Below are 57,671 nucleotides of genomic sequence, written 5' to 3'. Positions count from 1 at the left end.
AGTGTTGCAAGAGCTGGCTTTGGATTACCCACTACCAAAACTGATTTTGGAATACCGTGGTCTGGCGAAGCTAAAATCAACGTACACCGATAAGTTGCCGAAGATGATCAACCCATCGACGGGGCGTGTGCATACTTCTTACCACCAAGCGGTGACCGCAACGGGTCGTCTATCATCCACTGATCCTAACTTGCAGAACATCCCAATTCGTAATGAAGAAGGTCGTCGTATTCGTCAGGCATTCGTTGCCCCTACGGGTTACAAGATTCTGGCAGTCGACTACTCTCAGATTGAATTGCGTATTATGGCGCACCTATCAGGTGACCAAGCACTGCTTGATGCGTTCCGTGACGGAAAAGATATCCACGCAGCAACGGCAGCAGAAATCATGGGCGTTTCTATTGAAGATGTTTCAAGTGAGCAACGTCGCCGTGCGAAAGCGGTTAACTTCGGTCTAATCTACGGCATGAGTGCGTTTGGTTTGGCGAAGCAACTGGGTATTCCTCGTGGTGAGGCACAAGCGTACATGGACAAGTATTTCGAGCGTTACCCAGGCGTAATGCAGTACATGGAAGACACGCGCAGTGCGGCTTCAGAGCAAGGTTTCGTCGAGACAATCTTTGGTCGTCGCTTGCACCTTCCTGAAATTCAATCTCGCAACGGCATGCGTCGTAAGGCGGCAGAGCGTGCAGCGATCAACGCACCGATGCAAGGCACCGCTGCGGACATCATCAAGAAAGCGATGTTGTTAGTTGATCAGTGGATTCAAGAAGAAGGCAATGGTCGAGTGAAACTTCTGATGCAAGTACACGATGAACTGGTGTTTGAAGTTGAAGAGTCGTCTTTGTCCGAAATTGAAAGTAAAGTACAGAATTTGATGGAATCTGCAGCAGAGCTGAAAGTGCCTCTAGTGGCAGAAGCGGGTCACGGTGACAACTGGGATCAAGCACACTAGTCATTTTTAAGCCAATTTAGCCGATTTAATATGAGCCAGCGCACAAACGCTGGCTTTTTTGTGCCATTAAAAAAGCAAATCCGATCTGAGATTTAATGTTACTTAATAAAACTTTCATGAAAAAAAACTACAAAAGTTCTTTGCATATCTGACCAATTGTTGTACATTATCTCTCGTAGGGTACAGAGGTAAGATGTTCTATCTTTCAGACCTTTTGTTTCACGTTATTGGATTAGGCTGATTCAGCCGCCCCAGTCAGTTTTTGACTGGGGCGTTTTTTATTGGGTGAAAGAAAATTTTTCTTTTTGATCAATAAGTTAAAATAAACCCTCAAAAACCTTTTCTTTTGACCTCTCTAAGTCACTGCAAAATCAAAAGTTTTCCTTCAAATTTATTGCGTTATTCATGCTGTAAATTTACGCCAGTCACACTATTATTTTTTCTTGAAAGAAACTAAGTTACGTACTTCTGATACTTTGTTTAACTTAACTATCTGAATATTAAAGTTATTGGATGGTTTGAGAGGAAATGTTTGGTATGAGGTAGGATGTAAGATTGCTTTTTAACCTATTGAAATCGAATCTCAGTTCAGTAATGCTTCGCCACATAACAATAATTACCAATTTTTCTCTCCCGTTATCCCTGCCAGGAAGGTGGGGATTTTTATTGCCTGAAATTCACGTTTTTCGATAGCAGACAAACAAAAGCCCCACCAAAAGGCAGGGCTGTGTCGAAAAATTTTAACAAATTTTGTTAATTATTCTTCGCCGTTCTCTGGAACGTCTTGCTCGTCTTCTTCAATCAAGTGTGCAAATGCTGGTGCAAACCAAGTGTCCAGTTTGGCACGAAGCTGATCGACACCTAGACCTTTCAGTGAAGAGAAAACATCAACCGATACGTCACCACCAAATGTTTCCACTTGTTTGCGGATTTTTAGCAGCGTTTGTTTGCGAGCACCGCTTTTCAGTTTGTCTGCTTTAGTCAGAAGAACTTGAACAGGGATGCGGCTGTCGATTGCCCAGAAAATCATTTGTTGATCGAGGTCTTTCATTGGGTGACGGATATCCATCAGAACCACCAAGCCTTTTAGGCACTCGCGTTTCTGTAGGTATTCACCTAATGATTTTTGCCATTTGTTCTTCATCTCAACCGGTACTTGAGCGAAGCCGTATCCTGGCAAATCGACAATGTGACAACCTTCTTCCACTTTGAAAAGGTTGATCAATTGAGTACGACCGGGTGTCTTTGATGTCTTCGCTAAGCTTTTTTGGTTAGTAAGACGGTTAAGTGCACTCGATTTACCAGCGTTTGAGCGTCCTGCAAACGCAATTTCGACACCTTCGTCCTCAGGTAAGTGACGAATATCGGGTGCGCTGGTGATGAAATGCGTGTTTTGGTAATGAATTTTTACGCTCACTGTTAACTCCATCTCGACTTTGTGTAGTCGATTGATTACTTTTTTGTGAAATTGTGTAAAATAACCGTGCTCGGCATAAGGTCGCCTATTGTACCATGAGTGTACGCGGTATGTTCACATTCCGTGGTACTGGAAGCTTGATAATTATAATGGAATGTCATGAAGAAATTAGCGCTAATTTTGAGTCTTTTAGCCAGTTGCTCAGTATGGGCCCAAGGTAATATTGAAGCTGGTAAAGCAAAATCACAAACTTGTGTCGCCTGTCACGGAGCGGACGGTAACAGTGCAATCGCAATGTACCCGAAACTTGCAGGCCAACACGCTAAGTATCTTGAGAAGCAGTTAAAAGATCTGAAACTAGGAATGACTAGTGGTGGTAAGCAAGGTCGTTACGACCCTGTAATGAGTGGTATGGCAATGCCACTGAGCGATGAAGACATCGCTGATCTATCTGCATACTACGCCTCTCTACCAATCTCAGAGAGCTCAACACCAGAAGACGTTGTTGAGAAAGGTAAAGTACTGTACACCGCTGGTGATGCAGAACGTGGTCTAACTGCATGTATCGCATGTCACGGCCCTCGTGGTAACGGCACTGAGCTTTCAGGTTTCCCTAAAATTTCTGGTCAGCACTCTGACTACATCAAAGCTCAGCTAGAGAAGTTCCGTGATGGTAACCGTGGTAACGATATGAATGCCATGATGCGTGACATCGCGAAGAAGATGACAGACGAAGACATCGAAGTTCTGTCGAAATACGTTGGCGGTCTGCACTAAACCCCTACAAAGTTCGAGCACAGTTATACAAATATGCCCTAGCGTTCTCGCTGGGGCATTTTTGTTGGTGAGTGTATTGGCTAACGTCCGGTGCGTTAGTGATCTCAGTCACACATGGTTATTCAAGGTAAAGAGATAGTTCGCTCGGGGCTTTGTGAGATATTTGCCATACTTGTTCGATACTATTTCTCTCTCCTTATTTTAAGTTGTTGATAGAAATAGCTATTTATTTTTCTGGAAAAATTCGTATCAATAATTGCTTTCAATGACTTGTTGGTTTTTATCCAATCCGTAAAGTAGACATTGTTCACAGGGAGTGAATCACAGGAATTTAGACCATGGATATGAGGTCTCCAAGGACGCAAACGAAGGACGTTTGGTAGTCGGAAAAGGGACTTAGATAGGCAAGGAGCCTATCAGATATGGATGGTCGTCTCGTCTAACGGTTAAGACAGCGAAACGGATCAAGCTCAGGAAGTAGCTCAGTAGACAGGAAGTAAAAGGATAGCCAAAACTCATCAGGAAGATGAAGAACAACACTTTTTGGCATGGAAAGCTCGAAAAACAAAAGGATTCTTGGTGCACCAAATGAGTGCAACACAGTTTCGCCACCAATGGTGGCATTCAGAAAGCGACAGTATCACTGTCGCTTTTTTTATATCTATTTTTCCTAATCAAAGTTTTTTTAATAAAAACTGCTGAAAAAGTATCCAGTAACACTCCAATCTGAGTCCACTTTCTGGTATGTTTCGCATCCCTGTTTGAGGAAGTCAGCATGCACACCTGTCCTTTATGCCAGAATCAGCGCACTCACCACTTTTTTGAAGACAAGCAACGCGAGTATCTTCAGTGTGAGCAGTGCAGTTTGGTATTCGTCAATCCAGATCAACGTTTGGATGCGGAAACTGAAAAAGCTCACTATGATCTGCATGAGAACAATCCTGAAGATATGGGATATCGCCGCTTTTTGGCGAGAATTGCTGATCCAATCTCAGAGCGAATTTCACCACAATCGAACGGAATCGACTTTGGTTGTGGTCCGGGCCCAACGCTTTCCTTAATGTTAGAAGAAGCGGGGTACAACATGGCGTTGTACGATCTTTACTATCACCCAGATACTTGTGTGTTAGAAAAGCAGTATGACTTCATGACAGCAACAGAGGTGATCGAACACCTCTACCACCCAGATTTGGTGTGGAAGCAATGGTTGAATTTAGTTAAGCCAGGTGGCTGGATAGGCCTGATGACGAAAATGGTCATCGACGTAGAAGCCTTTCGGACATGGCATTATAAGAACGATCCTACACACGTGGTGTTCTTTAGCCGTGACACGTTCCAGTTCCTAGCAGAGCGGGATAAGCTCGAACTCGAATTTATTGGTAATGATGTAATTTTACTGAGGAAGACCCAGTAATGAGCCGTAAAAAGAAATCAAGAAAGCCGGGTGCCTCTGGCGCACCTGAGTTTGTCGTCACTCGTAACCGTACAGAGTCAGATGTAGAAGGTCGTCTACGCAAGCGTGCGAAAAAGCGCAAAGGCTTGAAGACTGGTAGCCGTAACTCTGATGCGGAAGAGCAGAAGAGACAAGCAGCAGCACAGAAACGCGATCCTCGCCTAGGCAGCAAGAAGAAAATCCCTCTGATTGTTGAACCGGTGAAGAAGCAGACCAAACAAGAGCGTCGTCTATCTGCAGAGCAAGAGCTGGAGATGCTAGAGAACGATGCGCAATTGAATGTGTTGTTGGATCGCATCGAAGCGGGTGAGAATCTAGGCACTGGTCTACAAAAATACGTAGACGAGAAGCTAGATCGCATCGAGAAGCTGATGGATCAACTGGGTCTACTAGAGCCGGAAGAAGACGAAGACTTTACTGCACCAGCGGCGAAAGGTTCTCGTAACGATGATGATCTGCTAGCAGACTTCGACGATATCAACTTCGACGACTACAAAGGATAAGTAATTCATGAACGTAACCTTATTAGCGATTGCGGGTGCAGTGATCATTATCGCGCTGGCTTCTTATGCAGGTTACCTTCTGCTTCAATTGAAAAAGCAAAAGGAATTGCAGCTGAAGCATCAAAAATTGGCGATCGATAAGCGTAACGCCAACATTTTTGAGAACGTGCATACCTTGTGTCAGGCGGGCATCCAAGGCCAGTGTGATTTGTCGGAAATCAGTATTCGTGTTTACAACATCATGGACTATGTTCAAGGTGAAGACCGTGTTGATTTTGACGCCACATATCCTGCGATTTCAGAGCTTTACCATGTCGTGAAAGATATGGCGCGTGGCGAAGATCGTCAGCAGCTTGCCAAGAAAGAACGTATGCAGCAGAACCTGACGCGTCATAAAGCAGAACAGCGCTTAACAGACGCGATCATCGAAGAGCTCAAAGTGTTGCAAAAAAACGTTAAGCCACTGAATAACCAAATCAATATTCAGATGATCTAATTGCTGCCCCTAATGGTTTCCTTATAACTATTAGGGGTATCGTGATCACGCTAGCACTTCTTTAGTTTTATACTTAAAAAGCCGCCTGTGGCTGCCGTAGTTGTCATCGTCGTATGGCAGAATAACGGCTTCTGAATATTGGGGGACGGCTTTCGTCTCCCTCGCATTTTACGGAAAGTACCACCATGTCGAATCAACATACTGAATCGAAACAGCAAATCGTCTGGGATCAAGCGGTATTGGATAAGTACAACTATTCCGGTCCGCGTTACACGTCGTACCCGACAGCACTGGAGTTTCATGAAGCGTTTACCATTTCGGACTATGATATGGCATGCACTCAGTACCCAGATCGTCCGCTGTCTCTGTACGTTCACATTCCGTTCTGTCATAAGCTTTGCTACTACTGTGGCTGTAATAAAGTGATTACTCGCCATTCGCACAAAGCTGACGAATATTTGGATGTACTTGAGCACGAGATCCGCCAACGCGCGTCACTATTGGGTGAACGCCAAGTGACTCAATTGCATTTTGGTGGTGGTACACCAACTTTCCTATCTGAGAAGCAGATTACGCGTGTGATGGACTTGTTGCGCCAAGAGTTCACTTTCAGTGCCGATGCGGAAATCAGTATTGAAGTTGATCCACGTGAGATTGAGCTCACTATGCTGGATCACCTACGCAGTGAAGGCTTTAACCGCCTAAGTATTGGTGTTCAGGACTTCAACAAAGAAGTTCAGCAGCTTGTGAACCGTGAGCAAGATGAGGAATTTATCTTTGCGATGGTTGCTCGTGCAAAAGAGCTTGGCTTCCGCTCTACTAACCTTGATTTGATTTACGGCTTGCCGAAGCAGACCAAGGCATCTTTTGCGAAGACACTAGAGCAAGTGCTAGAAATGCAGCCGGGTCGTTTATCGGTGTTTAACTACGCGCACATGCCACAACTGTTTGCGGCGCAGCGTAAGATTAAAGATGAAGATCTGCCAAAAGCGGAAGAGAAGATGACGATTCTGCAAGATACCATCGCAACGCTAACGGGCGCTGGCTACCAATTTATCGGTATGGATCACTTTGCTATGCCTGATGACGAGCTTGCTGTGGCTCAGCGTGAAGGCATTTTGCACCGCAACTTCCAAGGCTACACTACACAAGGTGAATGCGACTTGGTTGGCTTTGGTGTTTCGGCGATTTCAATGATTGGTGATGCGTACGCGCAAAACCAGAAAGAATTGAAGAAGTATTACGCACAGGTGAATGAATCTCGCCACGCGCTGTGGAAAGGTGTGTCACTGGATGCGGATGACTTATTGCGCCGTGAAGTGATCAAACAGCTTATCTGTAACTTCAAGCTGGATAAGAAGTCGATTGAGTCTGAGTTCGGCGTGAAGTTCGAGCAATATTTCAAAGAAGATTTAGGCCTACTGCAAACCTTCATCAATGATGAATTGGTGGAAGTGGATGACAATGAAATTCGCGTAACACTGCGTGGCCGCCTTCTGATTCGTAACATCTGTATGTGCTTTGATAAGTACCTACGAGCGAAAGCGCGTCAGCAACAATTCTCTCGCGTGATTTAATCTCTTGCAGATTTCGGATACAAAAAATGCCAGCAGATGCTGGCATTTTTATACCTTTCGCGGCAATTATACGCGATCTTTCACTTTTTCTTTCAGTTCATTTTTCTCTGCATCTGATAGGAAAGCGATGTCTAGACCGTTGATTTGTGCTTGGCGAATTTGCTCTTGAGTCAGGCCTGCTGCTGGTGCCGCCACTTCGTATTCGTATGGCAGTTCAATACCTTCCACCGCTGGATCGTCCGTGTTCAGACATGCAAGTACACCGTGCTCAAGGAATTGCTTAAGAGGGTGGTTAGCTAGTGATTCAACTGTACTGGTTTGGAAGTTTGACGTTAGGCACGATTCAATACCAATGCGGTTTTCTGCAAGGTAGTCCATCAGTTTAGGATCGTGGATTGCTTTCACACCGTGGCCGATACGTGTTGCACCAAGCTCTTGAATTGCTTGCCACATGCTCTCTGCCCCCGCCGCTTCACCAGCGTGTACGGTCACGTTCAGGCCTGCGTCGCGAACTTGTTTGAAGTGAGACACAAAACGATCACCCGGTTGACCAAGTTCATCACCAGCTAGGTCAACGGCAACCATGTGGTCTTTCTGACTAAGAATCGCATCCAGCTCTTGCTGACAAGCGTCAGTGCCGAAAGTACGGCTCATGATACCGATTAGGTTTGCCTTGATGCCGAAATCACGCATACCCGCTTGTACGCCATCAACCACGGCTTCTACCACACCTGCTACAGGTAATTTGTGTTTCATTGCCATGTAGTAAGGTGAGAAGCGAAGTTCAGCGTAGTCGATTTGTGCGTTCAGTGCATCTTCTACGTTTTCGTAAGCTACGCGGCGACATGCGTCTAGATCGCCCAACACTGCCACGCCCCAATCAAGCTTAGAAAGGAAAGCAACAAGAGATGGCTCAGCTTCAACAATTTGAACGTGTGGTGTTAGCGACTCGATATCGTAAGCTGGTAGAGCAATACCAAATTGCTGGCCAAGCTCAAGAATAGTCTTAGTGCGAATGTTGCCGTCAAGGTGACGGTGCAAATCAGTTAGGGGAAGATTCTTAGTTATCATTATGTCGATCCGGGTTGTTTGTTGTGAACAGGAACTCAGCCCAAACATTATCAATGACAATACATGGGGAAGATTTGCAGTTAAGTATAAATAACAGTTAGGTAGATTGTCAGTAGACGATGACTAGGAAATCAACGATTTCAGCTGTTTTCTACTTCATGTTAACCAAATGTGTTGGCCATTCTTCCATCGCCATCGGGCGGCTATAGTAGAAGCCTTGAACTTGGTCACAGCCAAGTGAACGGAGCAGTTGTGCTTGTACTGCGGTTTCTACTCCTTCCGCGACCACATTCGCTTTCATACCTTTCGTGATGTTGATGATCGCCGCTACCACTGAGCTGTCGAGATTCTCTTTGGTCAGACGGTTAATGAAGGTGCGATCTATCTTCAAACAGGTGAATGGCAGAGCATGCAAGTAGGCGAGTGACGAGTAACCCGTACCGAAATCGTCAATCCCAATACCCAGCCCCATCTCTCTGAGCTTGATTAAGTTATCTAGCGTGGTTGGTGCGCTATCAATGATACGCGACTCGGTGATCTCTAATGTTACGTTGGTTGCCGATAGACCTGTTTTAAGCAGTACTTTCGCGACAGATTCGACGAAGTTAGGGCTCGATAACTGATGAACGGACACATTGACGTGTAGCTGGAAGTCTTCAGGCCATTGCTTACTATCGATGGCTTTACGTGTGTCACGGCAAGCTTGAAGTAGGATTTGTTTGCCAATCGCTTTGATCATGCCATTTTCTTCAGCGATAGGAATGAAGTCCAATGGGGAAATCATACCGGATTCACTGTGCCAGCGTGCGAGCGCTTCTGCACCACAAATATTGCCGCTCTCAAGGTCAATAATTGGTTGGTAGAAAGGAACGAATTCATGATTATCAATACCCGTTTGAATCTTCGCCAGCATTTGTGTCCGGAACTTAGATGCACTCGCCATCTCTGGACTGTAGTGACACACGCTGGTGCGCGAGTCTTGCTTGGCAGAGCTCAGAGCAATACTTGCGTTACGTAACCAGAGCGGCATGCTTTGCGAAGCTTGCGTACGCACGACGCCGATAGAGATCTTTACCACCACGGTTTCTCCGTCGAGCATAAACGGAGCTGCGAGCAACTGTTGTAGGCGTCGTTCTGTCGAGCGTATCTCTTCATCGTCGTGTGTGTTTGGCATAAATACCGCAAACTCATCACCGCCGATTCGAGCTAGAATCGCTTCATCTTGCAGCTGCTGTTTTAGGCGCTCAGCGATGTGGACCAGCAGTTGATCACCATTGTGATGGCCGATGCTGTCATTGATATCTCTAAATTTGTTGATCCCGATAAGGTACAAGCTGCTTTGGCCTGAATGAGTCAAGGTTTCACTTACTTCAATTAAACCTTGTCGGCTGTATAAGCGCGTTAAGGAGTCAAATTCGAGTTGCTCGCGAAGCGCTTTGAATGAAGCTTTTAGGTTGCTGGCCATTTCATTAAATGCTTGTACTAACACCGTCGTTTCGTACACGTAACCTGGGCGAGGCATGGAGCTATTCCAATCCCCTTTGGCTAAGTGCTGCGCCGCTGTTGCCGTGGCATTGATAGGGCGAGTAACGCGATTGAATATCAGTAGGCTAATCCCAATACCAAATAAGCTCACCAAGGCCCCGACCATCCAACTTTTCTGTTGGCTATTGGGTAGGTTACCGAGTAGATCGGTTTCAGAAACCGAAGTGCCAATAAACCAAGTTAAGCCATTGGCGTCATGATATGGCGTGATACGACTAAAGGTGCGCTGACCGTTGAAGTCGAACTCGAATGTGTAAGGTTTGTCGCTGTGGCTGAGGTCTTGGCCCATTAGGCGAGACGCGCTCATTTGGATGATAGGATCTGCACTTTCCGAAGCCAGCAAACGCTGTCCCTTTTCTGAGAACTTTGTTCCCCAAGAAATCACACTGCCTTGCCCTGAATGCGCCACTAAGCGGTGTTCCTGATCCATGATGTAAACGGATGCACTGGTGTCTCGCTTGAGATCTTGTAAGAACAAGTTAAAGGTGTTGATGCGAATGTCGGTAACGAGGACTCCTGCAAACTCATTCAGCTCGTAAATGGGAGTCATGGCCGAAAGGGTGATGTCTTGGCGCTCATCGGCATTGGCGTAAATCGGTGACCAACGGGCTCTGTGGTCTTGAGCGACGGGCTGATACCAAGGGCGGGTGCGAGGGTCGTACGGAGCGATCACAGTACGAATATCATCACTGACGTCTTCACTGCCGTAAATAACCAAATTACCATCAGTACGATGGTCTTGAACCATCAGCGTGTAGCTGTCACCCGCTTCGCGTCGGAAGCCGGTAAAGTCACCGGATTCAGATCCAAATGCAATCACATCCAGCTGCGGTATTGAGTGGTACAAATCTTTAAATGCACTCAACAAATAAGCTTGGATATCTTTGGTGTCGTTAGGATGATATAAGTTGTGGTAGCTAACGTTGTGCCCCAGCGCATTGACTGCGGTGAAAGGTTTACGCAGGTAGTCATTGAGGTGGTCGTGAACACTTTCAGTCAATACTGAAAGTTGCTTGTCACTGATGTCGGTGACAACTTCCTCATAGCTCTGTTTTTGGACGTAGACAATCACACCGATAGCCAGCAGAAAAATCATCACGAAAGGGATGAGAACAGCAGTACGTAGTGTAATTTGAGTCGTCGCGTTTGACATTGCCTAGTCACATAAGGGGTGTCGTACCATAATTGTACTGACACTTAGGTTATCAAGCGAGGGAAAAATTGTGCGCTTGATAACCATTATCCAAACTCGTATCCGTTCGAGATCAGTACAATTCTTTCAATTTTCGGGTTAGGGTATTGCGTCCCCATCCTAGTACTTTAGCGGCATCTTGCTTGTGACCTTTAGTGTGTTCTAACGCAGCTTCCAATAAAATGCGTTCAAACTCAGGTAATGCGTAGGAAAGCAGCTCTTTATCTCCAGCTTCTAAGGCTTGGCGAGCCCAATCTGCTAATTGATCTTGCCAGCTGCCGCTGGTGGTTTCCGTGGCGATTTTCTTCTCTTCCAGCAACTCTGCGGGTAAATCACTTGGCAAGACTTCACTGCCGCTTGCCATAACGGTCAGCCAACGACAGATGTTTTCCAGTTGACGCACGTTACCTGGCCAGTCAAGGCGGTTCAAAATCTCCACCGAAGAAGGGTGCAGGGTTTTGGTTTCAACACCGAGTTCATCCGCCGCTCGAACGAGGAAGTGTTGTGTTAGCTTCTCTATGTCTTGCTTACGTTCTCTTAGTGCAGGGATCTGAACACGAATGACATTCAAGCGGTGGAATAAATCCTCACGGAAATCGCCTTCGTGAACCAATTTTTCAAGGTTTTGGTGGGTGGCTGCAACAATACGTACGTCGACACGAATTGGAGAGTGGCCGCCGACGCGGTAGAACTGACCGTCCGCCAAAACACGTAGCAAACGAGTTTGGATGTCTAGCGGCATGTCACCGATTTCGTCCAAAAACAGGGTGCCACCATTGGCCTGCTCAAAACGACCTTGACGGACGCTATTCGCTCCAGTAAACGCCCCCTTCTCATGACCAAACAGTTCCGATTCAATCAAGTCTTTCGGGATTGCTGCCATATTGAGGGCAATAAAAGGTTTGTTGGCGCGCGGGCTGTGGCGGTGTAAGGCATGAGCAACTAACTCTTTACCGGTACCAGACTCACCGTTGATTAGAACGGAAATAGAAGAACGCGATAAGCGACCGATGGCGCGAAACACTTCTTGCATCGCTGGTGCTTCACCAATGATTTCAGGCGTATCGGTTGGGATGTCGTCTGGCAGAAGTTGCTCACGCTTATTCTCTTGGCTATGGGCTATCGCACGCTCTACCAGCGTTAGTGTTTCATCAATATCAAACGGCTTAGGCAAATATTCAAAGGCACCTTTTTGGTAAGCGTTCACCGCCGCATCCAAATCGGAATGTGCTGTCATGATGATCACGGGTAGGTCTGGGTAGTCACGTTGAACTTGTTTGAGTAGCTCTAAGCCATCGATACCCGGCATGCGAATGTCTGAAACCAAAACGTCTGGTACTTCGCGCTCTAGCGCCATTAACACGCTTTCCCCATCCGCATAGGTTTCGCATTTGATGTTGGCAGAGGAGAGGGTTTTCTCCATTACCCAGCGAATTGAACTGTCGTCGTCGACGACCCAAACATATCCTTTACTCATGTAATAAATCCTTGCAGCAAAAGCCTAAAAACTGACGAATTGAATAGCCTTTCAATCAAGTCAGATTGGCAAATAAATCGTAAAAGTGGTGTGACCCGGCCAGCTCTCGACATCAATCTTGCCGCTATGCTGGTCGATCAAATTTTGGGAAATTGACAGCCCAAGTCCTGTGCCGCCCTCACGGCCACTGACCATCGGGTAGAAGAGGGTGTCTTGTAACTCGGGTGGAATGCCCGGACCGTTGTCGGTGATCTCGACACGAGCCGCGAGTTTGCAACGCTGGCCATGAATGTTGGCTTGATGCACCGTTCTGGTGCGTATGGTTATTTTGCCGTGCTCTTGGTGAGAGAGGATTTGCGCTGCATTGCTAACAATGTTGAGCATCGCCTGCTCGATTTGGTCAGCGTCCATCAAGATCTCTGGCAAGCTCGGGTCGTAATCACGCTCAATCACAACCGAATGCTGCGATTCTAACTCCACCAATTGACGCACCTTTTCAAGCACTTGGTGTAGGTTCTCTTGGGTCTTTTTGCCCGGTTTTTGAGGCCCTAGCAAGCGATCGACGAGTGCCCTCAAGCGGTCGGCTTGTTCAATGATGATGTGGGTGTATTCCGTCAAAGAAGGATCGGGCAGCATTTTCTCCAGTAACTGTGCTGCGCCGCGTAAACCGCCAAGTGGGTTTTTAATTTCATGCGCCAAACCACGCACTAAAAGCTTCGCCGCCTGTTGTTGGGCATGTTGGTTAAGCTCTTGAGTGAGTCGGCGTTGCTGATCAATTTTGCGCATCTCAACCAGCAGCATTAACTGCTTCTGCCATGTGATCGGGCTGACAGTCACTTCCAGCATCAAAGGGCGGCCATCAACCACAAAGGTCACGTCACTGTCAGTGATACTTTGTCCGCTCTGCAATGGCTGAGTGAGCAGCGCGAGATCCAATGACGCATGCTGAATCAGCTGAGACAACGACTGCTCGACAATACGCTTGGCGCTTTGTGAGAACAATAACTCAGCCGCAGGGTTGGCGTAGCGAACGGCTAATCCATCATCGAGAATCAGCGTTGCTGTCACCATGTTGTTGAGAATGGCACTGGAGAGACTGGTATCCACATTACGTCCTTGTTTGCGTTGTATTTGTGCGCTGCACTATATTGGTGCAATAGAACGTAAGTATGGCGAATAAACCTAAGAAGAAAAAGTGAAAAGCGCCATCAGAGTGCGGTTTTTTCACTTAATATTCTACTTTGCCCCTTTAATGGTCGGCTTGATACTCGCTCTATGTAAATGCACCGTTATAGGGCTAGTAGATGCAATAAGCTTGCCGCTTCTTTTGGCTTGTACCGCAAGGGTGTGTGTACCACGATCGATGTTCTTCAATTGCCAAGTTAAACGGCTTTGTGGCGCCCCATATGGCTTACCATCAAGGAAGAGTTGCAACTGCTCGCCAATCCCCAATTTACGGTTGGCTTCGAGTTGGATATTGATAGCGCCAGGGTTGCTGCGAATGGTTTCATCATGCTGTGGCGTGAGCATAGAAAGGGAAAGAGGCAGTGGCTTTTCTGCCTTTGTTTGCTCATCTGTTGTGGGCTCTGATGTCGTTTTTGCTTGTGGTGCCAGAGACTCGGTACTTTCTACTTTTGGTGCTGGCGCACTGGATTCTAGATTAGGTAGCGAGATGGCTTTTGCGCCTTGGTTTGGAGTATCGCTAAAATGCACAACGCCGTCTTTATCGACCCAAGTGTAAGCGACTTGAGCAGAGACTGTTGTGGCGATCAGTAAGCCACTTAAGGCGCATAGCGATGGTAAAAGCTGAACTTTCATTGCTCACCTTCTTTTGATAGATGATTTCACGTTTGGATTGCTTAGCTCTTTGACTTATCAAGTAAAAGAGTTTGAGCGTATTTTTGTTATCCCTCCATGTTAAACGCCCATATAGGGCGAGCGAATACAAAAAAGGCCCGCCTGCGAGGCGAGCCTAATATTTTGTTTCTGTGTTTACATTTTACACAGTTGAGACCTTATACAGAGTAGTAAAGTTCGAACTCAAGTGGGTGAGTTGTCATGTTTACTTTCTCTACATCTTGAGACTTAAGGCCGATGTAAGAATCGATGAAGTCATCAGAGAATACGCCGCCTGCTGTTAGGAACTCACGGTCAGCATCTAGTTCTTCTAGAGCATCTTTCAGTGAGTATGCAACAGTTGGGATTTCTGCTGCTTCTTCAGCTGGTAGGTCGTAAAGGTCTTTATCCATCGCTTCGCCTGGGTGGATCTTGTTCTTAATACCGTCAAGACCAGCCATTAGCATTGCTGCGAACGCTAGGTATGGGTTAGCCGCTGGGTCACCAAAACGAACTTCGATACGACGCGCTTTAGGGCTTGGTACCACTGGGATACGGATAGAAGCAGAACGGTTACGTGCTGAGTAAGCTAGCATAACTGGTGCTTCGAAGCCTGGTACAAGACGCTTGTACGAGTTAGTTGATGGGTTAGCAAATGCGTTGATTGCGCGAGCGTGCTTGATGATACCGCCGATGTAGTAAAGTGCAGTTTCAGATAGGCCGCCGTACTTGTCACCAGCAAATAGGTTTACACCGTCTTTTGCTAGAGATTGGTGAACGTGCATACCGCTACCGTTGTCACCAACTAGTGGCTTAGGCATGAATGTCGCTGTCTTACCAAACGCGTGAGCAACGTTGTGTACAACGTACTTGTAGATTTGGATTTCGTCAGCTTTGGTTGTTAGCGTGTTAAAGCGAGTAGCGATTTCGTTTTGACCCGCAGTTGCTACTTCGTGGTGGTGCGCTTCAACAACTAGGCCCATCTCTTCCATTACTAGACACATAGCAGAACGGATGTCTTGAGATGAATCTACTGGAGCTACTGGGAAGTAACCACCTTTAACGCCTGGACGGTGACCTTTGTTACCTTCTTCGTAATCAGAACCTGTGTTCCACGCTGCTTCTACGTCGTCAATCTTAAAGAAAGAACCAGACATGTCAGTCGCGAACTTAACGTCGTCAAATAGGAAGAACTCTGGCTCAGGACCGATAAGAACAGTATCTGCAATACCAGTAGAACGCATGAAGTCTTCAGCACGCTTAGCGATAGAGCGAGGGTCGCGGTCGTAGCCTTGCATTGTTGCAGGCTCAAGGATGTCACAACGGATGTTTAGCGTTGCATCTTCAGTGAATGGGTCAAGCACTGCAGAAGATGCGTCTGGCATCATAACCATGTCTGATTCGTTAATGCCTTTCCAGCCAGCAACTGATGAACCATCGAACATTTTACCTTCTTCGAAGAAGTCTGCGTCGATTTGGTGAGCAGGGATAGAGATGTGCTGCTCTTTACCTTTTGTATCAGTGAAGCGTAGGTCAACAAACTTAACTTCGTTTTCTTGGATCAGTGATAAAACGTTTTCTACTGACATCTTGGATAACCTCCAGTGTTAATAAAGCGGTAAAAGCTCGATTTATGAAAAATTGATTAAATCCAGCATTGATTAATTTATTTGACATTTTATTAATCGATGCTGTTTTCTCTAAAGCCAAAACCGTGCCAAAAAAATTATTCCATTAATTTCAAGGAATTATGTTTTTAGATACTAGTTTGGTGCAAACGATTGCACCAAAATGATCTTTGGCTGCACTGTAATGGTGCATATTTTTATTATTGCACCACAATGTGACAACCATGTTGCTTATCTAGCCCAGTTTTTGAGCAAGAGTCAATTTCTAATAAGCAACGATTGGAATAAAATTGCGTTGAATCAATTCGCTGGGCGAGAGAAAGTGGGCGCTAAGCGTAAATTTGCTATAAAAGCTAAGGAGTAGATCACATATTTCTAGGCTTTTTGCTAAAATCTGGTACATTATGGCCGTTTTTTTAATCAGCAAATGTCGCCAGAGAGCACCCGTTCTCGGCATGGGGGCATTTCATCTATCTAAGTGAATCAATATCCATGGCTACTCCACAGATTGATAAATTAAGAAATATCGCGATTATCGCGCACGTTGACCACGGTAAAACAACGTTGGTTGACAAGCTGCTACAACAATCAGGCACGCTAGAGTCTCGCGGTGAAGCTGAAGAGCGAGTCATGGACTCGAACGACATTGAGAAAGAGCGTGGCATTACCATTCTTGCTAAAAACACAGCAATTAACTGGAATGACTACCGCATCAACATCGTAGATACTCCGGGACACGCGGACTTCGGTGGTGAAGTAGAACGTATCATGTCGATGGTAGATTCAGTACTACTTATCGTTGACGCAGTTGATGGCCCAATGCCACAAACGCGTTTCGTAACGCAAAAAGCATTTGCTCACGGCCTTAAGCCAATCGTTGTAATCAACAAGATTGACCGCCCTGGTGCACGTCCTGATTGGGTTATGGATCAAGTATTCGACCTATTCGACAACCTAGGTGCAACTGACGAACAGCTAGACTTTAAAGTTGTTTACGCGTCAGCACTTAACGGTTGGGCTGCGCTAGAAGAAGGCGAAACTGGCGAGAACATGGAACCACTGTTCCAAACTATCGTTGAAGAAGTAACTGCACCTCAAGTTGACCTAGACGGTCCTCTACAGATGCAAGTTTCTCAGCTAGATTACAGCTCTTACGTTGGTGTTATCGGTGTTGCACGTGTAACTCGTGGTAGCGTTAAGCCAAACCAACAAGTAACGGTTATCGGTGCTGACGGTAAGACTCGCAACGGTAAAGTAGGTACAGTAATGGGCTACCTAGGCCTAGAGCGTCACGAAGTTGAGCAAGCGAATGCGGGTGATATCATTGCAATCACTGGTCTTGGCGAGCTAAAAATCTCTGACACTATCTGTGCACAAAACCAAGTTGAAGCACTACCACCGCTATCTGTTGATGAACCAACAGTAACGATGACGTTCCAAGTAAACACGTCTCCATTCGCTGGTAAAGAAGGTAAGTTCGTAACTTCACGTAACATCCTTGAGCGTCTAGAGAAGGAACTGGTACACAACGTTGCACTACGTGTTGAGCAAACAGACGATCCAGACAAATTCCGCGTATCAGGCCGTGGTGAACTTCACCTATCTATCCTGATCGAAAACATGCGTCGTGAAGGCTTCGAGCTTGCTGTATCTCGTCCAGAAGTAATCATCAAAGAAGAAGATGGTCAGCTAATGGAACCGTTCGAGACTGTAACGATCGACGTTATGGAAGAGCACCAAGGCGGCATCATGGAGAACATCGGCCTACGTAAAGGTGAGCTGAAAGACATGTCTCCAGATGGTAAAGGCCGTGTACGTATGGACTTCGAAATGCCATCACGTGGTCTGATCGGTTTCCAAACTGAGTTCATGACACTGACTTCAGGTTCTGGTCTTCTATACCATACATTTGACCACTACGGCCCACACAAAGGCGGTAACATCGGTCAACGTGTTAACGGTGTACTAATCGCGAACGCGATGGGTAAAGCGCTAACAAACGCACTGTTTAACCTACAAGAACGTGGTCGTCTATTCATCGGTCACGGTGTTGAAGTTTACGAAGGCATGGTTATCGGTATCCACAGCCGCGACAACGACCTAACAGTAAACGCACTGAAAGGTAAGCAGCTGACTAACGTTCGTGCATCTGGTACAGATGACGCACAGGTTCTTACTCCGCCAATCAAGATGACTCTTGAGCAAGCACTAGAGTTCATCGATGATGACGAACTAGTAGAAGTAACACCTGAAAGCATCCGTATCCGTAAGAAATTCCTAACGGAAAGCGATCGTAAACGTGCTTCACGTGCAGCAAAATAATCTGCTGTAACGGATTCGATTAAGAACAAGCCCCGAGTCATGCTCGGGGCTTTTTGTATCTAAAGGAATAAGGCTATGCAGCCAATCGTGATTACGGGTGGTCCTGGGGCGGGTAAAACCACGTTACTGAATGCGTTAGGTGGGTTGGGCTATGCCACCTTTGCTGAGGGCTCTCGCACCTTGATTGAACAGCAAAGCCAGCTGGATAACGGTGTCTTGCCTTGGACTAACCTACCTGAGTTCGCTAACTTATGCCTTGAGTTGATGGGTAAGCAAAAGCAAGACGCACTGAGTCATGAGGTTGCCTTCGTTGACCGTGCTATCCCAGACATCGTGGCATACCTACAAGTTGGAGGTTGTCCTGTTGAGCAAGCCTTCTTGATTGAGAGTGCTGGGTACCAAAGTAAGGTGCTCACTTGTCGACCAGAGGCCTCTATCTATGTTCAAGATGATGTGCGCCCACACAGCTTTGAAGAAGCGCTACAAATCCATCAAACTCTAGTCGATACCTATGCGGAATTGGGTTACGAAGTAGTCGAAGTACCATGGGGAAGTGTGGAAGAACGAGTGGCGTTTGTTCGACAAGTAATGGGCTTAGTGGTCGAGGTAGAAGGTGAGGAAGGTGATTAGAGCTCGGTCGGTATTCAGCTCACTTAGCGAAGAACTGAGTTTGGTCGCCAGATAGCAAAACCTCCTCACGAGGAGGAGGCTTTATCGAATTACTTTTGATTCAGCTGTTGCAAGAACTTGTCTGATTCAGCAATCGCGGCATTCATTTGCTTAATTGCGTATTGAATGTCTTTCTCTAGGCTAGAGAACTCGCCTTTCAGTGAGCCGATCGCGCTCGCGTTCAAGTTATGCTTGAGGTAAAGCGTGTTGTCACGCAGCGTATTCAACACTGGCGTCATCTTGTCTTCTGCACGCTTCATCGCGCTTAGCATACTCTTGTAAGAGGCTTTGGTTTCACGCAGCTTTTGTTCGCTAGAGCGACGCAGTTTGGCGCTAGTATACAGGTCTAGCTCACCTTGCCACTCTTCAAATAGTGCATCCGACACATCTTCAATTGCAGCAATACGGTCGCGCACATCTTGCGCCGCTTTTTCGCTGTCTTCGTATTTGTCGTTAATGTTGTTGTAGACGCTTTCTAGCTCACCGCCATCAAAGTTGGTCAGTGCCGAAAGGGCTTCTAGCGCACTGGTAAATTCTTCTTGTGCATCTTGTTGAGACTCTTTGGCGTCTTCCACGCGGTCAACCATAATGTCGCGTTTGTGGTATCCCACTTGCTCCATTGCTGAATAATATGCGGATTGACATCCTGTCAAAGTGAAAATTGATAGTACAATTGCTAATAAATAAGGCATTCTTATGTCCTCGACGCTAATTTATGGGATGAACTATGAACCAGTTATCAGAGAGTTACAAGGTGAGATTGAGCAAGCTCGTGCCGGGGAGCGTCGCGTTTTTCCAATATTTGCTCAAGCGCATGACGCACGATCGCGTCAATGTTAACGCAGGCTATTTAGCTTACATCACTTTGTTGTCTATTGTGCCGATGTTGACGGTATTGCTGTCGATATTGTCGAAGTTTCCGGTATTTGAGAATGTGGGCGAAACCTTGCAAGGGTATATCATTGATAACTTCGTCCCCGCTTCTGGTGATGCGGTAAGAACCGCATTGCAAGAGTTTGTATCGAACACAGGCAAGATGACCGCCGTGGGTGGTGCATTCTTGTTTGTTGCTGCCTTGATGCTGATTTCCAACATCGACAAAAACTTAAACTACATTTGGCGAGTGAAAGACAAACGTCGCCCAGTATTCTCATTTTCTATGTACTGGATGGTGTTGACCCTTGGTCCGATTCTGGTCGGCGCGAGTATTGCCGCAACCTCTTACGTAACATCGCTTAAGCTGATTGAAAACGAAACCTTGTCGGGCGCTTATAACCTGTTTTTGCGCTGGCTGCCTCTGCTGCTGTCATTCTTCGCATTCATGGGGCTGTACTTCTTAGTGCCAAACAAGAAGGTTTATCTGTCCCACGGTGCTATTGGTGCAGCCATCGCCGCGGTGTTGTTTGAATTGAGTAAGAAGGGCTTTGCTTTCTACATTACTCAATTCCCTTCTTACCAATTAATTTATGGCGCACTTGCTGCGATTCCGATTCTGTTTGTGTGGGTGTATTTGTGCTGGTTGATTGTGCTCATTGGTGCGGAAGTCACGGCCGCTTTGGGTGAAAGAGAGCACTGGAGTGACGACTTAGAAATGATACACTCGACCGCTGAATTACAATTAACAGATGAAGGAAGCGAGAGTCGTGATAGCGCTAATTCAACGAGTCAGTGAAGCCGCCGTTCGTGTAGAAGGTGAAGTTGTCGGTGAAATCGACCAAGGTCTACTTGTCCTACTTGGTGTAGAGAAGGACGATGATGAAGCAAAAGCAAAACGTTTGATGGAGCGCGTAACCACTTATCGTGTATTTGAAGACGACGAAGGCAAAATGAACCTCAACGTCAAACAAGTGAACGGTCAGGTTTTGGTGGTGTCTCAATTTACGTTACCAGCGGATACTAAAAAGGGCACTCGCGCAGGTTTTTCTCGCGGCGCGCATCCTGCGGATGCAGAACGTCTGTATGACTACTTCTCGGACTTGTGTGAGCAAGAACTGCCAACACAACGCGGTCGCTTCGCGGCGGATATGAAAGTGTCATTAATTAATGACGGTCCAGTGACTTTTTGGCTACAGGTCTAATCTGGCAACCACAACATCATGGTCTAAGCTTTAAGCCCAAGTAAATTGAATTTGCTTGGGTATTTTCTCCTAAGGCTTTCATTTGATTTGTACTTTCAAAGGATTGATATGTTCAAACTCATAACTCCAAAAACAGAAAATCAGCTCAACAAGTACTATCAATTTCGTTGGCAGTTGCTACGCGAACCTTGGCGTATGCCTGTAGGCTCCGAGCGTGATGAGTACGATGGCATGAGCCATCACCGCATGATTACCGACAGTCGTGGTCGTCCGATGGCGATTGGTCGGTTGTACATTACCCCAGATAACGATGGCCAGATCCGCTATATGGCGGTGAAGAACAACCGTCGCAGCAAAGGCATGGGCTCATTAGTGCTGGTGGCGCTTGAGTCGTTAGCTCGGCAAGAAGGGGCGAAGCGTCTGGTGTGTAATGCCCGTGAAGACGCGATTGCCTTCTATGAGAAGAATGGTTTTGAGCGTCGCGGTGAGCTTACCGATGAACGTGGTCCCGTGCGTCACCAACAAATGGTTAAACAGCTTGACCCAATGGCGGATGTGCTACGTCGCCCTGATTGGTGTACCGAGTTGCAACAGCGTTGGGAAGCGCAGATCCCGATCGCGGATAAAATGGGGATCAAAATCAACCAATACACAGGTTACCAGTTTGAGTGTAGCGCGCAGCTTAACCCAAACTTGAATCCACACAATACCATGTTTGCGGGCTCTGCTTTTACTCTGGCGACACTGACTGGGTGGGGCATGACGTGGCTGTTGATGAAAGAGCGTGGTTTGCACGGTGACATCGTATTAGCAGACAGTTCAATTCGTTATCGTCATCCGGTCGAGCAGAACCCAGTAGCGAGTACCTCGCTCGATGGCATTAGTGGTGATTTGGACAGGCTCGCATCAGGGCGTAAAGCGCGTATTGTTATCCATGTGGTGATTTACAGTGGAGACGTACCAGCGGTTGATTTTGTCGGCACGTACATGCTGTTGCCGAATTACTCTCAGCTACTTAGCTGTTAGTGGGGCGGGGGCTGGTGTTTCTTGTGGCGCATCTTGGTTAGCTGATGCGCCTTGTTCCGTCGCTGAATGGTTCGCCTCCGAAGTATTGTGTTCTTCAGGAGACGCTTCTTCGTTAATCGAGTCGTTCGCTGAGACCTCTGGGGCAGAGATAAGCTGCTCTTCGGAATGTGATGTTGCGGTTGGCTCTTCTTCCTCCATCACTTCCTCACTTAGCTCTTCTTCATGCTGTTCTAAGTTGATTGCCGCATTGTGCGTGACCTTGCTTGGTTCGGGAGTGCTTTGTTCTGGCTCCGTTTGCTCTTTCTGTTTTGGCTTATGTTGGCACTCATTTGTTTCGATTTCGCCACTCAGCACATCACCTTTAATCACTCCACACGTGTCTTTGAGTTGATAAATCACGCCAGAAAGCGGGTTGTTTGCCATATCAAATTCACCAGACAAGTTACCCGAAATAGCCTTGCCTGAAATGGTTACTGGTTGAAGTTTCACTTCACCACGCTGAGCGCGTAAACGTAATGGGCTGAAGGTGATCGCCTTGAGTGAATCATCCGCTTGTGACTTCAAGGTGGTATCGCGTAGGTTAGCTTCCACTTCTCCCGACAAGCTGTAAGCAAGCATATTTTGATCACCCGCCAAGCCTTTTAAATCGAGGCTTAAATCGGAGAAGCCATTGACCGCGAGTGCTGTTGGTAAGTAGGGATGAAGCAACAGCAGATGGATTCCATCCGCATTGAGGTTAAGCGTCCAAGGTTGGCTGGTGGTACTGAGGTCGATTTGACCTAAGCCTTCAATATAGCCTTGCTCCAGAGGTGCAAACAAACGCGTTAACTGCCAGAGTCCATCGTCACTTTGTGTTGTAATCGCAGCGTGTGATGTGATGACTTGGTCGTAACTCGCGTTTACCACGCTGGCATCAAGCTTGCCACTCCAAATGCCCCAATGACCGTTGTTGTGCTTTACTTCGAGCTGGTCACCTTCCAAATTCAAGCCAGAAAGCTGCCAGTAAGGCTGTTTGGATAACTGGATAACTTGGCTGCGTTCTATCTCTAACTTCTTCACATCGACTTGCTGGAGCCTCTCCGTGGCTTTTTGCCACCAGTCCACCTTGTCATCTGGTTGGATCGCCCATTTCAATCCACTGATAGTCGCGTTGTTGATTTTCCAATGCTCAGGCTCAAACTCACCAGATACCTGCACACGACCTTGTTGCCAATCCAAACTCAGTTCTTTCAGTTGAATCGAACCTGACTTGAGCGTGGCATTTAAGCGAGGTTCAATCGCAGTTTGATCTTGAAAACTGACGCTATCAGCTTGCAGAGAAAGCTGCGCAGTGGTCCCCCACAGTGACAACGGTAAGGAGGCGTTTTCTAGCGATAGCTCTAGGTTTTGCCAATGCCAATCTCCGTATTCGATATCTGCATTTAACAGATCGAGACTGTTGATATGGCTGATATGAACGGGCAGGGCCTGCCAAGGCTTAGCAAGCAAAGATTGTAGCTGTAGGTTGTCGATTTTTAGTTTATCGACGGTCATGTTTATGATTGACCAACCTTGTGGGTATTGTTCGCCTTGACCCGATACTTCGCTGCCACGCCAGTTAAATGAGGCGCCGTAAAGGGTGCTGTCTTGCGCTTTGTAATCCACGTCGATGAGTAATTTATCAAAGGCTTCGCCATTCCAATGCAATTGTTCGGCAGAGAGCTGAATCTCACCGTATGGCACTTGCTGAGTGTCGCTCGACCATATTGGATCTTGGATTTGCACATCTAACCCCGTAATGCTGAATGCATCATCGGCGTAATCGATGTTCTTCAAGGCGATTTGGTGGAAGTAAACATTGCCCAGCGCGGGCAGTGTTGGCATACCTTGCTGTAGACTCAACCCATCAATCAGCAAACTGTCGAAAATCCATTTTCCATCGCGACGAACATCCGGGTTCAGCCAGAGATCGACTTGCTCAATGAAGGGGAGATTTTGTTGTTTGGTTGCCACGCCATTGAGGGTGAGGTGGTAAGGAAACTCGTATTGAACGTTATCCGCTTGCAGTGGCAAATCGACTAAATCGGAAAACAGATTCCACGTTTGGCGAGAATGCGAGGTGGTCAGCATGCCTACAAAGACGGCCGGAACGGCGATCGCCAGTATGAGTATTAGAAGTAGAACTCGACTTGCTGTTTTCATCCCTGCCCAAACCTGTACATAAATTGGAGTAAGTGAATATTGAATTACTTAGATAGGCTTAAGCTTGTATCAATCTTGGGCTGGATTCAATAAAAAGCCCCTCAAAAGAGGGGCTTGAAGATTGTTTTTGTAGCTAGGTCACTAAGGTCTAGTGAGTGGCTTAATCCAGCTGAGGACCTGCTGCCACTAGTGATTTACCTTCTGCGTTGTCAGTGTACTTATCAAAGTTGTTGATGAAGCGCTCTGCCAAGTCTTTCGCTTTGCTTTCCCATTGTAGTGGGTCAACGTAGGTATCACGAGGATCAAGGATGCTTGGATCGACGCCTGGAAGTGAAGTTGGTACTTCTAGGTTGAAGATTGGAATGTGTTTGGTTTTCGCATCTTCAATAGAGCCATCAAGGATTGCATCAATGATGCCGCGTGTATCTTGGATGGAGATACGTTTGCCGCTGCCGTTCCAGCCGGTGTTGACTAGGTAAGCTTCTGCACCTGCTGCTTCCATACGTTTCACTAGCACTTCAGCGTACTTAGTTGGGTGTAGGGTTAGGAACGCTGCACCAAAACACGCAGAGAACGTTGGTGTCGGCTCAGTGATGCCACGCTCTGTACCTGCTAGCTTAGCGGTAAAGCCAGACAAGAAGTGGTACTTAGTTTGCTCAGGCGTTAGTTTTGAAACTGGAGGTAACACGCCGAACGCATCTGCCGATAGGAAGATCACTTTGTTTGCGTGACCGCCTTTCGACACTGGCTTCACGATGTTGTCGATGTGATGCAGTGGGTAAGACACGCGGGTGTTCTCTGTCTTAGAGCCATCATCAAAGTCGATAGAACCATCGCTACGAACCGTCACGTTTTCTAATAGAGCATCGCGGCGGATTGCGTTGTAGATATCAGGCTCGGCTTCTTTCGATAGCTTGATGGTCTTCGCGTAACAGCCGCCTTCGAAGTTGAATACGCCGTCGTCATCCCAACCGTGCTCGTCATCACCAATCAGTGCACGTTTAGGGTCGGTAGATAGGGTAGTTTTACCTGTGCCAGACAGGCCGAAGAAAATCGCTACGTCGCCTTCTTCGCCCATGTTTGCACTACAGTGCATCGATGCGATGTCTTTCAGCGGAAGGAAGTAGTTCATCATGGCGAACATGCCTTTCTTCATTTCGCCGCCGTACCAAGTACCGCCGATCAGTTGCATGCGCTCTGTTAGGTTGAACACAGTAAAGTTTTCAGAGTTCAGACCCTGTTCTTCCCACTTGTCGTTTGTGCACTTCGCGCCGTTCATTACCACGAAGTCAGGTTCAAACGTCGCCAACTCTTCTTCTGTTGGGCGGATGAACATGTTTTTCACGAAGTGCGCCTGCCACGCTACTTCGGTGATCACTCGAATGCTCAAACGAGTGTCTGGGTTTGCACCACAATAACCGTCAATCACAAATAGACGCTTACCTGAAAGCTGGTTGGTCACTAGCTCTTTTAGGTCGTCCCATACTTCTTTGTTGATTGGTTTGTTGTCGTTTTTCACTGCGTCAGAAGTCCACCACATGTGCTCTTCTGTCGTTGCATCTTTAACAATGTACTTATCTTTTGGTGAGCGACCAGTAAAGATACCAGTGTCTACGGCAACCGCGCCGAGTTCTGTAACCACACCACGTTCATAACCTGTTAGGTCAGCACGGGTCTCTTCCTCAAACAGCATTTCGTAGCTTGGGTTGCGAACAACCTCTTTAACGTTATGCAGTCCGTGTTTGGTCAGATCAATTGTTGCAGCCTTTGTATGTTCCATAACGGTCATAGGTGCTCCTTATAAGGATTTTTGTAGGGATTTTGTAAGAATGTTTTAATTTTTATCTGCTCACCATGCTAGCAACGGGGTGGGGATAAAACAGGGATATAGCTCAAAAAATACCCATGATTTAAGTAAGGTTTTAGGTAGCCCGTCACATATTGGTGCGAATAGTTTATCGTGGGCGCAAACCTTTGCGCTAGGGGAAAAGAATTATTAATTATTTAAAATTAAGCGGTTGCTTTATTACGTCTGAGGCTAGGTAATTAGAGGGTTTGATCACAAAAAGGCCAGCATGATGCTGGCCTTTTGAAGGGTAAATTACAAGCTTGTTAAGCTATGAAAATTAATGCAGTGTTTTCTTCTCTGGAGCGGCTTGTGCATACAGCTCAGTGATCTCCGCTTCGTCAAACGAATATGACGTGCCACAGTAATCACAATGTAAAGAAACTGATCCTTCTTCCGCTAAAATGTCATTAATTTCAGCACGCTCGACGGTAATGATCGCTGCACCACTACGTTCACGAGAACAGCCACAGTGGAACTCCACTGGTTGCGGTTCGTAAAGACGAACAGAATCTTGGTTGTACAAGCGGTAAAGCAGTTCGTTTGCAGGTAGAGTGAACAGTTCTTCGTTCTTCACGGTTGCTGTTAATTGCTCTAGGTGCTCGAAGTCTTCGGGTGTACCCGTACCGTCTGGCATTACCTGAATCATCATGCCTGCTGCGTGAGCTTTACCTTCGTGTTCACCAGTACGGATCCACAGGCGCGTCTTCAACTGCTCTGAGTTTGCGAAGTAGCCTTCGATAACGTCAGCCAGTGTTTCACCTTCTAGGCCAACGACACCTTGGTAACGTTCGCCTTTCTTCGGCTCGATAGTGATCACTAGGTAGCCTTTACCCATCATGTCGTGCAGGCTTGCGTCATCCGCAATGTCGCCTTCCCAACGTGCAACGCCACGGATCTTCTGATCGTGATCGCCATTGATTACAGCCAGTGATACAGGACCATCACCTTGTAGTTGGATAGTGATTGAGCCTTCGAACTTCAAAGTTGCCGTTAAAAGAGTGGTTGAAACGAGTAGCTCACCCAACAGTTTTTGCAGTGCTGCCGGATATTCCTTGCTGGAGATAATACGTTGGTATGCTTCATCCAATTGAACCAACTCGCCACGTACTGAAAGATCTTCGAATAGGTAGCGGTTTAAAACATTATTTGCCATGGAGTGCTTTCCTCGTCGGTAATTCCGGCTTTTATTGGTGTTTGAACTTAATGATGTCACGGCGCTGCTTCTTATCTGGGCGGCGTTCCGGACTTGGGTTGTGGGCGTTGAGTTTACGCTGTTTCGCGAACTCTTCGCGTTGGCTGATGCTTTCGTCAGTTTCACGATAGAGCGTTTGAGCGATTGGTGCGCCCATGCGACGATCAGAGATTTTCTCGATAATCACCGTCTTCTCTTCATTACCTTGGCGAAGACGAATCTCAGCGCCCAACTCAACGATTTTGCTTGGTTTGCTTCGTTGCCCATTATAGTGGACTTTACCGCCATCGACCATATTGCGTGCGACGGAGCGGGTTTTATAAAATCTGGCAGCCCATAGCCATTTATCTAGCCTTACGGCTTCATTTGCGGAACTCATACGACTCTACACTATCTAATCACTGCAATAATAAGGCAGTGACTGGTGGATTATTCACCTACAGATGGAGCCAAGGCTGTTTTTTTTCAAGGGAGTTGGCAAAAACTGCATAAGAAAAAGGTATGAAAAAGAACTTGTGATATAGTTCACTGCTCTTTGTTGAGTAGTAATTTTATTGCAAATTTAGCAAGATAGAGTCGACACTATCTACTTATACTTAAGGTCGACCGACGTCAGAATAAAGGAATCAATTCAGTGAAGCGTTTAGAGCTAAGTGCAGGATTAGCAAGCAGCCCGCTACTGGCTCAGATTAAGTCCAACAATCACGCCATACAAGCGAAACTCAGTTTGTTCTTAACTTGTCTATTCATCGCAATGACAGGCTGGATATTGGGTAAAGTGGTGTGGCTAGCAATGCCTCAAACTTCTGATGTGACTCAATGGAAGCCATCAGCAGGTGCTGTTGCGTCTACGAATAAAAAGGACGCGATTGATTTCAACGCCCTTCAAAATGCGAACTTGTTCGGAAAGTACACCGAGCAAAAGCCGGTCGTAGTAGAACAACCTGTCGTGCAAGATGCGCCTAAAACTCGCTTAAACCTAACACTTGTTGGTGCAGTTGCGAGCAGCAACGCAAAAACGAGCCTAGCGGTGATCGCCAATCGAGGTAAGCAAGCCACTTATGGTATCGGCGAAGAAATTGACGGCACACGTGCAGAATTAAAAGCGGTATTGGTCGATCGTGTGATCATCGATAACCAAGGCCGTGATGAAACCCTAATGCTCGAAGGTATCGAGTACAGCAAACTGTCTGAAACACGTCCAGCAGCCCGCCCGCAAGCGGCGAAAGCGGATAAATCATCAGCGGTGAGTGAGAAGGTCGACCAAATTCGTGCGGAGATTTCCAAAGATCCGCAAAGCGTATTCAAGTACATCAACATTTCTCCAGTCAAAAAGGATGGAGGAATCGTCGGTTATCGCGTCTCACCAGGTCGTGATGCGGCGTTGTTTAATGATGTCGGTCTAAAACCTGGTGATATTGCGGTGCAATTAAATGGGATCGATTTAAGTGATCCTTCATCTTCAGTAGAACTGATGCAAGTGATGAACGATCCGCAAGAACTGAATTTGACTGTTGAGCGCGATGGCCAGCAGTACGACATCTATATCCAATTGTAATACTTAGGCAAGCTGCGTAAGTTCAGGGAGACATACGTGAAACATTGGTTTAGCAAAAGTACTTGGTTACTTGCAGGGACACTACTCTGCGCTCCAGGTGCGATGGCGAACGAGTTTAGTGCAAGTTTCAAAGGCACTGATATTCAAGAATTCATCAATATTGTTGGTCGCAACCTAGAGAAGACCATCATCGTTGACCCGTCTGTGCGCGGTAAGATTGACGTACGTAGTTACGACGTTCTTAACGAAAAGCAGTACTACAGCTTCTTCTTGAACGTTCTTGAAGTGTACGGTTATGCCGTTGTCGAAATGGACAATGGTGTGTTGAAAGTCATCAAAGCGAAAGATTCAAAAACGTCAGCAATCCCGGTTTTGGGTGATGACAGTGCGCAAGGCGACAGCGTGATTACCCGTGTGGTTGCGGTGCGTAATGTGTCGGTTCGTGAACTTTCTCCGCTACTGCGTCAACTGATTGATAACGCAGGTGCCGGTAACGTGGTGCACTACGATCCAGCTAACATCATCTTGATCACGGGTCGCGCTGCGGTAGTAAACCGCCTAGCGGAAATCATCAAGCGCGTTGACCAAGCGGGTGACAAAGAAATCGAAGTCGTAGAGCTGCGCAATGCGTCTGCTTCTGAGATGGTGCGTATCGTTGATGCCCTGAACAAAACGACCAACCAAAAGAGCACACCTGAATTCCTAGAACCAAAAATCGTAGCGGATGAGCGTACTAACTCCATCCTGATTTCTGGTGACCCTAAAGTTCGTGCGCGCCTGAAGCGTTTGATTCGTCAACTTGACGTTGAAATGGCGACCAAAGGCAATAACCGCGTGGTTTACCTAAAGTACGCGAAAGCGGAAGACCTAGTTGATGTACTAAAAGGCGTATCTGACAACCTACAGGCTGAGAAGCAAGCAGGTCAAAAAGGCGCATCAAGTGCACAGCGTGGTGAAGTGGTGATTGCCGCTCACGAAGCAACCAACTCGCTAGTTTTGACTGCGCCGCCAGATATTATGATGGCACTGCAAGACGTGATTGCTCAGCTCGATATTCGTCGTGCACAGGTTCTGATTGAAGCACTTATCGTTGAAATGTCAGAAGGTGATGGCATTAACCTTGGTGTTCAATGGGGTAACCTAGAGACAGGTGCGGTAATCCAATACGGCAACACTGGTGCGCAAATCGGTAATGTCATGGTTGGTCTTGAAGAAGCGAAAGACCAGACTCGTACAGAGTACTACACCAACAGCGATGGTGAACGAACGCCTTATGATGTTACGGAATCTGGTGACTACTCTACTCTAGCGGCAGCACTTGGCGGCGTTAACGGTGCAGCAATGAGTATCATGATGGGTGACTGGACGGCATTGATTACCGCTGTTTCATCCGATTCAAACTCAAACATTCTGTCTTCTCCAAGCATTACGGTAATGGATAACGGTGAAGCGTCATTCATCGTAGGTGAAGAAGTGCCGGTAATTACAGGCTCGACAGCAGGCTCAAATAACGATAACCCATTCCAAACGGTCGATCGTAAAGAAGTCGGTATCAAACTGAAAGTGGTACCTCAAATCAACGAAGGTGATTCAGTTCAGCTAAACATTGAGCAAGAAGTGTCTAACGTTCTGGGTGCAAATGGCGCGGTTGACGTACGTTTTGCTAAGCGTCAGCTAAACACCTCTGTGATGATCCAAGACGGCCAAATGCTTGTGCTTGGTGGTTTAGTTGATGAGCGTGCGCTAGAAAGTGAATCAAAAGTGCCGCTATTGGGTGATATCCCAGTGATTGGCCAGTTGTTCAAATCAACCAGCACGCAAACTGAGAAGCGCAACCTGATGGTATTCATCAAGCCAACCATCATCCGTGATGGTATGACGGCAGATGGTATTACTCAGCGCAAATACAACTTCATCCGTGCAGAGCAGTTATACAAAGCACAAGAAGGCTTGAAGTTGATGGATGATTCAAACATTCCAGTGATGCCGGAATTTGGTCAGGAACGTAAGCATCCTACTGAAATCCAAGCGTTCATTGATCAGATGGTAAAGAATAATGGTTGATATGTTAGACACAGCGCCAAGTATGCGCCGTCTGCCATTCAGTTTTGCCAACCGCTTTAAACTGGTTTTGGAGACGGAGCACCCTGAGCGCCCTCCAATTCTGTATTACGTAGAGCCGCTTAACCCTGCGGCTCTGGTTGAAGTACGTCGAGTACTGAAACAAAACTTTATTCCTCAAGTGATGGACAAAGAAGCGTTCGATAAAAAGCTCACTGAAGCTTATCAACGTGATTCTTCTGAAGCCCGTCAGTTGATGGAAGACATTGGCGCAGACAGTGATGACTTCTTCTCATTAGCAGAAGAGCTACCTCACGATGAAGATTTGTTGGAATCGGAAGATGATGCGCCAATCATCAAATTGATTAACGCCATGTTGGGTGAAGCGATCAAAGAAGGGGCGTCGGATATCCATATTGAGACGTTCGAGAAAACCCTTTCGATTCGTTTCCGTGTCGATGGTGTATTGCGTGAAGTCTTAACCCCGAGCCGCAAGCTAGCACCTTTGCTGGTTTCTCGTGTGAAGGTTATGGCGAAGCTGGATATTGCGGAAAAACGCGTACCTCAAGATGGTCGTATTTCACTGCGTATCGGTGGTCGTGCGGTGGACGTGCGTGTATCGACCATGCCTTCATCGCATGGTGAGCGTGTAGTAATGCGTCTACTGGACAAGAACGCGACTCGTCTTGACCTGCATAGTTTGGGTATGACCCCTTCAGTGCATGACAACTTCCGTCATTTGATTGGTCGCCCTCACGGCATCATCCTGGTAACCGGTCCGACAGGTTCGGGTAAGTCGACGACCTTGTACGCGGGCTTGCAAGAGATCAACAGCAATGAACGCAACATTCTGACTGTTGAAGATCCTATCGAATTCGATATCGATGGCATCGGCCAAACACAGGTAAACCCTAAGGTTGATATGACCTTTGCGCGAGGTCTGCGTGCGATTCTTCGTCAAGACCCGGATGTAGTGATGGTCGGTGAGATCCGTGACTTAGAGACTGCACAGATTGCGGTGCAAGCCTCTTTGACTGGTCACTTGGTTATGTCGACACTACACACCAACACGGCTGTGGGTGCGATTACTCGTCTGCGTGACATGGGTATTGAACCCTTCCTGATCTCTTCTTCGCTATTGGGCGTGCTAGCACAGCGCCTAGTTCGTACCCTTTGTTCTGACTGTAAAGAGCCATACGAAGCGGATAAAGAACAGAAGAAACTGTTCGGTCTGGAAGAGCATGAATCGCTGGTTCTGCATCGTGCAAAAGGCTGTGAAGTGTGTAACCAAAAAGGTTACCGCGGTCGTACTGGTATTCACGAACTTCTAATGGTGGATGAGAAGGTTCAAGAACTGATCCACAGTGAAGCGGGTGAACAAGAAATTGAAAAAGCCGTACGAGCTCACACGCCAAGCATTCGCAGCGATGGCCTAAGCAAAGTCAGTCGTGGTATCACTTCTCTTGAAGAGGTGATGCGAGTGACCAAGGAAGCGTAATGGCAGCATTTGAATACAAAGCGCTAGACGCGAAAGGCAAACAAAAGAAAGGCACCATTGAAGGGGATAATGCTCGTCAGGTGCGCCAACGCCTAAAAGAACAGGGCATGATCCCTGTCGAGGTGATGGAAGCCAAAGCCAAAGCTGCGAAGTCTTCAGGTGCATCAGTTGGATTTAAACGAGGTATCAAAACCGCAGAGCTTGCCCTAATTACGCGTCAGCTATCAACGCTTGTGCAATCTGGCATGCCATTGGAAGAGTGTTTGAAAGCCGTCTCAGAGCAGGCTGAAAAACCACGCATTCGCTCAATGATTGCGGCCGTGCGCTCGAAAGTCACTGAGGGTTATCCGCTTGCAGACAGTTTGGGTGATTACCCACATGTGTTTGACGAACTATTTCGATCTATGGTGGCGGCTGGTGAAAAGTCCGGTCACTTAGATGCGGTACTAGAGCGTTTGGCAGATTATGTAGAAAACCGTCAGAAGATGCGCTCTAAACTGCTTCAAGCCATGATTTACCCAGTTGTGCTGGTGGTGTTTGCGGTGGGCATTGTGTCATTGCTACTTTCTTCAGTGGTGCCGAAAATCATTGAGCCAATCATTCAAATGGGGCAAGAGCTACCACAGTCGACGCAAATGCTATTGTCTGCGAGTGAGTTTGTCCAAGAATGGGGCTTAATCATTTTTGTTGTCTTTGTGGTGTTCTTTTACGGTTTAAAACTGGCACTACAGAAACCAAATTTTCGCTTGGCTTGGGACCAAAAAATTCTTAGCTTACCGCTGATTGGCAAGATTTCTCGCGGTCTGAACACATCGCGATTTGCTCGCACCTTATCGATTTGTACTTCAAGTGCGATTCCTATTCTTGAAGGCATGCGTGTGGCAGTTGACGTTATGTCGAACCGTTATGTAAAACAACAAGTGTTAGTGGCGGCAGACAACGTGCGTGAAGGGGCAAGTCTGCGTAAAGCGCTCGATCAAACTCGCTTATTCCCACCAATGATGCTGCACATGATTTCCAGTGGTGAGCAGAGTGGTGAGCTTGAAAGCATGTTGACACGTGCGGCGGACAACCAAGACCAAAACTTTGAATCTACAGTGAATATCGCTTTAGGGATCTTCACTCCAGTGCTGATAGCATTGATGGCTGGTCTCGTTCTTTTCATCGTAATGGCGACATTGATGCCAATGTTGGAAATGAATAACTTGATGAGCGGATAAAATTCGAGTTAAGTCGTGTCTACTAATGACATGGCTTGAATCTAACTTTCGGAGAAAATAATGAAATTTAAACGCAGTAAACAACAAGGCTTTACACTTCTAGAAGTGATGGTTGTTGTGGTTATCCTAGGTATTTTGGCAAGTGTGGTTGTTCCTAACTTACTAGGCAACAAAGAAAAAGCAGACCAACAAAAAGCGATTACTGACATCGTGGCGTTGGAGAATGCGTTGGACATGTACAAGCTGGATAACAGCGTTTACCCAACAACGGACCAAGGTCTAGATGCGTTGGTGAACAAGCCTTCTAACCCAGAGCCACGCAACTACCGCGATGGTGGTTACATCAAGCGTCTACCATCTGATCCATGGGGTAACGAGTACCAATACCTGAGCCCTGGTGACAATGGCACGATTGATATCTTTACTCTAGGCGCGGATGGCCAAGAGGGCGGTGAAGGTCCTGCGTCGGATATCGGCAACTGGAACATGCAAGATTTCCAATAAGCTCTAGCTTAAACCAGCACTAATGAAGAAAATGCAAAAACATCTCGGTTTTACATTGATAGAAATTCTATTGGTGCTGGTTTTGTTATCTCTTACCGCCGTTGCGGTGATCGCTACCTTGCCTACCAGTCAGAAAGACCTTTCCAAACAATATGCGCAAAGCTTTTTCCAGCGCTTACAACTGCTTAATGAAGAAGCGGTACTAAGTGGTAAAGACTTTGGCTTGCGTGTTGATGACGTTAAATCCACCTACACTTTGTTGAGCCTGACCCAAGACGGTTGGCAACCAATTGAGTTAAAGCAAATCCCAAGCGAAACAAAGCTTGAAGGGGATATCTCAGTGCAATTGGAATTAGGCGGTGGCGCCTGGGGTGACGATGACCGATTGTTCGAGCCCGGCTCGCTGTTTGATGAAGACATGTTTGCCGAGGAAGAGGACAAGAAAAAGAAGAAAGTGAAACCACCTCAAGTGTTCATTTTCTCAAGTGCTGAGATTACGCCATTCACCTTATCTTTCTTTCCTGAAGAAGGGGATGCATTCAATGATGGCTGGCGAATCATTGGTAAAGAAACAGGTGAAATCAAATTGTTAGCACCTGGGGAAGAAGCGGAAGACGATGACAATTCAATATTCTAAGCCAAGCCGTATTGGTTCATCGCACCGCAATGCTCGAGGTATGACGCTACTTGAGGTGCTAGTCGCACTGGCGATTTTTGCTACTGCTGCGATCAGTGTGATTCGCTCAGTGAGCCAGCACATCAATACCGTCAGTTATTTAGAAGAAAAAATGTTTGCAGCCATGGTTGTGGATAACCAAATGGCCAATGTGATGCTCTCGACGGAAAAACTCAAAGCCAAAAAAGGCACTGAAGAGTTGGCGGGGCGTACTTGGTATTGGAAGGTCACTCCTGTTGCCACCGCGCAGCCATTGCTGAAAGCATTTGATGTCAGCGTCGCAACTGAGAAAGAAGCGAGCCCTGTTGTCACGGTGAGAAGTTATGTTGCTGAGTAATAAGCGATATAAGGCGCCAACAATGAAATCAAATCGAGGTTTTACCTTGATTGAGGTACTGGTTTCGATTGCGATTTTTGCCAGCATGAGCGTGGCCGCTTACCAAGTCGTATCGCAAGTGCAGCGCAGTAATGTTCTGTCGCAAGAACGCACCCAACGCTTGAATGAACTGCAGCGTGCGATGGTGATGATGGATAATGACTTCCGTCAGATGGCTATGCGCCAGGTGCGCACCAATGGTGAAGAGCCATCAAAGCAGTTGCTGTTTTGGTCCGAATACCTGCTGGATTCGGATGCGAAAGGTGTGCTGTTTGCGCGTTTGGGTTGGCACAACCCACAACAGCAATTTCCACGTGGTGAAGTCACGAAAGTGGGCTACCGCATTAAAGATGAAGTGCTGCAACGTGTGTGGTGGCGCTACCCAGATACGCCAACAGGGCAAGAAGGCATTGTGATGCCATTGCTTACCAATGTTGAAGAATTCGATATGCGCTTCTTTGATGGAAAATCGTGGAAGAAAACGTGGGAAAACGGCAGTGAGTTACCCAAAGCTGTGTCTGTGATATTGAAGCTGAAAGACTACGGAGAGATCTCTCGTACTTACCTGACACCAAATGGAAAACTAGTATCAAGTAGTCAAGATAACTCTGGTGGTGGCAATTCATCTGGAGGCAGTAATGGCTAGTCGTCAACGTGGGGTTGCGCTCCTTATCGTGCTGATGTTACTTGCCATCATGACCACGGTAGCCGCAAGCATGTCAGAGCGATTGTTTCTGCAGTTTCAGCGTGGTTCGAATCAAATTAATTATCAACAAGCTTACTGGTATAGCTTGGGGGTAGAAGCGTTGGCTGAGATTGGTATCGAACAGAGCTATGAAGACGACGATAACATCAACTTAAGTCAGCCTTGGGCGATAAAAGAGCAGGTCTACCCGTTGGATTATGGTCAAGCCGCTGGCCGCATCATCGATAAACAAGCCTGCTTCAATTTGAACGTGTTAGCGAGTGTACAACCCTCCGGGGATTCGACAAATCGTCCATACTTAGTACAAGTCTTCCAGCGATTGATGGAAGAGAAAGACGTTGAACCTTATCAAGCTGAAGTGATTGCAGACTCGACTTGGGAATATGTCGATAGTGACAGCACGGTGCGCTCTACGGCTGGTGTTGAAGACAGCACTTATGAAGCAATGAAACCGCAATACCTGCCACCGAATGGTTGGATGGCCGATGCCAGTGAACTGCGAGCGGTTTACCAAGTCAGTGGCGATATCTACCAGAAGATAGCCCCAATGGTTTGTGCGCTTCCTAGCGATGATTGGCGTTTGAACGTAAACACAATTGACGTTGAACAAGCTCCTATCTTAGTTGCGATGTTTACGCCGGGCCTTAGCAGCAGCGATGCAGTGCAGTTGATAGAAAAGCGTCCTTTTGATGGTTGGGACAGCGTAGATGAATTTTTGTCTGAGTCAGAATTAGCTGGCTTAAGCGATGACGTAAAGAAAAATGCCAAAGGTTACTTAGGAGTCGACAGCGCTTTCTTTGAGCTGGATGTTCAAGTACTGGTGGATGAATCCCGAGTACGCCTCCGTAGCCTTTTACAAAGTACAGATAGAGAAACGGTGACTGTCGTTCGCCGTCGTTTTGGAGGAATCAGTGAGCGAGTTTCTGACCGTTCGGCTGAGTAGCGAACAACAAAGTACCATTCCATGGTTGGTATGGTCGACACAACAGCATGAAGTGATTGCCAGTGGTGAGCTTGCCGGATGGGAACATCTGGACGAACTGGCTGCTTACGCCGATCAGCGACAAATTGTGGCGCTACTGGCGAGTAATGATGTTGTGTTAACAAAAGTGGATATTCCGCCAGGTGCTGCGCGTCAGTTTGACAGCATGCTGCCTTATTTGGTGGAAGATGAAGTCGCGCAAGACGTGGACAACCTGCATTTCACAGTATTAGACAAGCAAGCGGAAGCAGCACAAGTGTGTGCTGTCGAGCGTGCTTGGATTCAAACCATTTTGCAGCGTTTCTCCAGCCAAGGCCTTGTTATTAAGCGCATGCTGCCTGATGTTCTTGCGATGCCTGTTGACGAAGAAAGCAGTTCTGCCGTCCAATTGGGTGAGCAATGGCTGATTCGTCATTCTCAAACTCAAGGTGCGGTTGTCGATGCGTCTTGGCTTGACCTGTACTTATCCTCTTACTTACAAAGTCATGAAGGCTGGAAGCTCGATTGCTACAGTTCTGTGCCTGAGTCTGCAGTGTCAGATATCTGGGTCGCCAAGCCAGAAGAAATGGCGATGGCTCTTCTGGCGAAAGGAGCGACAGAAAGTAAGGTCAACCTACTGACTGGTTCTTTCAAGCCAAAATCCTCTTGGGGTAAGTACGTTAAGGTTTGGCAAAAGGCCGCGATTGCTGCGGGTGTATTACTTGTCGTGTTGGTTGGTCAGCAGTTGTTGATGGTGCATAAGTACGAAGCACAGGCCCAAGCGTATCGTGAAGAGAGTGAGCGCATCTTCCGCCAAGTTTTCCCGAATAAAAAACGCATTCCTACCGTTAGTTACTTGAAGCGTCAGATGACCGATGAAGAGCGTCGTCTGTCTGGTGGTTCGAGTGATGTGGCGATGCTATCTTGGATTGCTGCACTGCCTTCGACATTAGGTCAGGTTAATGATCTTCAGATCACTAGCTTCAAATATGATGGTCAACGTGGCGAAGTTCGTATTCAAGCGAGCAGCTCTGACTTCCAGCCATTCGAGCAAGCTCGTGTGAAATTGGCAGAGAAGTTTAACGTTGAACAAGGTCAGCTGAACCGCAACGGCAATGTTGTGATGGGCAGCTTCGTGTTGAAGCGTCAGTGAGGTGATGATGAAAAACTTAATCGCACAAGCTCAAACTTGGTGGAGTAGCATCTCACAGCGTGAACAACGTTTGGTGATGGGCTGTGGCGCAATTGCTGTGCTAGGTATCATTTATTGGGGCATCTTGCAGCCAATGAATCAACGTGCAGAGCTAGCGCAGTCTCGAATTCAAAGTGAAAAGCAGCTATTAACGTGGGTGCAAAACAAAGCCGATGATATTACCGCACTACGTAAAAGCGGTGGTGTCAGCTTCTCTAATCAACCATTGAACCAAGTAGTCTCCTCATCGGCTCGCCGTTACAAAGTTGAGCTCATTCGCGTCCAGCCGCGTAATGACAGTGTCCAAGTGTGGATCAAACCATTGGCGTTTAACCAGATGGTGGATTGGTTGCGTTATCTAAAAGAACAACAAGGGATTGAGGTGGAATTCCTAGACATCGACCGTACCGACCAAGCCGGTATGATCGACGTAAACCGCCTGCAATTTAAGCGAGGTTAAGGTGAAGAAAGCCGTTCTTTATGTGGTGATTTTTATTGCCTTTTTCTCGACCAGTTTGATCGCTGGCTTGCCAATCTCTTGGGTATTGCAACAAGTGCCGACGGTAAGAGGTTTGGATATTCAAGGTGCGCAAGGCACGGTTTGGCAAGGTAGTGCATCCAATGTGCGTTGGCAGCGTCAAAACTTAGGTGAAGTGAACTGGGACTTCCAACTTTCTGGCCTATTTACTGGTAAAGCAGAATTCGCGGTACGTTTTGGTCGTGGGAGCGATATGGACGTGCGTGGACGTGGCTTGGTTGGCTACAGTCTTACCAGCGGTCCATACGCAGAAAACTTAGTGGCGTCGATTCCAGCGGCCAAAGTGGTGGAGCAAGCTCGCCTTCCTGTACCTGTTGGTGTGGATGGGCAGCTTGAGTTGAACATCCGTCATGCGACGTATGCGGCACCTTGGTGTAAGACGGCTGAAGGCACGCTAGTTTGGAGTGCAAGTGGTATTCAAAGCCCACTTGGCAGTCTTGAACTAGGCCCTGTCATTGCTGATTTAAACTGTAAAGACAGCGTGCTATCGGCATCGGGTGAGCAAAAGAGCAAGCAAGTATCGGCGGCGTTTTCTGCTGAGCTAATGCCAAATCAACGTTACTCTACCAAAGCGTGGTTTAAGCCAGGAGCAGAGTTCCCATCAGGCATGAGTGACCAGCTGAAATGGTTAGGTAATCCAAACGCTCAAGGGCAATACGAGTTTGATTACAAAGGGCGTTTCTAGCCAAACCTGTCATTCAGAACATTATCAAAGAGCTGCCAGTGTGCAGCTCTTTTTGCTTTTGGATCATAGTAGGCCAAACCCTCTATTCGCTGTACAAGAAATCCAGCTGATTATGGGGTTTGGAGTAAACTGTTGATTTTTAATTGAATAACTTAAGTGTGTACAGCTGAGGAAGTATTTAGATCATAGTAGGCCAAATACTTCTATCGCTGTACAAGAAGAAAAAAGAAAGGCCACGAACTCGATTCGTGGCCTTTTAAAATCTAGCAATGGGGCTGATTGGATTGGGGTTAATCTTTGCGCTGTAGAATCTCATCCCATGGCAAATCCGCGTCACCCAGTACGATGAAGTTCGGGTTCTCCAACGTCTCGCGCTCATTGTAAGACAGCGGTTCAAGTTGCGTACTAAGAATTCGTCCGCCCGCTTCTTCTACAATGCATTGTGTAGCAGCGGTATCCCACTCGCCAGTTGGACCTAGACGTAAGTAACAGTCCACTGCACCTTCAGCGACAAGGCATGCTTTAAGTGCGGCAGAGCCCAGTGGAATTAAATCATAGTTCCAAGCGCTACTCATGCGGCTCGTGATGCGGTTGATGTCTTGGCGACGACTGATTGCGATAGCGATGTTTTGCCCAGGTTGTTCATGTTTGTGTGTGTGGATTTTCACGCTCTCAGACATGTCTGGAATCTTCCACGCGCCCTTGCCGTTGTAAGCATAATAAGTCACGCCAGAAACCGGACCGTAAACCACACCCATGGTTGGCTTGTTGTTGTCGATAAGGGCGATAATGGTCGCGAAGTCACCGCTGCGCGCGATGAACTCTTGTGTACCATCAAGTGGGTCAACCAGCCAGTAGCGTTCCCATTGCGCACGTTGCTCTAAGCTGATGTCCGCGGCTTCTTCAGAAAGCACGGGGATATCTGGCGTAAGCTCGCTTAAACGCTCGGTGATCAGTTTGTGCGCTGCGATATCAGCACTGGTGACTGGGGTCTCGTCACTTTTGGTGTAAGCTTCGTACTGCTTTTTCTCGTAAATATCGAGAATCAATTGTCCCGCGCTGCGAGCAATTTCGATGACTTGCGGGAGCAGGTGAGATAAATCTTTTGTCATTGGCATAAGTAATGGTCCTTTCTCACAATTATGGTCCAGCTCTTCGGCTGCGATTAGTTTTGTTTGTGAGTGGTGTTTTGTAAGTGTTTCAGTGCCAACATCAACGCTGTGATGCTTCGTGCTTCACAAAAATCTAAGTGCGTTAATAGTTCTTCCGCTTGCGCTAATGGCCAGCGAACGATTTCTAATGGTTCTGGCTCGTCACCTTCTTGTTTCTCAGGGTATAGGCTCTGTCCTAAGAACAGCGTCATTTTGCTGGAGAAGTAAGAAGGTGCAAGGATCACCTGTTTTAATGGCGTTAGCTCATGAGAGCCAAAACCAATTTCTTCTTTTAACTCTCGATCGGCCGCTTGTAATGGTGTCTCTCCTGGGTCGATAAGACCTTTCGGAAAGCCCAGTTCGTAGCGTTCTGTGCCTGCCGCGTACTCGCGTACTAACAGTAAGTCACCTTGCTCAGTGACAGGCACAACCATCACGGCATCGCGACCACTTGGTTTCATGCGTTCATAAGTACGCAGCTCGCCATTAGAGAAGCGAAGGTCGAGGGCTTCCACAGCAAACAGCTTAGATTGTGCGACCGTCTGACAAGAGAGAATCTCTGGTGGGGTCCTTTTCGACATAACGCTGGCTCCTTAGTGTCGTTAACTCATCGAGGGAAATGAGATTTCTTAATATATGAGAAGAAAGCTCGAGTTTCTAGCGTGATGATTCAGCTTAACTCAATTGAAAACAAAAATGGGAGGCAAACGCCTCCCATTTCTCGTCGATATGCATTACTAGCAAGCCATGAACGACTTAGTAGTAAGAGTGATCACCACGATCGTGCTCAGTTGCATCGCGAACTGCTGTCAGTTCACCAACGAATTGATTAAGAAGCTCTTTTTCAATGCCTTCTTTTAGTGTCACATCGACCATTGAACAGCCGTTACAACCACCGCCAAATGCAACGATTGCGATGCCATCGTCCGTGATTTCAACTAGGTTTACGTGACCACCGTGACCTGCAAGTTGCGGGTTCACTTGAGTTTGGATCACGTACTCAACACGCTCTACAAGCGGTGCATCGTCAGACACTTTACGCATTTTTGCGTTTGGCGCTTTTAGCGTTAGCTGAGAGCCCATTTTGTCTGTCACAAAGTCGATTTCAGCGTCTTCTAGAAACGGTAGGCTTAGCTCGTCAATGAATGCCGAGAAACCGCTGTAAGGGATTTCTGTGTCAGTGCCTTCAACCGCTTCTGGTGGGCAGTAAGATACGCCACACTCTGCGTTTTGGGTTCCTGGGTTAACAACGAAAACTCGGATGTTAGTACCTTCAGGTTGTTGGCCTAAAAGGTTGGCGAAATGCGTTTGCGCAGTTTCTGTAATAGTAATATTTGACACGACGAATACCTGAGTAAATTTGTAGGCTATTGCTGCTATTCTACTCCTGTTACCGCCTCGGTCTAGTCTTTTTGATGCTAAGACATGGCGAAGCGATCTAGAGCGAACCGGGCGCAGGAGTTCTGCAGATGCAGTAAATATCGATGCTTTCTACGCCAACTTCAAGTAGTAAATGACATAATTGTCGGACCGTACTACCTGTTGTAACCACATCATCCACAATCGCGACGTGGGAAAAGTTCACCTCACCTTGTAGGGCAAATGCCCCTTGCAAATTTTGCTCGCGACTGGATTTTTTGTTTCCTCGTTGTGATTGGACGTTTTTGACGCGTTTAAATACCTTGTTTTCATAGCGCACATCTAAATGATGGGCGAGGTGTTTGGCCAAGATGTGGCTCTGGTTGAAACCTCGTTTTAAATAACGTTGCCAATGTATTGGTACACAAGTAACCACTGGCGCTGGGTGTTCAATTCGTTCGGCCAGCAATTGAGTGAGTGCGCCGACATGCCATGCCTCACCGTGATCTTTAAAACGCTGTACTTGTTGAGAGAGCGGGAAGTCATAATCCCCCAAGGTATACAAACGCCGCCATGGTGGTGGCTCTTTCAGGCATTCTCCACACTCTGTGACGGCTTGTGATTCCTCTTCTGTCATTTTTAAACCACAACGTACGCAGCGTTGGATTGGTGTGAGATGGTCAAAACAGCTATCACACCAACGCATTAGGTTGGGTGTTTGGCGGTGAGGCATGGGAAATCGGCATAATCCGCATTGGCTACTGAGTACGCGGTGCATGATGTTTTGCCATTGATGAGATAACATACAATCCATCCAAGGTGAGAGAGTCATTAGACTAAAGCTTGGATTACGTGGTAAGGAATAAGATAAGTGGGAGAGAACGAGAGCATGAGCACGAATTTACACTGGCAGTCATTTGGTCAAGGACCAGATTTGGTGTTGCTTCATGGTTGGGGTATGAATGGTGCGGTATGGCAGCAGACCGTCGAGTCTCTTCAACCTTATTTCCGAGTGCATGTGGTCGATCTTCCGGGGTACGGACACAGCGCAGAATCCCACGCCGAAGACTTAGCAAAAATCGCTGACCTTGTTCTGCAAGACGCACCAGAGAAAGCAGTCTGGCTTGGCTGGTCATTAGGTGGCTTGGTGGCAACCCACATTGCACTTAATGCTCCGCAGCGTGTAAGTAAGTTAATCACGGTAGCCAGTTCACCAAAGTTTGCTGCTGAGCGTCCTTGGCGTGGCATTCAACCTAACGTGTTAACCGCATTCACCGATCAATTACTGGAAGATTTCTCTGTCACTATTGAGCGCTTTATGGCGCTACAAGCGATGGGCAGTCCGTCTGCGCGCAAAGACGTTAAGCAACTCAAGCAAGCTGTATTATCGCGTCCGCAGCCGAATCCTGATTCATTGTTGGTTGGCTTGAATATTCTTGCCGATGTGGACTTGCGCGATGCGCTGGCTTCCCTTTCTATGCCGATGCTGCGTCTTTATGGTCGACTTGATGGCTTAGTGCCAATCAAAGTGGCAAGTGACTTGAGTGAGCAGTTGCCGAGCACTCAGCAGTTTGTTTTCAATCAATCTTCCCATGCGCCGTTCATGACCGAACATGAAGCGTTTTGTCTCCAAGTGCGAGAATTTGCCGCTTAACGGTTAGGCCTACACATCGAAACGAATAAAACTCCTAAAGCTGCTTAAAAATTGGTCGATATAAGTTTTAGCGAACTCTTCTTGCGGGAGGAGTTTGCTGTATTGACGAGTTGGGCGACTCTGAGGAGGGTTCGCAATGATTGTGTCACCGGCTAACGTAAGCGTGCCACTGATCGCCCCATCCGTTAATGTGCAGACGGAACAAGCTGCTCGTGACAATAAAGTCCGAGAACCTGTGACGCCAACAGTCGCACTGGCGAAAACCAATGCGGAGCGCAAAGTAAAAAGTGATGAGAAGCGGCGACGCCAATCCTCGTGGGACCCATCGGAGCATCCAGACTACGAAGTGGAACCCGAGGTGGATACCCGTTATCACGAAGAACCGGAAGACACGCTAGAACGTCTGTTCGGTTTGCTTGCGCTCAAGAGTTACAGCGAAGATCAGGGTAAGGGCTACGCGATACGCTTTCGATTACCTAAGCGCATTTTGGATGCTGCGGTCAAAGAGGGATTGATGGAAAAGCGCAGGAAGGTGATTAAGTTTCATTATGGTCACTCGGTCGCGCCCCATACACCGTCAGAAGTGATAGCAGTATTATGACGACTCAATATCCTACTCAAATAAAAACGCTCCAAGCAGAACAACTGATTGGAGCGTTTTCTTTTTAGCTATCAAAGCTCATTAGTGGTGAAGCCTAGACGAGATTACTTTTTCGCTTTAGCAAACGCTGCTGCAAAAGCACCGCCCATTGCGCTGTTAGATGACGAGTCATCACGGCGAGGCTGACGACGTTGCGGTTGGTCATTACGACGCGGCGCTGCTGATGAGCGTTGGCTACGGTTGTCTTGGCCCGGTTCGTCGTTCATACGCATCGACAAACCAATGCGCTTACGCTGCACGTCCACTTCCATCACTTTCACTTTTACGATGTCGCCCGCTTTCACCACTTCACGTGGATCAGACACAAAGCGGTCTGTCAGTGCGGATATGTGCACGAGACCATCTTGGTGAACGCCGATATCAACGAAAGCACCGAAGTTGGCTACGTTCGATACCACGCCTTCTAGAATCATGCCCGGCTCCAAGTCAGAAACCGAGTTTACGCCTTCTGCGAACGTTGCTGTTTTGAATTCTGGACGCGGGTCACGACCCGGCTTATCTAGCTCTTTGATGATGTCTGTAATGGTTGGAACACCAAAGTTATCGTCGGTGTAATCGACCGCATGCAGACCTTTTAGGAAGCTTGAATCCCCAATCAGTGCTTTGATGTCTTTGTTGTTCTTCTCAGAAATTGCTTTTACCACTGGGTACGCTTCTGGGTGAACCGCAGACGCATCAAGAGGGTTCTTACCATCCATAATACGTAGGAAACCTGCACACTGCTCGAACGCCTTAGGGCCTAAACGAGGTACTTTCTTCAAGGTTGTACGTGCTTCGAAACGACCATTTTCATCACGGAAGTCGACAATGTTCTGCGCAATGGTGCTCGACAAGCCCGCTACGCGCGTCAGTAGCGCCGCAGAAGCAGTGTTCACGTCTACACCTACTGCGTTTACACAGTCTTCCACAATCGCATCTAGGCGTTTTGCCAGCATTGATTGGCTAACATCGTGCTGGTATTGGCCCACACCGATCGACTTAGGATCAATTTTCACTAGCTCAGCCAGTGGGTCTTGTAGACGACGGGCAATAGACACCGCACCACGCAGAGACACGTCCATATTTGGGAATTCTTTTGCTGCAAGCTCGGATGCTGAGTACACCGATGCACCCGCTTCACTTACGATGATTTTCTGAACTTTCAGGTTGCCACGTTTGATGACGTCTGCGACAAAGCTGTCGGTTTCACGTGAAGCCGTGCCGTTGCCGATAGCAATCAAATCGACGTTGTATTTGCGCACCAACTGATCAACGATTTGCGCTGATTTGTCGTATTGTTTTTGTGGTGGATGAGGGTAGATGGTTTCGGTTGCAAGCACTTTACCAGTCGGGTCAACAATTGCGATTTTTGAACCGGTACGCAGACCCGGATCGAGACCAAGTGTTGCACGAGGACCTGCTGGTGCTGCCATCAACAAGTCTTTTAAGTTAGTGGCAAATACTTCAATCGCTTCGATTTCTGCGCGCTCTTTCATTGCGCCCATTAGCTCGGTTTCCATGTGCATCGATACTTTGATGCGCCATGCCCAGCTGATCACTTGCTTACGCCACGTATCCGCGGGTGCGCTGCTAAGTGTCACGCCGTAGTGGTCAGCGATAATCGTTTCGCAGTAAGACTGACGCGCGCCTTCTTCCTGTTCTGGATCGGCATTCATTGCCAATGTCAGGAAGCCTTCGTTACGACCACGTAGCATCGCCAGTGCGCGGTGCGATGGTACTTTGCTTAATGGCTCGTTGTGGTTGAAGTAATCTTTAAACTTCTCACCTTCTTGCTCTTTGCCTTCAACGACGCGAGCACCCATTTCCGCATTACGGTTTAGATGACCACGGATTTTCTCTAGCAGGTTTGCGTCTTCCGCGATGCGCTCCATGATGATCGCGCGAGCGCCATCCAGTGCGGCTTTGGTGTCTGCTACGCCTTTGTCTGCATCAAGGTATTTGCTTGCTTCGCTTTCTGGTTCAGTTTGCGGATGATTCCAAAGCTGGTCTGCCAGTGGCTCAAGGCCGGCTTCAATCGCGATCTGACCTTTGGTGCGACGCTTTGGTTTGTAAGGTAGGTACAAGTCTTCAAGGCGAGTCTTGCTGTCTGCCTGAGTGATTTCTTGTTCTAGTTCTGGGGTAAGTTTGCCTTGTTCTTGGATCGACTTCAGGATGGTTTGACGGCGGTCATCCAGCTCACGAAGGTAAGACAGACGGCTGTCTAGAGTACGGAGTTGGGTATCATCAAGTCCGCCCGTCACCTCTTTACGGTAACGTGCAATAAATGGGACCGTGTTACCGTCATCAATAAGGGTTACAGCAGCGTTGACTTGCTCAGGGCGAACATTCAGCTCTTGAGCAATCATGCGACAGATAGCTTGGCTCATCCGTGTATTCTCTTTAATTCTGTTTGGGTATTGGTTGTGTATAGAACATTGGGGTCATTCATGGAATTTGCAATGTTTTAAACTAGTAACTCAAAAATTTACCGAGCGCTGGTGGACATCAGTCAGATTTGTGTCAAAACTGTAATTAAATTGAGAACTTATACGTTTGGTTGTCGACTAACCCTATACCTTAGCTCATACGGAAAACAATGATGAAGAAACTGTCTTTGGCTCTGGCGCTCTCTGGTGCCTTATTGGCGACGCCGCTTGCTTGGTCGCAAACACTTTCCGCGACCACTCAAGATCCGATTTACCAACTTGATGATAAAGTCGTATTGGGACGAGTAGAGAGTGTTTACTACAATGATATTCCTGAGCTAAGCGATGTGCCATTTATCGGTAAGATTGATACTGGTGCCGATACCACATCAATGCACGCTGAAAACATCCACGTTAGCAGCAGTAATCCCGAATACAAAAGTCTCAAAGACGACAAATTGATGTGGGCGATTATCGATGACCTTGGCGGGACGAAAGCCAAGTGGAATTCAGACAGCTTCAAACCCTACGAAGTGACCGTGAGCTTTACGATTCATCATCCTTACACAGGTAAAGAAATTAAGATCACTGATGATCTTGAACGCATCAGTGCGATCCGCAGCCGTACCAGTGAAAAACCAATTTTACGTCCGACAGTGAAAATGCCGATGACCATCGCAGGGCATACTGTGGATACCGTGGTCAACCTGACCAAACGTACTCAATTCTCAGCACCTATCTTGATTGGTAAAACTTACCTCGACAACAACGCGTGGGTGTTTGCTGGTTACGATTACCTGCAAGAGCAACAAAAGGCGCAGATGATCGGTAAAAAAGAAACGGTTAATGTTGAAGGCGTGCCATACAAGGTAAGCATTTCGACCACCAGTCGTTACACCAACGTGCATGCGCTGAACATCAAGGTCGATAAGAAGAAAAAACAAGTCTCTTTCACTTTAGAGGGTGAGAACGGTAAGCGTCATCCAATGACACTGCCACTCGTCCGTATGCTGAAAACCAGCAAGAGTGAGCGTCCTTTGGTGTACCTACCAGTGCAAGTGAGTGAAACCGAGACGCAACAATGGCTGGTCTATCTGCGTGATCGCAGCGGTTTTAGTTCGCAAATCCGTTTGGGCAAAGACGTGGCGAGTCAGCACTTCGTGATTGATACCGATAAAGAGAACTTGCTTGGAGGTGTTGAAAAGTCATTTAAGAGCGCGCTGAAATCTAAGCCTCTGGTTATCTCGCCAGAAGAGTCAGTCAACATTGATGGCCACGTACTGCCAGCGTATCCAACTTTCGCGGTGAAAACGCCGTTGTTGCGTGTGGATGGCTTTGAATTGACGGAAAAAGACAAGAAAGAAGTAGTGACCTTCTACCTGCCAAGCGCGAACGGCAAGGAAGAGAAAATCACTAAACGCGTATTGAAGAAGCTCAAAGTGGGTGATTCGGTTCGCCCAGTAGTGGAAGGTGACTTCCTATTTGGTGATGAAGAGAAGAGCATCGAATTTGCCATTGATGTTTTAGAGAAAGGCGACCAAGAGCAGCCGTTCTTTGTATTCGGCCACAACATGGCGAAAGGCGGTGTGCTGTTGAATACACGCGCTGATCACTTATTGGATGCGCGTCCGCTGTTTAAAGCCGGTCATATTGAAGTGGCGGAAGTGGAAGGCATGTCTTTCCCGGTGAAATTGGATACGGGCGCGGATGTGAGCTCAATTAATGCCAAGAACATCAAACAGTTCAAGAAAGATGGCAAAGACATGGTGAGCTTCACCTACGAGAACGACAGCGGCATGAAGAAGGAATTTACCAAACCCGTTGTCGACGTGATGCGCATTAAAGCTAAGAAAGGTGAGAAAGCCAACGTCCGTCCGGTGGTGGAAATGCACGTTAAGCTTGGCGAATTAGAGAAGAAGATTCGAGTTAACTTGCAAGACCGTAGCCGCTTCCATTACAGCATGATTCTGGGTAAGAACTTCTTGAAGCACGGTGCGATCGTTGCCAGCGATACCAACTACATTGTGACCGAGAAGCCTGACTACGAAGAGTAACCTTCAAGGTTGATATTCAAAACGCAAAAGCCGCACTAAAGAGTGCGGCTTTCTTTTATCCGGTCGCAGAATCAATGTTCTTCGGCTTGGTAACGAATGCTGTTGATAAACCATTCTTTGTAGCCTTCCGGCGTTCTCACTGCGAATTCATCATCGACTTCTTTTTTTAATAGCGCACGCGCCATTGGGGAGTCAATCGAGATATAGCCTTTTGCATCACCATAGATTTCATCGGGACCAACGATGCGGAAATTCTTCACATCGCCCGCTGCATTCTCAATTTCCACCCAAGCACCAAAGAACACTTTGCCTTCTTGCTGAGGTGAGTAATCCACCACTTTGACTTGCTCTAGGCGCTTGCGTAAGTATCTGACACGGCGGTCAATTTCACGCAGACGTTTTTTGTTGTATTGATAATCAGCGTTTTCACTTCGGTCGCCTAAGCTTGCTGCCCAAGTGACTTTTTTGGTGACTTCTGGGCGTTCTTCTCGCCATAAAAAGTCGAGTTCGGTTTTTAGGCGATTGTAGCCTTCACGGGTAATTAAATTGGTTTTCATTAGAGGTAAATCAGCCGTTATTGGATTCTGTTGATCATATTAGCCTTGATTTTGTCTGACTGTAAATTGTTGTGATGAGAAGAAAAACGGCGTGAAACATCGAAATAATTCATCAAAACCGTGGCTAAGATAAAAAGAGTAACAATTTGCACAAGCACGTTTGAAAAAACAGTGATACATTTTTGACTATAGATGCCTCTGAAAGGATGTTTCAATGCAGGAAAATCATAAAATATTAGTGGTTGATGACGATGCTCGTTTGCGTGCTCTGTTGGAGCGTTACCTTTCTGAGCAAGGTTTTCAAGTGAGAAGTGTCGCTAACGGCGAGCAGATGGACCGTCTTCTGACCCGTGAAAACTTCCACCTTATGGTGTTGGATTTAATGTTGCCGGGCGAAGATGGCTTATCGATTTGTCGTCGTCTACGTCATGCTAACAACATGCTACCTATTCTGATGCTGACAGCGAAAGGCGATGAAGTCGATCGTATCGTTGGTCTTGAAGTAGGTGCAGACGATTACTTACCAAAGCCGTTCAACCCGCGTGAACTGCTGGCTCGTATTAAAGCAGTACTTCGCCGCCAAACGGTTGAACTACCAGGTGCGCCAAGCACGGAAGAGAAAGTGGTTGAATTCGGTGACTTCCGTCTGAACCTAGGTACGCGTGAAATGTTCCGTGGTGACGAAGCGATGCCACTGACTTCGGGTGAATTCGCGGTGCTGAAAGCGCTTGTAACTAACGCTCGTGAGCCAATGTCGCGTGATAAGCTGATGAACATGGCTCGTGGTCGTGAATATTCAGCGATGGAACGTTCTATCGACGTTCAAATCTCACGTCTACGCCGCATGCTAGAAGACGATCCAAGCAAACCACGCTACATCCAAACGGTATGGGGCTTAGGTTACGTGTTTGTCCCAGACGGTAAAGAAGCGTAATACCTTCTCAGGTCTGCCGATAATACTCGGCTGCTCATATTCCACCCTCAAGCCTCCTTCCTGTTTGAGGGCTGGAAACTCGCAATTAATGTTGTTCACTAGGAACAGTCCATTAGGGATCCTCCATGCGAATCCGAAGTTCATTTACACAATCCATTCTATTGTTCATCTCTTTGCTTCTCGCTAGCCAAGTCTTTTCTTACTACGCCGTTTTTAACTACGCGTTGATGCCAAGTTTGCAGCAGTTCAACAAAATTCTCGCTCACGAATTGAATCTGGTACTCGATGAAGATGGTCTACTCAAGGCTGACGCGCCGCTGCGCCACCAACTGCTGGAAAACTTGGGCGTGACAGTACACAGCGTTGATAGCGAGATGATGAACGAGTTTAATCATGCGATGTCGATTGATTTGATGTCGGAAGAGATGACGCAAGAGCTCGGCTCTCCAACGGAAGTACGTTTGCTGCTTGGCAGTGAAAGCTACATTCTGTGGATGCGTATCGATCAGTTGCCGAACTCCATCATCCGTATTCCGCTCTCTGAGCTGCAAGAAGAAGATTTTGCTCCACTGTTCCGTAACAGCTTGATCATGGCGCTTCTGATCATTGCTGGTGGCTGGTTGTTTATACGTTTGCAAAACCGACCTTTGATTGCGTTAGAAAAAGCCGCGAAAGGAGTAGGTCGAGGTGAAATTCCTCCGCCGTTGCCGGAGAAAGGTGCTTCAGAAATTCGCTCTGTAACTCGCGCATTCAACCAGATGTCGAAAGGTATTCAAGAACTGGAAGAAGATCGTGCGCTATTGATGGCGGGCATCAGTCACGACTTACGCACGCCACTGACGCGTATTCGTCTTGCGACAGAAATGATGTCACCTGAAGACAGTTACCTAGCCGAAGGCATCATCAGTGATACCGAAGAGTGTAACGAGATTATTAGCCAGTTTATGGACTACCTCAAACCAGTAAATAAAGAGTCGTTTGAGCAGGTGGACATCAATACCATTACCAGCGATGTGGCAACGTCGGAAGGGGGTTATGAAGTTGAAATCGAAACTGACCTCAACCCAACGATGCCAACCGCGAAAGGCAGTCCAATCGCGATCAAACGCGCGGTGAGTAACCTTGTGGTCAATGCTCTGCGATACGGCAATGGCTGGGTGAAAATCAGTACAGGTGTCACCGCCGACAAACAGTTGGTGTGGGTTTGCGTTGAAGATAATGGTCCGGGCATTGAGCAATCACAAATCGCACGCTTGTTTGAACCTTTCACTCGTGGTGATACTGCTCGTGGCAGTGAAGGGACAGGCTTGGGCTTAGCCATTGTGAAGCGTATCGTCAGCCAACATTCTGGTTCGGTTGTGGTGCGTAACCGCAGTGAAGGCGGGTTAAGCGCACAAATCAGTTTCCCAACCAGGTAAAGCGTTCTTCGCTCAATCGATTCCAATAAAAAGCCCAACCAAAGTTTGGTTGGGCTTTTCGATCATCCTAGTGCAAGGTTAGGATTCTTTTACCTCTTGAGCAACCAGCTCGTCTTCCTCTTCCAGTTTCTCTGGAAGCAGTAGGTTTAATACGATAGCGGTGATGCCGCCTGCTGCCACGCCGGTTGAGAAAATGCTCTTAATAAACTCAGGCATGAATTGCAGAATTTCTGGTTTTTGTGCAATGCCCAAACCCATCGAGAACGATAACGCCATAATTAGGATTGCGCGGCGATCGAGGTCGACACGCGAGATGATGCGTACGCCCGCAGCGGCAATGGTACCGAACATCACGATAGTCGCGCCGCCCAGAACTGGCTCAGGAATCAGCTGAACAAAGCTTGCCACGCCTGGGAACAGACCCAGAATCACCAACATGCCTGAGATGAAGTAACCCACGTAACGGCTTGCTACGCCAGTGAGCATGATGATGCCGTTGTTTTGGCTGAAGGTAGAGTTTGGGAAGCTGTTGAATACCGCAGCAATCGCTGAGTTTAGACCATCAGCTAATACGCCGCCTTTGATGCGCTTCATGTAAACCGGACCTTTCACTGGCTCACCGGAAACTTCAGACGTTGCGGTGATGTCACCTATTGCTTCTAGTGCCGTGATGAAGAAAATCAGAACCAGTGGAATAAACAGCGACCAGTCGAAGCTTAAGCCGTATTGCATTGGGATTGGCAGCGCGATGAGGTCAGTTTCGCCCAGTGTTGAGGTGTCGACCATGCCCATGAAGTACGCCATGACGTAGCCAACCAGCATTGCAATTACAATTGATGCAACACGTAGGTATGGGTTCTTTGAACGGTTAAGGATTACGATCAAGCCAAGTACTGTACCAGCGAGAGCTAACTTGTCTAGGCTACCGAAAGAGCCATCGCTCATTGCCGCGTAGCCACCGCCCATTGATACCAAACCCACTTGGATAAGCGTCAGGCCGATAAGCGTCACGACAATGCCAGACACCAATGGCGTAATGATGCGGCGTGCGTGTTCTAGGACGCGAGATAGCAGGATTTCAGCAAAAGACGCCACCAAGATAGTACCGAAAATCGCTGCCATCATAGTGCTGAGATCAGCGCCGCCAGCTTTAAGAGAAAGACCTGCACCAATGATTGGACCAAGGAAATTAAAGCTGGTGCCTTGTACTGAAAGCAAGCCAGAGCCGATAGGACCAAAGGTGCGAATTTGAATAAAAGAAGACACGCCAGATGCAAACAACGACATGCTGATGATGGTGTTGGTTTGGTCAGCAGGCACACCCAAAGACTGACAAATGATCAGAGAAGGAGTGATAACGGCTACGAACATCGCCAATAAGTGCTGAAGTGCAGCAAAAATGGTCTGAGGTAGTGGTGGACGATCGTTTAACTGATAGACCAGTTCCGAAGTTCGGTTTGAAGTTGTCATGTTTGTCTCGCTAGTCGCAATAATTCTTGCCCCAGAGCTCGCTGAATGGGAGTGCTGGGTGGAGTTGACGTTATGACCTGTGATTGCTGTTAATCAGTGTCAACTCAGGTTGGTTTGATGTGACAAGGCGCACACCATAAATTTTGAGCGCGATTATAGAGGGATTTATTCAAAAAGCAAACGTTTGCTTTGGGCTGGAAAGAAAAGGCGATAACGGAATGGTTATCGCCTTTAAGGTTTTACTTTGGGAGATTAGTTTTTCAGGTGCTTATCGAAGAACTCACCAATTTGAGTAAGGTACTTGGCTTGGTGCTCATCATTATAAAACCCGTGCCCTTCATCGCCGATCACCATTGTTTTGTGCGGATAATTGATCGCTTTGAGCGCTTCCACTAAGGCGTCAAATTGTTCAATTGGTGCTCGCTCATCTTTGGCTCCGTGGACCAACATAATGTCTGCTTTTAGCTTGTCGACATGATGAACGGGTGACATAGATTGAAGCTCTTTCTTATCACGACCGATCACTTCTTCTAGATAGTTAACGCCTGACTTGCGGTCTTTTACGTCGCCTTCAGTGTAAAGCATTTCAAGGTCATAGACGCCAAAGCTGCCTACTGCACACTGGAACAGATCCGGTTCGACGATAGCACTTTGAAGCGCACTGTAGCCACCAAAGCTACCGCCAGAAATACAGATACGATCGGCATCGGCAATACCTTGCTTGATGATATGGCGAGTGGCATCAATGATGTCGTACTGAATATTGGTACCCCATTTACGGTATCCAAGTTCTTCAAAATTATCTCCAAAGCCACCACTACCACGGAAGTTGATTTGCAGAACAGCATAGCCCTTTTGAGCTAAGAACTGGTTCTCTGGATTGAATTCCCACCAGTCACGCGGTCCGTGAGGTCCACCGTGCGGGTTCACAATCAAAGGTAGGTCCTTTTCCGCTTTACCCGGTGGAAGTGTTAGCAAGGCATTGATTTCCTGCCCGTCTCTTGCTGTGAAAGCAAATGGACGAACTTCTGCCATTTTTTTCGGGTCGTGCCATTTCTGTGCAGAGAAGAGGTATCGACCTTCGACAGGATCGGTGTTGAATAGGTAATAATCGCCGGGATTACGGTCATTAAATGCCAGAGCAATGAATTTATCGCCATTTTCTGTTTGGCTAAGAATACGGACTTGATGACCTTCAAATGTCGCCAGTAGTTGCTTCAACTGCTTGCTCAGCGGGTGCTTGTCGTCCACGAAGGCATAGGTTGGATAGTCTTTTTCATATTCAATGGCGTACAGTTGCTTGGATTGCTGATCAAGCCAAAAGTTATGTGGTGAAACCTTTTCGCCAGCAACCACTTCTTTGTATTTTCCTGTTTTTAAATCAACATGGTAAATCGCTTGGGGTGAGCCGTCTTTACTTGCAGCGGCATAAATCGAATGATTGTTTTCGGCGAAGGAAATGGGAGTTAGTTCTTCTAAATTGAGTTTGTCTAATGTCGCGATGGATTGCCACTTGTTGCCATTGCGATAGAAAGACTTCAGTTTGAGATCATCACCAGAGCCCGTTACAAAGCCTACTTGGTTATCATGGTTAACTAGGAAATAGCTGTTTCTGATAGGGGCCGACATCTGCTTGGTCGCACGACCATTGTAGACATTGACTTTGTAGACGTCTTTTTCCTCTTCCATGTCAAATGAGCGGTTGTATGGAATCGCTGCAATCAGCATGTGCTTTTCGTCATTTGGCATTGGGTCTAACATGATGCCGAAGGCGCGAGTGGCTTTGCCTCGTTTAGAAACGCTGCTGCCACTTTGTGGTGGTTGAGGACCGAACAGGTAGGCGGTTTTAGAGCCGTCGACATTCGCGGCAACAAACTCACCGGTGGGTGAGGGTTGAGTAAACCAGCCCGTGAAGGTTTCTTTTGAAGCGACAACGCGCTCATTGTTGACCCAGTAATAATCGGCGACTTGCTCGTTGTCTGGGAATCGAAGCATGTTGGTTGGCTTCATTGTTTGTGCGTCGAGAATGACCAGCGCGTCTTTACCGTCCACTTTGGATTCGACCCCAAGGTATTTGCCATCAGGGGAGAGTTTTGGGTTAAAAAAGCTCGATCCTTTAGCGAACAATTTCGCCATATCTGAGGTGTCAGCAAATGCTGAACCACTACTTAGAATACAGGCTGAAGCCAACAGCCTAAGGCAGGTACTCTTCATTTCTACTCCTTGAAACGCATTTATTATCAGAGTGGAGGTTAGCAGTAGTGCTTAACTAACCCAGCCGATAGCACAACGCATCTGTGTGTTGTGTTAATAAAACGTTATTGATTTTACATATTTAAAATCAATAGAATAGAGATTTAGATGTGATTTAGTTATCGAATTGGTGAAAGAAACGTCTTACTACTAAGGCGCAGCCCGTTTACGCCTTAGAATAAATGTCACGCTCACCTAACCAACGATCAATAATTGCGGTCGCATTCGTCGGGTAGTTGTCATGAATGTAGCGCGCAATGCGTTGAACTTCTGGAATTAAGCGCTGATCTCGCACTAAGTCGGCAATTTTAAAGTCTGCCAAGCCCGTTTGTTTGGTACCAAGAAGTTCACCCGGTCCACGAATCTCTAAGTCTTTCTGTGCAATCACAAAGCCGTCATTGCTTTCACGTAATACGCCTAAACGTTTTTGGGCGGTTTTTGATAGTGGCGAGTGATACAGCAACACACAATGGCTAGCCACTGAACCTCGACCAACACGACCTCTAAGCTGGTGCAACTGAGCCAAACCCAAACGCTCTGGGTTCTCGATGATCATCAAGCTGGAATTGGGTACGTCTACGCCTACTTCAATCACTGTCGTTGCGACCAGTAAATGCAGCTTGTTGTCTTTGAAATCCTGCATCACCGCTTGCTTCTCAGCGGGCTTCATTCGTCCGTGCACGAGACCAATTTTTACGTCAGGCAGTTTACGTTGCAGCTCTTCTGCAGTGTCGGCAGCAGCTTGAGCCTCCAAGACTTCGGACTCATCAATCAAGGTACATACCCAATACGCTTGTTTGCCTTCGTTTAAGCAGGCATTGCGCACTCGTTCGACGATATCATCGCGTTTGGTGTCTGGAATCGCGACGGTCTGGATTGGTGTTCGACCTGGCGGTAACTCATCAATCACCGACGTTTCTAAGTCAGCATAAGCTGTCATGGCTAATGTTCGCGGAATTGGCGTTGCTGTCATGATGAGCTGGTGCGGATAAGCGCCTTGTTTCGCGCCTTTCTCGCGTAGCTCTAAGCGCTGGTGGACACCAAAGCGGTGTTGTTCATCAATAATGACCAAAGCAAGATGATGGAACTCAACATGTTCTTGGAAGAGGGCGTGAGTGCCCACTACCATTTGTGCTTCACCACTGGCAATTCGGGCTAGTTCGGCTTCTTTGGCTTTACCTTTCAATTTGCCCGCCAGCCAACCGACCTGAATGCCCATTCTCTCGAACCAATTAGCGAAGTTAATCGCGTGCTGTTCGGCGAGCAGCTCGGTCGGTGCCATTAAAGCGACTTGATAGCCGTGTTCAATGGCTCTGACGGCAGCAAGCGCAGCAACTAGAGTTTTCCCCGAGCCTACGTCGCCTTGAACAAGGCGCATCATTGGGTGCGTTTTTTCTAAGTCAGCTTCAATTTCTTTAACGACTCGTGCTTGAGCATTGGTCGGCGAGAAGGGCAATTGAGCCAGTAGTTGCTTTTTCAGCGAGCCACACGACGCCAAAGGCAATGCAACGTCCTGTTGTCCTTTGCTGCGCACTGCCAACATAGAGAGGTTCTGCGCCAGTAATTCTTCCATGATCAAACGAATTTGAGCTGGGTGTTTACCTTCATCAAACTCATCCAAATTAATGGTTGGAGGCGGTCGATGAATCGTATGCAATGCTTGCGACATGGTGATCTGGTGATTGTACAAGCCAGAAGGCAGCAACTCTTGTACAGCGGCTTTATCGAGGAGTGATAAGGCTTGCTCCGTCAGGTTACGCAAAGTGATTTGGCGTAACCCATCGGTGGTTGGATAAACGGGGGTTAAGCTCTGTTCCACATCCGGCTTTTGCTCACTTACATAAAACTTGTAGTCAGGGTGAACAATTTCTAAGCCCATACCGCCTCGCTTAATTTCACCGTAAGCGTGTACTAACTTACCATTCGAGAAATTGTTCTTCATCGCGGCAGTAAAGTTAAAAAAGCGTAGAGTAATGGTGCCATTGCCGTCACTGATTTTTACCGTCAGCATTTTGCGTTTGCCGAAAGTAGTATCGACAGCCATGACTTTGCCTTGTACCGCCGCCCAGAGCCCGGCATGCAGTTTGGCGATTGGGTAAATGCGAGTGCGATCTTCGTAACGAAGAGGAAGATGAAACAGCAGATCTTGAACGCTATGCAAGCCAACTTTGGCGAGTTTTTCTGCGACTTTAGCGCCAACTCCAGACAGTGAAGTTAAAGGAATAGCAGATAACATTTGGGCAGACATAGTGGGCTCAAGAAAATAGTTAACATAGCAGTATGTTAACCACTAAGCTGTGTTTTTGTACAGGATTAAGTTAGAGAAAGGGATATGGGAACGCTTACGCTCCGAGATTCGAGAACGCTCGCTTTGGGAATCGGGATGTGTGCACTGGGGTATTGACTGAAAGAAGCTTAAGTATAGAAATAGTTGACAGAACTTGTCCCCAGAAAGGCAAAATAGAGTCGAATCCCGAATCCCGAATCCCGAATCCCGAATCCCGAATCCCGAATCCCGAATCCCGAATCCCGAATC

49 protein-coding genes (1 of these 49 running past the window's edge) are annotated in these 57,671 nt (G+C 47.2%); 28 read left to right on the top strand and 21 right to left on the bottom strand.

The genetic code is table 11. The features are described 5' to 3' along the window. A protein-coding gene (gene polA, locus KIO97_RS03580; protein ID WP_005429962.1) for a DNA polymerase I crosses the window boundary here: on the top strand, positions 1–955 show its 3' end. It extends 1,838 nt beyond the left edge of the window; only the last 955 of its 2,793 coding nucleotides appear in the window; its start codon lies beyond the left edge, outside the window; it ends in the stop codon at positions 953–955. A gap of 757 nt (positions 956–1,712) precedes the next feature. Here polA and yihA read toward each other — a convergent pair. Beyond that, the gene (gene yihA, locus KIO97_RS03575; RefSeq protein WP_005429993.1) at positions 1,713–2,372 is read right to left on the bottom strand and encodes a ribosome biogenesis GTP-binding protein YihA/YsxC; all 660 of its coding nucleotides are present in this window, start codon (positions 2,370–2,372) and stop codon (positions 1,713–1,715) included. Positions 2,373–2,531: 159 nt separating this feature from the next. On the opposite strand from yihA, the gene KIO97_RS03570 reads away from it, so the two are divergent. The 5 genes from KIO97_RS03570 (at position 2,532) to hemN (ending at position 7,178) form a co-directional block, all read left to right on the top strand. Further along, positions 2,532–3,149 carry a cytochrome c gene (locus KIO97_RS03570; protein WP_005430024.1) on the top strand — a complete coding sequence of 206 codons (618 nt, stop codon included), beginning with the start codon at positions 2,532–2,534 and terminating at the stop codon, positions 3,147–3,149. 775 nt (positions 3,150–3,924) lie between these two features. Then, on the top strand, positions 3,925–4,563 hold the full coding sequence (locus tag KIO97_RS03565; RefSeq protein WP_285381010.1) for a class I SAM-dependent methyltransferase: 639 nt from the start codon (positions 3,925–3,927) through the stop codon (positions 4,561–4,563). Continuing rightward, entirely contained in the window at positions 4,563–5,105 is a 543-nt protein-coding gene (gene yihI / locus KIO97_RS03560) for a Der GTPase-activating protein YihI (protein WP_045402659.1), read from the top strand. The genes KIO97_RS03565 and yihI overlap by 1 nt, the downstream gene beginning before the upstream one ends. Positions 5,106–5,112: 7 nt before the next feature. Next, positions 5,113–5,601: a DUF2489 domain-containing protein gene (locus KIO97_RS03555; protein WP_005430018.1), complete on the top strand. Its 489-nt coding sequence runs from the start codon at positions 5,113–5,115 to the stop codon at positions 5,599–5,601. A gap of 185 nt (positions 5,602–5,786) precedes the next feature. Beyond that, on the top strand, positions 5,787–7,178 hold the full coding sequence (hemN, locus tag KIO97_RS03550; protein WP_285381008.1) for an oxygen-independent coproporphyrinogen III oxidase: 1,392 nt from the start codon (positions 5,787–5,789) through the stop codon (positions 7,176–7,178). 66 nt (positions 7,179–7,244) lie between these two features. Here the strand turns inward: hemN and add are convergent, their stop codons facing one another. From add to glnA, 6 genes are all read right to left on the bottom strand, one after another. Continuing rightward, positions 7,245–8,249 (bottom strand): adenosine deaminase, encoded by a 1,005-nt coding sequence (gene add / locus KIO97_RS03545; protein ID WP_285381006.1) that lies wholly within the window; start codon positions 8,247–8,249, stop codon positions 7,245–7,247. A 151-nt stretch (positions 8,250–8,400) separates the two neighbouring features. Continuing rightward, positions 8,401–10,947 carry an EAL domain-containing protein gene (locus KIO97_RS03540; protein WP_285381004.1) on the bottom strand — a complete coding sequence of 849 codons (2,547 nt, stop codon included), beginning with the start codon at positions 10,945–10,947 and terminating at the stop codon, positions 8,401–8,403. Between the two features lie 112 nt (positions 10,948–11,059). Next, positions 11,060–12,463 (bottom strand): nitrogen regulation protein NR(I), encoded by a 1,404-nt coding sequence (glnG, locus tag KIO97_RS03535; protein WP_038890201.1) that lies wholly within the window; start codon positions 12,461–12,463, stop codon positions 11,060–11,062. Positions 12,464–12,523: 60 nt separating this feature from the next. Then, complete coding sequence (glnL, locus tag KIO97_RS03530) at positions 12,524–13,594, bottom strand: nitrogen regulation protein NR(II) (protein ID WP_038890202.1); 1,071 nt, start codon at positions 13,592–13,594, stop codon at positions 12,524–12,526. Between the two features lie 105 nt (positions 13,595–13,699). Beyond that, positions 13,700–14,281 carry a DUF4124 domain-containing protein gene (locus KIO97_RS03525; protein ID WP_045368277.1) on the bottom strand — a complete coding sequence of 194 codons (582 nt, stop codon included), beginning with the start codon at positions 14,279–14,281 and terminating at the stop codon, positions 13,700–13,702. A gap of 197 nt (positions 14,282–14,478) precedes the next feature. Continuing rightward, positions 14,479–15,888: a glutamate--ammonia ligase gene (glnA, locus tag KIO97_RS03520; protein ID WP_005529054.1), complete on the bottom strand. Its 1,410-nt coding sequence runs from the start codon at positions 15,886–15,888 to the stop codon at positions 14,479–14,481. Positions 15,889–16,419: 531 nt separating this feature from the next. Between glnA and typA the strand changes: the two genes are divergently transcribed. Both typA and KIO97_RS03510 read left to right on the top strand, forming a co-directional pair. Further along, the gene (typA, locus tag KIO97_RS03515; protein ID WP_285381001.1) at positions 16,420–18,249 is read left to right on the top strand and encodes a translational GTPase TypA; all 1,830 of its coding nucleotides are present in this window, start codon (positions 16,420–16,422) and stop codon (positions 18,247–18,249) included. Positions 18,250–18,324: 75 nt separating this feature from the next. Then, the gene (locus KIO97_RS03510; RefSeq protein ID WP_285381000.1) at positions 18,325–18,879 is read left to right on the top strand and encodes an AAA family ATPase; all 555 of its coding nucleotides are present in this window, start codon (positions 18,325–18,327) and stop codon (positions 18,877–18,879) included. An 89-nt stretch (positions 18,880–18,968) separates the two neighbouring features. On the opposite strand, the gene KIO97_RS03505 is transcribed toward KIO97_RS03510, so the two are convergent. After that, the gene (locus tag KIO97_RS03505; protein ID WP_005529068.1) at positions 18,969–19,610 is read right to left on the bottom strand and encodes a DUF2959 domain-containing protein; all 642 of its coding nucleotides are present in this window, start codon (positions 19,608–19,610) and stop codon (positions 18,969–18,971) included. A 35-nt stretch (positions 19,611–19,645) separates the two neighbouring features. Between KIO97_RS03505 and KIO97_RS03500 the strand changes: the two genes are divergently transcribed. The 3 genes from KIO97_RS03500 to KIO97_RS03490 all read left to right on the top strand — a co-directional run bounded on the left by KIO97_RS03500 (position 19,646) and on the right by KIO97_RS03490 (position 22,022). Then, positions 19,646–20,590 (top strand): virulence factor BrkB family protein, encoded by a 945-nt coding sequence (locus KIO97_RS03500; protein WP_005529070.1) that lies wholly within the window; start codon positions 19,646–19,648, stop codon positions 20,588–20,590. Beyond that, positions 20,562–20,996, top strand: coding sequence for a D-aminoacyl-tRNA deacylase (gene dtd, locus KIO97_RS03495; RefSeq protein WP_005430105.1), 435 nt, complete (start codon positions 20,562–20,564; stop codon positions 20,994–20,996). The genes KIO97_RS03500 and dtd overlap by 29 nt, the downstream gene beginning before the upstream one ends. 108 nt (positions 20,997–21,104) lie before the next feature. Continuing rightward, entirely contained in the window at positions 21,105–22,022 is a 918-nt protein-coding gene (locus KIO97_RS03490; RefSeq protein WP_038890206.1) for a bifunctional GNAT family N-acetyltransferase/hotdog fold thioesterase, read from the top strand. Here the strand turns inward: KIO97_RS03490 and KIO97_RS03485 are convergent. The 4 genes from KIO97_RS03485 to hslR all read right to left on the bottom strand — a co-directional run bounded on the left by KIO97_RS03485 (position 22,008) and on the right by hslR (position 27,623). After that, positions 22,008–24,203, bottom strand: a complete 2,196-nt coding sequence (locus KIO97_RS03485) for an AsmA family protein (RefSeq protein WP_285380999.1) — start codon at positions 24,201–24,203, stop codon at positions 22,008–22,010. The two genes, KIO97_RS03490 and KIO97_RS03485, sit on opposite strands and share 15 nt — an antisense overlap. 160 nt (positions 24,204–24,363) lie before the next feature. After that, the gene (pckA, locus tag KIO97_RS03480) at positions 24,364–25,992 is read right to left on the bottom strand and encodes a phosphoenolpyruvate carboxykinase (ATP) (RefSeq protein WP_005430087.1); all 1,629 of its coding nucleotides are present in this window, start codon (positions 25,990–25,992) and stop codon (positions 24,364–24,366) included. A 337-nt stretch (positions 25,993–26,329) separates the two neighbouring features. Next, positions 26,330–27,205 (bottom strand): Hsp33 family molecular chaperone HslO, encoded by an 876-nt coding sequence (gene hslO / locus KIO97_RS03475; protein ID WP_005430180.1) that lies wholly within the window; start codon positions 27,203–27,205, stop codon positions 26,330–26,332. A 31-nt stretch (positions 27,206–27,236) separates the two neighbouring features. Next, the gene (gene hslR / locus KIO97_RS03470; RefSeq protein WP_285380997.1) at positions 27,237–27,623 is read right to left on the bottom strand and encodes a ribosome-associated heat shock protein Hsp15; all 387 of its coding nucleotides are present in this window, start codon (positions 27,621–27,623) and stop codon (positions 27,237–27,239) included. Positions 27,624–27,878: 255 nt separating this feature from the next. Here hslR and gspC point away from each other — a divergent pair, with 255 nt between their 5' ends. From gspC to KIO97_RS03410, 12 genes are read left to right on the top strand one after another with little or no spacing between them, the layout of a single operon-like run. Continuing rightward, on the top strand, positions 27,879–28,802 hold the full coding sequence (gspC, locus tag KIO97_RS03465) for a type II secretion system protein GspC (RefSeq protein WP_285380996.1): 924 nt from the start codon (positions 27,879–27,881) through the stop codon (positions 28,800–28,802). 36 nt (positions 28,803–28,838) lie between these two features. Continuing rightward, entirely contained in the window at positions 28,839–30,866 is a 2,028-nt protein-coding gene (gene gspD, locus KIO97_RS03460) for a type II secretion system secretin GspD (RefSeq protein ID WP_038890211.1), read from the top strand. Continuing rightward, complete coding sequence (gene gspE, locus KIO97_RS03455) at positions 30,859–32,361, top strand: type II secretion system ATPase GspE (RefSeq protein WP_038890212.1); 1,503 nt, start codon at positions 30,859–30,861, stop codon at positions 32,359–32,361. The genes gspD and gspE overlap by 8 nt, the downstream gene beginning before the upstream one ends. Beyond that, positions 32,361–33,581 (top strand): type II secretion system inner membrane protein GspF, encoded by a 1,221-nt coding sequence (gene gspF, locus KIO97_RS03450; RefSeq protein WP_005430086.1) that lies wholly within the window; start codon positions 32,361–32,363, stop codon positions 33,579–33,581. Before gspE ends, gspF begins: the two co-directional genes overlap by 1 nt. 60 nt (positions 33,582–33,641) lie before the next feature. Then, entirely contained in the window at positions 33,642–34,085 is a 444-nt protein-coding gene (gene gspG / locus KIO97_RS03445; RefSeq protein ID WP_005430189.1) for a type II secretion system major pseudopilin GspG, read from the top strand. Positions 34,086–34,116: 31 nt separating this feature from the next. Then, positions 34,117–34,722 carry a prepilin-type N-terminal cleavage/methylation domain-containing protein gene (locus KIO97_RS03440; protein ID WP_285380993.1) on the top strand — a complete coding sequence of 202 codons (606 nt, stop codon included), beginning with the start codon at positions 34,117–34,119 and terminating at the stop codon, positions 34,720–34,722. Next, on the top strand, positions 34,703–35,098 hold the full coding sequence (gene gspI / locus KIO97_RS03435) for a type II secretion system minor pseudopilin GspI (protein ID WP_005430093.1): 396 nt from the start codon (positions 34,703–34,705) through the stop codon (positions 35,096–35,098). Before KIO97_RS03440 ends, gspI begins: the two co-directional genes overlap by 20 nt. A gap of 22 nt (positions 35,099–35,120) precedes the next feature. Continuing rightward, positions 35,121–35,783 (top strand): type II secretion system minor pseudopilin GspJ, encoded by a 663-nt coding sequence (gspJ, locus tag KIO97_RS03430; protein ID WP_285380991.1) that lies wholly within the window; start codon positions 35,121–35,123, stop codon positions 35,781–35,783. Beyond that, the gene (gspK, locus tag KIO97_RS03425; RefSeq protein WP_038890215.1) at positions 35,776–36,786 is read left to right on the top strand and encodes a type II secretion system minor pseudopilin GspK; all 1,011 of its coding nucleotides are present in this window, start codon (positions 35,776–35,778) and stop codon (positions 36,784–36,786) included. Before gspJ ends, gspK begins: the two co-directional genes overlap by 8 nt. Beyond that, positions 36,755–37,957 carry a type II secretion system protein GspL gene (gene gspL, locus KIO97_RS03420; protein WP_285380990.1) on the top strand — a complete coding sequence of 401 codons (1,203 nt, stop codon included), beginning with the start codon at positions 36,755–36,757 and terminating at the stop codon, positions 37,955–37,957. The genes gspK and gspL overlap by 32 nt, the downstream gene beginning before the upstream one ends. Positions 37,958–37,964: 7 nt before the next feature. Continuing rightward, positions 37,965–38,456, top strand: coding sequence for a type II secretion system protein M (locus tag KIO97_RS03415; protein ID WP_005430160.1), 492 nt, complete (start codon positions 37,965–37,967; stop codon positions 38,454–38,456). A gap of 1 nt (position 38,457) precedes the next feature. Then, positions 38,458–39,219, top strand: coding sequence for a type II secretion system protein N (locus KIO97_RS03410; protein ID WP_010650510.1), 762 nt, complete (start codon positions 38,458–38,460; stop codon positions 39,217–39,219). Positions 39,220–39,509: 290 nt separating this feature from the next. Here the strand turns inward: KIO97_RS03410 and cysQ are convergent, their stop codons facing one another. The 4 genes from cysQ to KIO97_RS03390 form a co-directional block, all read right to left on the bottom strand. Next, positions 39,510–40,337: a 3'(2'),5'-bisphosphate nucleotidase CysQ gene (gene cysQ, locus KIO97_RS03405; RefSeq protein WP_005430183.1), complete on the bottom strand. Its 828-nt coding sequence runs from the start codon at positions 40,335–40,337 to the stop codon at positions 39,510–39,512. A 47-nt stretch (positions 40,338–40,384) separates the two neighbouring features. After that, positions 40,385–40,951 (bottom strand): ADP compounds hydrolase NudE, encoded by a 567-nt coding sequence (gene nudE / locus KIO97_RS03400; RefSeq protein WP_005430103.1) that lies wholly within the window; start codon positions 40,949–40,951, stop codon positions 40,385–40,387. A gap of 175 nt (positions 40,952–41,126) precedes the next feature. Further along, entirely contained in the window at positions 41,127–41,711 is a 585-nt protein-coding gene (gene nfuA, locus KIO97_RS03395; protein ID WP_005430072.1) for a Fe-S biogenesis protein NfuA, read from the bottom strand. A 97-nt stretch (positions 41,712–41,808) separates the two neighbouring features. Beyond that, entirely contained in the window at positions 41,809–42,534 is a 726-nt protein-coding gene (locus tag KIO97_RS03390; protein WP_050904727.1) for a ComF family protein, read from the bottom strand. A gap of 84 nt (positions 42,535–42,618) precedes the next feature. Between KIO97_RS03390 and bioH the strand changes: the two genes are divergently transcribed. Together bioH and KIO97_RS03380 are read left to right on the top strand one after the other, a co-directional pair. Next, a complete protein-coding gene (gene bioH, locus KIO97_RS03385; protein WP_039985659.1) occupies positions 42,619–43,383 on the top strand; it encodes a pimeloyl-ACP methyl ester esterase BioH in 765 nt (254 codons plus the stop codon). 136 nt (positions 43,384–43,519) lie between these two features. Next, a complete protein-coding gene (locus tag KIO97_RS03380; protein ID WP_005430182.1) occupies positions 43,520–43,984 on the top strand; it encodes a hypothetical protein in 465 nt (154 codons plus the stop codon). Between the two features lie 104 nt (positions 43,985–44,088). Here the strand turns inward: KIO97_RS03380 and KIO97_RS03375 are convergent, their stop codons facing one another. Then, positions 44,089–46,410 carry a Tex family protein gene (locus KIO97_RS03375; protein WP_017189965.1) on the bottom strand — a complete coding sequence of 774 codons (2,322 nt, stop codon included), beginning with the start codon at positions 46,408–46,410 and terminating at the stop codon, positions 44,089–44,091. Between the two features lie 209 nt (positions 46,411–46,619). On the opposite strand from KIO97_RS03375, the gene KIO97_RS03370 reads away from it, so the two are divergent. After that, a complete protein-coding gene (locus KIO97_RS03370; protein WP_285380987.1) occupies positions 46,620–48,503 on the top strand; it encodes a RimK/LysX family protein in 1,884 nt (627 codons plus the stop codon). Between the two features lie 71 nt (positions 48,504–48,574). Here the strand turns inward: KIO97_RS03370 and greB are convergent, their stop codons facing one another. Then, entirely contained in the window at positions 48,575–49,060 is a 486-nt protein-coding gene (greB, locus tag KIO97_RS03365) for a transcription elongation factor GreB (protein ID WP_285380985.1), read from the bottom strand. A gap of 214 nt (positions 49,061–49,274) precedes the next feature. Here greB and ompR point away from each other — a divergent pair, with 214 nt between their 5' ends. Next, positions 49,275–49,994, top strand: a complete 720-nt coding sequence (gene ompR, locus KIO97_RS03360) for a two-component system response regulator OmpR (protein WP_005430151.1) — start codon at positions 49,275–49,277, stop codon at positions 49,992–49,994. 125 nt (positions 49,995–50,119) lie between these two features. Next, positions 50,120–51,412 carry a two-component system sensor histidine kinase EnvZ gene (envZ, locus tag KIO97_RS03355; protein WP_285380983.1) on the top strand — a complete coding sequence of 431 codons (1,293 nt, stop codon included), beginning with the start codon at positions 50,120–50,122 and terminating at the stop codon, positions 51,410–51,412. Between the two features lie 78 nt (positions 51,413–51,490). On the opposite strand, the gene KIO97_RS03350 is transcribed toward envZ, so the two are convergent. The 3 genes from KIO97_RS03350 to recG all read right to left on the bottom strand — a co-directional run bounded on the left by KIO97_RS03350 (position 51,491) and on the right by recG (position 57,383). Continuing rightward, a complete protein-coding gene (locus KIO97_RS03350; RefSeq protein ID WP_039985618.1) occupies positions 51,491–52,882 on the bottom strand; it encodes a uracil-xanthine permease family protein in 1,392 nt (463 codons plus the stop codon). 252 nt (positions 52,883–53,134) lie between these two features. Then, complete coding sequence (locus tag KIO97_RS03345) at positions 53,135–55,096, bottom strand: S9 family peptidase (protein WP_009698968.1); 1,962 nt, start codon at positions 55,094–55,096, stop codon at positions 53,135–53,137. Between the two features lie 205 nt (positions 55,097–55,301). After that, a complete protein-coding gene (recG, locus tag KIO97_RS03340) occupies positions 55,302–57,383 on the bottom strand; it encodes an ATP-dependent DNA helicase RecG (protein WP_285380978.1) in 2,082 nt (693 codons plus the stop codon). Positions 57,384–57,671 lie beyond the last annotated feature (288 nt).

Source organism: Vibrio sp. B181a, assembly GCF_030248375.1.
Lineage (GTDB): Bacteria > Pseudomonadota > Gammaproteobacteria > Enterobacterales > Vibrionaceae > Vibrio > Vibrio campbellii.
Note: the sequence above shows the minus strand (reverse complement) of the source record. Positions and strands in the feature narration are given on the sequence as shown.

Bases quoted from the DNA above. Each gene is read 5' to 3' on its own strand.
- pckA (WP_005430087.1), bottom strand. From the start codon at position 25,992: ATGACCGTTATGGAACATACAAAGGCTGCAACAATTGATCTGACCAAA.
- gspK (WP_038890215.1), top strand. From the start codon at position 35,776: ATGGCTAGTCGTCAACGTGGGGTTGCGCTCCTTATCGTGCTGATGTTA.
- KIO97_RS03540 (WP_285381004.1), bottom strand. From the start codon at position 10,947: ATGTCAAACGCGACGACTCAAATTACACTACGTACTGCTGTTCTCATC.
- KIO97_RS03440 (WP_285380993.1), top strand. From the start codon at position 34,117: ATGCAAAAACATCTCGGTTTTACATTGATAGAAATTCTATTGGTGCTG.
- recG (WP_285380978.1), bottom strand. From the start codon at position 57,383: ATGTCTGCCCAAATGTTATCTGCTATTCCTTTAACTTCACTGTCTGGA.
- ompR (WP_005430151.1), top strand. From the start codon at position 49,275: ATGCAGGAAAATCATAAAATATTAGTGGTTGATGACGATGCTCGTTTG.
- KIO97_RS03350 (WP_039985618.1), bottom strand. From the start codon at position 52,882: ATGACAACTTCAAACCGAACTTCGGAACTGGTCTATCAGTTAAACGAT.
- hslR (WP_285380997.1), bottom strand. From the start codon at position 27,623: ATGAGTTCCGCAAATGAAGCCGTAAGGCTAGATAAATGGCTATGGGCT.
- KIO97_RS03525 (WP_045368277.1), bottom strand. From the start codon at position 14,281: ATGAAAGTTCAGCTTTTACCATCGCTATGCGCCTTAAGTGGCTTACTG.
- gspJ (WP_285380991.1), top strand. From the start codon at position 35,121: ATGAAATCAAATCGAGGTTTTACCTTGATTGAGGTACTGGTTTCGATT.
- gspI (WP_005430093.1), top strand. From the start codon at position 34,703: ATGACAATTCAATATTCTAAGCCAAGCCGTATTGGTTCATCGCACCGC.
- nudE (WP_005430103.1), bottom strand. From the start codon at position 40,951: ATGTCGAAAAGGACCCCACCAGAGATTCTCTCTTGTCAGACGGTCGCA.
- hslO (WP_005430180.1), bottom strand. From the start codon at position 27,205: ATGGCAAATAATGTTTTAAACCGCTACCTATTCGAAGATCTTTCAGTA.
- KIO97_RS03570 (WP_005430024.1), top strand. From the start codon at position 2,532: ATGAAGAAATTAGCGCTAATTTTGAGTCTTTTAGCCAGTTGCTCAGTA.
- KIO97_RS03415 (WP_005430160.1), top strand. From the start codon at position 37,965: ATGAAAAACTTAATCGCACAAGCTCAAACTTGGTGGAGTAGCATCTCA.
- KIO97_RS03490 (WP_038890206.1), top strand. From the start codon at position 21,105: ATGTTCAAACTCATAACTCCAAAAACAGAAAATCAGCTCAACAAGTAC.
- envZ (WP_285380983.1), top strand. From the start codon at position 50,120: ATGCGAATCCGAAGTTCATTTACACAATCCATTCTATTGTTCATCTCT.
- bioH (WP_039985659.1), top strand. From the start codon at position 42,619: ATGAGCACGAATTTACACTGGCAGTCATTTGGTCAAGGACCAGATTTG.
- KIO97_RS03505 (WP_005529068.1), bottom strand. From the start codon at position 19,610: ATGCCTTATTTATTAGCAATTGTACTATCAATTTTCACTTTGACAGGA.
- yihI (WP_045402659.1), top strand. From the start codon at position 4,563: ATGAGCCGTAAAAAGAAATCAAGAAAGCCGGGTGCCTCTGGCGCACCT.
- gspE (WP_038890212.1), top strand. From the start codon at position 30,859: ATGGTTGATATGTTAGACACAGCGCCAAGTATGCGCCGTCTGCCATTC.
- gspF (WP_005430086.1), top strand. From the start codon at position 32,361: ATGGCAGCATTTGAATACAAAGCGCTAGACGCGAAAGGCAAACAAAAG.
- typA (WP_285381001.1), top strand. From the start codon at position 16,420: ATGGCTACTCCACAGATTGATAAATTAAGAAATATCGCGATTATCGCG.
- KIO97_RS03380 (WP_005430182.1), top strand. From the start codon at position 43,520: ATGATTGTGTCACCGGCTAACGTAAGCGTGCCACTGATCGCCCCATCC.
- KIO97_RS03510 (WP_285381000.1), top strand. From the start codon at position 18,325: ATGCAGCCAATCGTGATTACGGGTGGTCCTGGGGCGGGTAAAACCACG.
- glnA (WP_005529054.1), bottom strand. From the start codon at position 15,888: ATGTCAGTAGAAAACGTTTTATCACTGATCCAAGAAAACGAAGTTAAG.
- KIO97_RS03375 (WP_017189965.1), bottom strand. From the start codon at position 46,410: ATGAGCCAAGCTATCTGTCGCATGATTGCTCAAGAGCTGAATGTTCGC.
- greB (WP_285380985.1), bottom strand. From the start codon at position 49,060: ATGAAAACCAATTTAATTACCCGTGAAGGCTACAATCGCCTAAAAACC.
- hemN (WP_285381008.1), top strand. From the start codon at position 5,787: ATGTCGAATCAACATACTGAATCGAAACAGCAAATCGTCTGGGATCAA.
- cysQ (WP_005430183.1), bottom strand. From the start codon at position 40,337: ATGCCAATGACAAAAGATTTATCTCACCTGCTCCCGCAAGTCATCGAA.
- KIO97_RS03370 (WP_285380987.1), top strand. From the start codon at position 46,620: ATGATGAAGAAACTGTCTTTGGCTCTGGCGCTCTCTGGTGCCTTATTG.
- KIO97_RS03555 (WP_005430018.1), top strand. From the start codon at position 5,113: ATGAACGTAACCTTATTAGCGATTGCGGGTGCAGTGATCATTATCGCG.
- glnG (WP_038890201.1), bottom strand. From the start codon at position 12,463: ATGAGTAAAGGATATGTTTGGGTCGTCGACGACGACAGTTCAATTCGC.
- add (WP_285381006.1), bottom strand. From the start codon at position 8,249: ATGATAACTAAGAATCTTCCCCTAACTGATTTGCACCGTCACCTTGAC.
- KIO97_RS03345 (WP_009698968.1), bottom strand. From the start codon at position 55,096: ATGAAGAGTACCTGCCTTAGGCTGTTGGCTTCAGCCTGTATTCTAAGT.
- KIO97_RS03390 (WP_050904727.1), bottom strand. From the start codon at position 42,534: ATGTTATCTCATCAATGGCAAAACATCATGCACCGCGTACTCAGTAGC.
- KIO97_RS03485 (WP_285380999.1), bottom strand. From the start codon at position 24,203: ATGAAAACAGCAAGTCGAGTTCTACTTCTAATACTCATACTGGCGATC.
- KIO97_RS03500 (WP_005529070.1), top strand. From the start codon at position 19,646: ATGAACCAGTTATCAGAGAGTTACAAGGTGAGATTGAGCAAGCTCGTG.
- KIO97_RS03565 (WP_285381010.1), top strand. From the start codon at position 3,925: ATGCACACCTGTCCTTTATGCCAGAATCAGCGCACTCACCACTTTTTT.
- gspG (WP_005430189.1), top strand. From the start codon at position 33,642: ATGAAATTTAAACGCAGTAAACAACAAGGCTTTACACTTCTAGAAGTG.